Origin of the sequence: Bartonella queenslandensis, assembly GCF_018155095.1 — a bacterium.
Taxonomy (GTDB): domain Bacteria; phylum Pseudomonadota; class Alphaproteobacteria; order Rhizobiales; family Rhizobiaceae; genus Bartonella; species Bartonella queenslandensis_B.
This window is the reverse complement of the sequence record NZ_NAAI01000007.1, coordinates 57,672-115,342: the sequence shown is the minus strand read 5'-3', so window position 1 is coordinate 115,342 and position 57,671 is coordinate 57,672. Positions and strand designations below refer to the sequence as shown.

Genomic DNA, 57,671 nt, shown 5'->3' with positions numbered 1-57,671 from the left:
TCAAATCGATAGGTATGTTTGGTTTTTGGTCGATGATTGTATTTTTAGCGATTTTGACTATTGGATTTATATATGAATGGAAAAAAGGAGCTCTTGAATGGAATTAAGATCTAATAATTCAACGATTACAGCTCCGAAACCAAAAGGAATCATTGATCCTAATACTGGTGAACTGATAGGATCAAATGATAAATTTTTTCGTGATATTAATGCTGAATTATCAGATAAGGGATTTTTAGTTACTTCAGCAGATGCCTTGATTACTTGGGCTCGTACTGGTTCTTTAATGTGGATGAGTTTTGGTTTGGCTTGTTGTGCTATTGAAATGATGCAATGCTCAATGCCTCATTATGATAATGAGCGTTTTGGATATGCACCACGAGCTTCACCCCGTCAGTCAGATGTGATGGTGGTAGCAGGTACTCTAACAAATAAGATGGCACCTGCTTTGAGAAAAGTGTATGATCAGATGCCAGAGCCGCGTTATGTGATTTCTATGGGATCATGTGCAAACGGTGGGGGGTATTATCATTATTCCTATTCAGTGGTACGTGGATGTGATCGTATCGTGCCTGTTGATATATATGTTCCAGGGTGCCCGCCTACAGCAGAGGCATTATTATACGGCATATTGTTGTTACAGAAAAAAATCCGTCGTACCGGGTCCATAGAGCGATAGAGAGTTTTCGTATCATGATGGATGAATCACTGGTTGAACTTGCTGCTTATTTGAAAAACAAGTTAGGAAACAAGCTTGAAGAGACCATTTTTGCTTTTGGTGAATTAACCATTGTGGTGCGTCTTGATGCAATTATCGATGTTTTAATGTTTGTTCGTGATGATTCTCGCTGTCAATTTATTAATCTTACAGATATTAGTGGTGTGGATTATCCTTCTCGCGATAAGCGTTTTGATGTCTCTTACCAATTATTATCTCCTCGTGAGAATTTACGCTTACGTGTCAAAGTTCGTACGGATGAGAATACTCCTGTTGCTTCAGCTTGTGCGGTTTATCCTGGTGCAGAGTGGTATGAACGTGAAACCTATGATATGTATGGAATTTTATTTTCAGGTCATCCGGATTTGAGACGAATTTTAACAGATTATGGGTTTGAAGGGTATCCTTTACGTAAAGACTTTCCTGTGACAGGATTTGTTGAATGCCGTTATGATAATGAAGCAAAAAGGGTGATTTATGAGCCCGTCGTTTTGCGCCAAGAAATGCGCAATTTTGATTTTCTTTCTCCTTGGGAAGGAGGACAATATGTTTTACCTTGTGATGGAAAAGAAGATGAAAAAAAATAAGATTGGTTTTGGTAGGGCGTTATATTAGAGTCGTGTGTTTCTTAAATAATTAAATGTTTTTCGTATGATAGATATTTTTTAATATTTGATATGAAGTTTTTTAAAAAGCAAGGGGTTGGTTGTGGCTGAGGTCAATGTTCGAAACTTTAATATCAATTTTGGTCCGCAGCATCCCGCGGCGCATGGCGTTTTGCGTATGGTTCTGGAGTTGGACGGTGAAGTTGTTGAGCGAGTAGATCCACATATTGGGTTATTACATCGCGGCACAGAAAAATTAATGGAGACAAAGACTTATCTTCAGGCAGGTCCCTATCTTGATCGTTTAGATTATGTTGCTCCTATGAATCAGGAACATGCTTTTGTTCTTGCGATTGAAAAGTTATTGGATATTAAAGTTCCTAAAAGAGGACAGTTGATACGTGTTTTATTTTCTGAAATTGGGCGTATTCTTAATCATTTGCTTAATGTAACGACACAGGCGATGGATGTTGGTGCTTTGACTCCACCGCTTTGGGGGTTTGAGCAACGTGAAAGATTGATGATTTTTTATGAGCGAGCCTGTGGTGCTCGTCTTCATGCCAATTATTTTCGTCCCGGTGGTGTGCATCAAGACTTACCGGAATCTTTAGTTGAGGACATTGGTAATTTTATTGATCCGTTTCTTGTTTCTCTTGAAAAACTTGATGCGCTTGTAACACCAAATCGGATTTTTAAGCAGCGTAATGTAGATATCGGTGTTGTCAGTATTGATGAAGCTTGGGCACGTGGTTTTTCTGGGATTATGATTCGTGGTGCTGGTGTGCCGTGGGATTTGCGTAAAAGTCAACCTTATGAATGTTACGATGAAATGGAATTTGATATTCCTATAGGTAAAAATAGTGATTGTTATGATCGCTATCTTATTCGTATGGAAGAAATGCGTCAATCTGCAAAAATTATGCGTCAATGTGTCGAACGATTACTTGGTAGTGAAAAGAATGGACCAGTTTCGAGTTTGGATCGCAAAATTGTACCACCAAAGCGGTCTGAGATGAAAAGCTCGATGGAAGCGCTGATTCATCACTTTAAACTCTATACAGAAGGTTTTCATACGCCTCCTGGAGAAGTATATGTTGCAGTAGAAGCACCAAAGGGTGAGTTTGGTGTTTATCTTGTTTCTGATGGAAGCAATAAGCCTTATCGTGTTAAGCTACGTGCCCCAGGGTTTGCTCATCTCCAAGCTATGGATTTTTTAACCCGAGGCCATATGTTGGCGGATGCTACCGCTATTTTGGGTTCGATTGATATTGTTTTTGGGGAGGTTGATCGCTAATGACCGTACGCCGTCTTGCAGATGATGTCTATCAGCCCGCAGAGTTTTCTTTTACAAAGGAAAATCAGATATGGGTGAAGAGGACTATAGAAAAGTATCCTGTAGGGCGTGAACAATCGGCTGTTATTCCGTTATTAATGCGTGCACAAGAGCAAGATGGTTGGGTGACGCGTGCAGCAATTGAGCATATCGCTCAAATTCTTTCTATGGCGTATATTCGTGTCTTAGAGGTTGCTACTTTTTATACTCAGTTTCAGCTTAAGCCTGTAGGAACAAAGGCGCATATTCAAGTATGTGGGACGACTCCTTGTATGTTACGTGGTTCTGATGAATTGATTAAAGTGTGTCAGAAAAAAATTCATCATGAACCTTTTACGACAAATCAGGATGGAACATTATCATGGGAAGAGGTGGAGTGTCTTGGCGCTTGTGTTAATGCTCCTATGGTCATGATTTTTAAAGATACTTATGAAGATCTCACAGCTGAACGTCTTGAAGAAATTATTGATGCATTTGAGGAAGGAAAGGGTTCTGAGATAGCGGTTGGCCCACAAAACAGTCGTCAATCGTCGGAGCCGATTAGTGGTTTAACATCTCTTCTTGAGGATGAAGAAAAAAGGAAATCTCCCACATCTTCAAAGAAAAAGGATCATACGGGAATGGAATCTTAGTTAAATATTTTTTTTTGAAAAGATATTTCATTATTTTATCCATATTATAAGGACATTTAATTAAAAGCAGAAAGTTTTAAGAAGTTTTTTAAAATTGCATTTGAGGAAAAGCTAAAAATGCTACGGGTAAGAGAGAAAAAGGTGGGGTATGCTAACTGATAAAGACCGTATCTTCACCAATATTTATGGTTTAAAAGATAAGTCATTAAAGGCTGCGATGTTGCGTGGGCATTGGAATGGTCTGAAGGAGATTATTGATAAGGGGCGTGACTGGATCATTGATGAGGTGAAGGCCTCAGGTTTACGTGGTCGTGGTGGTGCTGGTTTTCCTACTGGAATGAAATGGTCCTTTATGCCAAAGCAGAATGATGGTCGTCCTCATTATTTGGTTGTTAACGCTGATGAATCTGAGCCTGGGACATGTAAAGACCGCGATATTTTACGGCATGACCCTCATACTTTGATTGAAGGATGTGCGATTGCTACTTTTGCAATGGGAGCGAATGTTGCTTTTATTTATATTCGTGGTGAATATATTCGTGAGCGTGAAGCACTTCAGGTGGCTGTGGATGAATGTTATGAAGCAGGTTTGCTTGGCAAAAAAACAAAATATGGTCATGCTTGTGATATTATTATTCATCATGGAGCTGGTGCTTATATTTGTGGTGAAGAGACAGCGCTTCTCGAAAGTCTTGAAGGGAAAAAAGGGCAACCTCGTCTCAAACCACCATTTCCTGCAAATATGGGGATTTATGGCTGTCCAACAACAGTCAACAATGTTGAATCGATAGCTGTTGTTCCAACGATTTTACGTCGAGGCGCTTCATGGTTTTCGTCGATTGGGCGAACAAATAATGTCGGAACAAAATTATTTATGGTTTCTGGACATGTGAATGCCCCTTGTACCTTTGAAGAAGCTCTTGGTGTTTCTTTCCGTGAATTGATTGAAAAACATACAGGGGGGATTCGTGGCGGATGGAATAATCTTTTAGCTGTTATTCCAGGTGGTGCTTCTTGTCCGGTTGTTCGCGGTGAAGATATGGTGGATGCAATCATGGATTTTGATGGGATGCGCGATGTCGGATCTTCTTTTGGTACAGGTGGTGTGATTGTGATGGATAAATCAACCGATATTATCAAGGCGATTTGGCGGATATCGGCTTTTTTTAAACATGAGAGTTGTGGTCAGTGTACACCATGCCGTGAAGGCACGGGTTGGATGATGCGCCTTTTAGGACGTATGGTTGAGGGAAGAGCGCAAAAGCGTGAAATTGATCTTTTGTTTGAGGTTTCTAAACAGGTGGAAGGACACACTATTTGTGCACTTGGCGATGCTGCAGCATGGCCTGTACAAGGGTTAATCCGTAATTTCCGTCCGGAAATCGAGCGTAGAATTGATGAATACACGCGAAATGTCGTGCAAAGGAAAAATATTGCTTTAGAAGCAGTAGGATAGAAGATTTTTTTAAAGAGCAACCGAATGCAAATTTTAAGTGGATTATCCGCAGGTTGGATGGGTGATGATAAATATCAAAGTTGATGGCAAAGAGATTGAAGTCCCTGATTACTACACGTTGCTTCAGGCTGCTGAGGCGGCTGGGGCAGAAATTCCACGTTTTTGTTTTCATGAATCTTTATCAATTGCTGGAAATTGTCGCATGTGTTTGGTTGAGGTTAAGGGTGGTCCTCCAAAACCTCAGGCTTCTTGTGCGATGGGGGTTCGTGATTTACGATTAGGTCCTAACGGTGAAACGCCAGAAATTTTTACCAATACGCCGATGGTAAAAAAAGCACGTGAAGGTGTTATGGAATTTCTTCTCATTAATCATCCTTTGGATTGTCCAGTGTGCGATCAAGGAGGAGAATGTGATCTTCAAGATCAAGCAATGTTTTATGGGCGCGATTGTTCTCGTTATACAGAAAATAAACGTGCTGTAGAAGATAAATATATTGGGCCTCTTGTCAAAACTGTTATGACACGGTGTATTCATTGCACACGGTGTGTCCGTTTTACAACGGAAGTTGCAGGTATTTCTGAGCTTGGTTTGATCGGTCGTGGTGAAGATGCTGAAATTACGACATATCTTGAAAAAGCTATGACATCTGAATTACAGGGAAATGTTATTGATCTTTGTCCAGTGGGAGCTTTAACTTCAAAACCTTACGCATTTCATGCACGTCCGTGGGAATTGGTGAAAACGGAATCGATTGATGTGATGGATGCGCTCGGTAGTGCTATCCGTATTGATAGTCGCGGCCGTGAAGTTATGCGGATTATGCCGCGTGCGAATGAAGATGTAAATGAGGAATGGATCTCTGATAAAACGCGTTTTATTTGGGATGGACTACGGACTCAGCGGCTTGATAGACCCTATGTCCGTAAAGATGGGAGACTTCAACCTGTCAGTTGGGCAGAAGCTTTTACAAAAATTAAAACCGTCGTTTCTAAAATTTTGCCAGAAAGAATTGGAGCTATTGCTGGAGATCTTGCTTCTGTTGAAGAAATGTATGCCCTTAAAGCATTATTGATCTCGTTGGGTTCAAAGCTTTTTGATTGCCGTCAAAAAGGAATTGCTTTATCACCAGAGTTTGGGCGTTCGAGCTATATTTTTAATCCTACAATTGCAGGGATTGAACAAGCTGACGCATTGCTTATTGTGGGCTCTAATCCACGCCATGAAGCTGCTGTTTTAAATGCGCGTATTTTAAAGCGCCAACGAATGGGAAATTTTCCTATCGCGCTCATTGGAGAGGAAGTCGATTTACGTTATCCTTATTCTTATCTTGGAGCTGGGAGTGATGCATTAAATACCCTTATTCGTGGAGAGAATGCTTTTTTTAATGTCTTAAAAGAAGCAAAGAGGCCTCTTATTCTTATCGGAGAGGGAGCTATTTCAGGAAATGAAGGATTATCTGTTTTAAAAAATCTTGCTAAATTAGCGGATAATATCGGTGCTCTTAGTAAAGAATGGAATGGATTTGGGATTCTTCATAATGCAGCATCGACCGTTGGAGGGTTAGACATAGGCTTTACTTCTAAGCTTGGGGTTGCAAATATTCTTAAAACTTGTGAAGTTTTATTTTTGCTTGGTGCTGATGAAGTGGAATTGGCCGATATCAAAGCTTTTAAAGTTTATATTGGTAGCCATGGCGATAATGGTGCACATGCCGCTGATGTTATTTTGCCTGCATCGGCTTATACTGAAAAATCAGGGCTTTATGTGAATACAGAAGGGCGTGTTCAAATGACAAATCGGGCTGGTTTTGCTCCAGGTGAAGCAAAAGAAGATTGGGCTATTTTGCGTGCCTTATCGGATGTTTTAGGACAAAGGCTCCCCTTTGATTCTCTCTCTCAATTAAGACAATGTTTGTTTAATGATTATCCACATCTTGATGCGGTTGATGATATAATGCCTTCTGATATAAGTGATCTTAAGGCGCTTGGTTCAAAAGTGGTTTGTCTAGAGAGTCAAACATTTACTTCTATGGTTAAAGACTTTTATTTGACAAATCCGATAGCACGTGCTTCTGCCGTTATGGCTGAATGTTCATCTCTTGCAAAAAGCCGTACGATGCAAGCTGTAGAGTAAGGGCAAAGGAAAAGGAATAATGATGTATGATTTCTTTATGACTTGGCTGTTGCCATTACTGATTATAGTTGGAAAAACACTTCTTCTTTTGGTCGTTCTGTTGGTTTTAGTTGCTTATCTTCTCTATGCAGATAGGAAGATTTGGGCTGCGGTACAATTGCGGCGTGGTCCCAATGTTGTTGGTCCGTGGGGATTGCTACAGTCTTTTGCAGATTTAATTAAATTTGTTGTGAAAGAACCTATTATCCCAGCAGGTGCCAATAAGGGGGTTTTTCTTTTGGCTCCTTTTGTTTCAGCAACACTTGCTTTATCAACTTGGGCTGTTATCCCTGTCAGTGAGGGTTGGGAAGTTGCGAAGATTAATGTTGGTTTGCTTTATATTTTAGCCATTTCATCTCTTGAAGTTTATGGTGTTATTATGGGAGGATGGGCATCAAATTCAAAATATCCTTTCTTAGGCGCTCTGCGTTCGGCAGCACAGATGGTTTCTTATGAAGTTTCCATTGGTTTTGTACTTGTAACCGTTATTTTAATCAGTGGTTCGTTGGATCTTACAACAATTGTTCTTAAACAAAGTCAAGGTCTTGGTACAGCTCTTGGTCTTCCTTTTAATAGTTTTCTCGATTGGAATTGGTTTGTTCTTTTTCCAATATTTATTATATTTTTTATTTCCGCGCTCGCAGAGACAAACCGTCCTCCCTTTGATTTGGTAGAAGCTGAGTCTGAGCTTGTTGCTGGTCATATGGTAGAATATTCTTCAACGCCTTACATGCTCTTCTTTCTTGGTGAGTATGTTGCTATTGTTTTGATGTGCGCATTAACAACCATTCTGTTTTTAGGGGGGTGGCTTCCTCCCTTGGATGTCTGGTGGCTTAATTGGGTTCCTGGTATCATTTGGTTTGTTTTAAAGGTTTGTTTTGTATTTTTTTGGTTTGCTATGGTTAAGGCATTTGTTCCACGCTATCGCTATGATCAGCTCATGCGGCTTGGTTGGAAGGTTTTTCTTCCTCTCTCGCTAGCGATGGTTGTGATAACTGCGGCTTTTTTAAAATTTACGAATTTTGTTTAAGAGGAGATTTTATGATGTCAGGTTTTATTCAGGCGGCAAAGTCACTCCTTCTATTAGAATTTGTGAGTGCTTTTTTCTTAGCTATGCGTCAATTTTTTTCACCAAAGCCTACGATCAATTATCCTTATGAAAAGGGGGTTGTATCTCAGCGTTTTCGTGGTGAACATGCACTGCGTCGCTATCCGAATGGTGAAGAACGGTGTATTGCCTGTAAATTATGTGAAGCAATTTGCCCTGCACAAGCGATTACAATCGAAGCGGGTCCGCGACGTAATGATGGTACACGCAGAACTGTTCGTTATGATATTGATATGGTTAAGTGTATTTACTGCGGTTTTTGTCAAGAAGCTTGTCCTGTAGAAGCGATTGTTGAAGGTCCAAATTTCGAATTTGCAACGGAAACGCGTGAAGAACTCTATTATGATAAAGAAAAACTTTTAATGAATGGAGATCGTTGGGAGCGAGAAATTGCTCGAAATATATTGATGGATGCGCCTTATCGTTAAGTGTGTCGTTAAATGAGGTGTCGGATAATTTCCGATAAATTGTAATCTGGTACGAAGTTTGTACCAATTGTTTGGATAATTAAGGAGAAGCCTATGCTAACAGATCTAGCGGCGGCATTTTTCTATTTGTTTGCTTTTATTATGCTAACAAGTGCAGTGATTGTTATTACAGCACGCAATCCTGTGCATTCTGTTTTGTTTTTAATCCTTGCATTTTTTAATGCAGCGGCTTTATTTTTGCTTGCAGGAGCAGAGTTTTTGGGGCTTATTCTGCTTGTTGTTTATGTTGGAGCTGTCGCTGTTTTATTTTTATTTGTTGTTATGATGCTGGATGTTGATTTTGCTGAGTTAAAAAGTGGGACTCTTCGATATGCGCCTATTGGCGCTTTTATTGGCGTTATTATTGCTGTAGAGTTGATTATTGTCTTTGTAAGTAGCTATTTTTCTCCAATCTTAAGGACACATGTTACGCAACCAATGCCAGACTTAGGGCAGCGAACAAATACACAGGCATTAGGGGATGTTCTCTATACGGATTATGTTTTTTATTTTCAAATTGCTGGGATAATTTTATTGGTTGCAATGATTGGTGCTATTGTTTTAACACTTCGTCATAAATCAGGCGTAAAGCGACAATCTATTGCGAAGCAAGTTTCTAGAACGGTAGAAAGTGCCATTGAAATCAAGCAAGTTAAATCAGGTCAAGGTATTTAAGGGGGGCTATGGATATGTCTATTGGTATTACGCATTATCTCACTGTTTCTGCTTTGATGTTTACAATTGGTATTGCTGGAATTTTTCTCAACAGAAAAAATGTGATTATTATCTTGATGTCCGTTGAGCTTATATTACTCTCAGTTAATATTAATTTTGTTGCATTTTCAGCATTTCTTCATGATCTCGTTGGTCAGATATTCGCTTTATTTGTTTTAACCGTAGCAGCCGCTGAAGCTGCTATTGGTTTAGCAATTCTTGTCGTTTTTTTCCGTAATCGTGGTTCCATTGCAGTTGAAGATGTTAACGTAATGAAAGGCTAACCAGTGATGTATTATACGATTGTCTTTCTTCCACTTTTGGGTTTTTTCATTGCTGCACTAGGTGGAAAAACGATAGGAGATCGTGCAAGTGAGTTGATAACATGTAGCTTTATGGTGATTGTTGCCATATTGTCGTGGATAGCATTTTTCAATCTTGCACTTGGTCATACTTCAGCGATTGATGTATTAGTATTACAGTGGCTCGACGTTGGTGATTTAAGCGTTAACTGGGCTTTACATGTTGATACATTAACTGCTGTCATGCTTATTGTTGTAAACAGTGTTTCGGCATTAGTACATATTTATTCAATTGGTTATATGCACCATGATCCTTCAAGATCACGTTTTTTTTCTTATCTTTCTTTGTTTACATTTATGATGCTTATGTTGGTGACATCCAATAATTTGATTCAGATGTTTTTTGGCTGGGAAGGTGTAGGACTTGCTTCTTATTTGCTTATTGGATTTTGGTTTCAGCGTGATTCTGCGAATAAAGCTGCAATGAAAGCTTTTGTCGTCAATCGTGTTGGAGATTTTGGTTTTCTCTTAGGAATATTTAGTATTTTTGTTTTATTCCAATCGGTTGATTTTGCCTCCATTTTTGCAAAAGCTGCAGACAATAGCTTTATACAAAATATGACATTTTTAGGTTGGCAGTTTGATTCTCAGACAGCAATTACTGTTACATGTCTTTTGTTATTTATTGGCGCGATGGGAAAATCAGCACAGTTTCTTTTACATACTTGGCTTCCTGATGCGATGGAGGGGCCTACGCCTGTATCCGCACTTATTCATGCTGCAACAATGGTAACGGCTGGTGTTTTTATGGTTGCGCGTATGTCGCCGATTTTTGAACTTTCTTCGACTGCTTTGACCGTAATTACTATTGTTGGGGCAACAACAGCATTTTTTGCAGCAACTGTAGGATTAGTGCAAAATGATATTAAGCGTGTTATTGCTTATTCTACATGTTCTCAACTTGGTTATATGTTTGTGGCATTAGGTGTTGGGGCATATGGAGCTGCTGTTTTTCATCTTTTTACGCATGCTTTTTTTAAAGCCTTATTGTTTCTTGGTGCAGGCTCCGTCATTCATGCTGTATCTGATGAACAAGATATGCGAAAAATGGGCGGGTTACGCAAACATATAAAATTCACCTATTGGATGATGATGATAGGAACTATCGCCTTGACTGGTGTTGGAATTCCAGGAACATTTTTCGGGACTGCAGGTTTTTTCTCAAAAGATGCGATTATAGAGTCTTCTTTTGCATCCCATAATATTGCTTCAGGGTATGCATTTTATCTTCTTGTTTTTGCCGCATTTTTAACAAGCTTTTATTCATGGCGGCTTATTTTTATGACATTCCATGGAAAACCACGAGCAACAGTTGATGTTATGCATCATGTTCATGAATCGCCTCCAGTGATGTTGATCCCTCTTTTTATTTTATCTCTTGGAGCAATATTTGCTGGTGTTGTTTTCCAACCTTATTTTTTTGGTGACCTCTATGATGCTTTTTGGAAGGGAGCATTATTTACAAGCAGCCATAATCATATTCTTCATGATGCTCACCATGTCTTTAATTGGGTAAAATGGTCACCTTTTATAGCGATGGTGCTCGGGTTTATATTAGCCTATTTATTTTATATTTCTATTCCATCTTTTCCCAAGAGAATGGCTCGTATTATGCCGGGAGTGTATCACTTTCTTTACCAAAAATGGTATTTTGATCAACTATATAACTTTTTATTTGTTCGTCCTACCTTTAGAATTGGTTCTTTTCTTTGGAAAGTAGGAGACGGTAAAATTATTGATGGTCTAGGTCCAAATGGTATTGCGGCACGTGTTATTGATATTACAAATAGAGTTGTTCGGATACAGACAGGCTATCTTTATCACTATGCATTTGCGATGCTTATAGGCATTGTATTGCTTATTACATGGATGATGATCGGGGGCGTAAACCAATGATTGATTGGCCTATTCTTTCTACGGTTACATTTTTACCGCTTGTTGGTGTGCTTCTGATTTTGTTTATCAAAGATGATAGTGAAGCTGCGCGCCATAATATACGTAATGTCGCATTTTTTACGACGATATTTGTTTTTATCATTTCTTTAATTATTTGGATAGGTTTTGATTCTACTAATCCAAATTTTCAGATGGTTGAAAAATTCAATTGGCTAGGGAATGGTATTAGCTATCATATGGGGATTGATGGTATTTCTGTCCTTTTTGTTGTTCTCTCGGCTTTTCTTTTACCTTTCTGTATTTTAGCCAGTTGGAAGAATGTTCAAGAGAGATTAAAAGCTTATATGATTGCTTTTCTTCTTCTTGAAGTTGCGATTATTGGAGTTTTTTGTTCTCTTGATGCAATATTATTTTATGTTTTTTTTGAAGGCAGCCTCATTCCAATGTTTATCATTATAGGGGTGTGGGGCGGAGCGCGTCGTGTTTATGCAAGTATCAAGTTTTTCCTATATACTTTACTGGGTTCAGTTCTTATGCTGGTTGCCCTTATGTCTATGTATTGGCAGGCAGGAACACTTGATATACCAACTTTACTCAGTTATCAATTTCCTGCTCATATGCAAATATGGTTATGGCTTGCCTTTTTTGCTTCTTTTGCTGTTAAAATGCCGATGTGGCCAGTTCATACTTGGCTTCCTGACGCGCACGTGGAAGCACCTACAGCAGGTTCTGTTATTTTAGCCGGTGTCTTACTCAAATTAGGTGGGTATGGTTTTCTTCGTTTTTCTTTACCTATGTTTCCTATCGCTTCAGCAGATTTTGCGCCTTTTGTTTTCACCTTATCGCTAATCGCTATCATTTATACATCACTGGTTGCACTTGTTCAAAGCGATATCAAAAAACTTATTGCATATTCCTCAATAGCGCATATGGGATATGTAACGATGGGTATTTTTGCTGCAAATGAACAGGGGATACAAGGGGCTATTTATCAGATGCTGTCGCACGGAATTGTTTCCGCCGCTTTATTTCTTTGTGTTGGGGTGATCTATGATCGCTTGCATACGCGTGAAATTTCAGCGTTTGGTGGTTTAGTGAATAATATGCCTAAATATGCTGTTGTTTTCTTGATTTTTACTATGGCAAATGTTGGACTCCCTGGAACTTCAGGATTTTTGGGCGAATTTTTAACCTTAATAGGTGTTTTTCAAGTGAATAAATTGATTGTTGTTTTAGCAACAACAGGTGTTATCTTGTCAGCAGCTTATGCCCTTTATCTTTATCGGCGTGTGGTTTTTGGTTCCTTGGATAAAGAAAATTTAAAAGTACTTATAGATCTCTCTTCAAGGGAAAAGTTTATTCTTTATCCGATGGTTATTCTTACAATATTCTTTGGTATCTATCCAACGCCTATACTTAAAGTGACGGCGTTTTCCGTAGAAGCCCTCATCAATAAACTACACTAGATAAGGGAAGAATTCTCATGCAAGGTGAAATAATAACACAATTAGTCTTAATTCTTCCGGAGATTTTAATTGCACTAGGAGCGATCATGTTACTTATGATTGGTGTTTATTCCAGTGCACGTGCTTCTTTAACAGTGACAGGTTTAGCCATGGCTCTTCTTGTGGCAACCATTGTTATTCTCATAATTTTTCCGAAAAATGGTTTATTTCAAACCAATGCACTCATTATTGATTCCTTCGGTCATTATATGAAAATATTAATGCTCATTGGGGCACTCTTTTCTCTTATCATATCTGTTGGTTTTGCCAATGCGCAAAAGTTCAATATATTTGAATTTCCAGTGCTTGTTCTTTTAGCAACTCTTGGGATGATGCTCATGATTTCAGCGGGGAATATGCTGTCGCTTTATATGGGGTTGGAACTACAATCTTTAGCCTTATACGTTTTAGCAGCGATTAATCGTAATAATGTAAAATCTTCTGAAGCTGGTATAAAATATTTTGTTTTAGGAGCATTATCTTCAGGATTGCTGCTTTATGGTATTTCTTTGCTTTATGGTTTTACTGGTCAAATTGGTTTTCACGAAATTGCTCTTGCTTTGAAAGGTGAAAACTTACAATTAGGGGTTATTTTTGCAATTGTTTTTATTTTAGCCGGTTTGGCTTTCAAAATTTCTGCTGTTCCATTTCATATGTGGACACCGGATGTTTATGAAGGAGCCCCCACACCTATTACAGCCTTTTTTGCTGGGGCGCCTAAAGTTGCTGCGATGGCTTTAATCATCCGTATTATTGTGATGACCTTTATTCCCCTAGGGCGTGTTGATAGCGTGATGCCTGCATGGCAACAAATTGTGGTCTTCATGGCACTTGCATCAATGATACTTGGTGCGTTTGCTGCAATTGGCCAAAATAATATTAAGCGCTTAATGGCTTATTCGTCGATCAGCCATATGGGCTATGCACTTGTTGGTTTATCGGCCGGAGATATGTTAGGAATAAAAAGTGTTATTCTTTATATGACTATTTATCTTGGCGCTACTCTTGGTGCATTTGCTTTTATTCTTGGAATGCGGACGAGGAGTGGCAATGTTGAAAATATTTATGATCTTTCAGGATTAGCAAAAACAAATCCGTTTATGGCTATTGTTATGACAATACAGCTTTTCTCTTTAGCCAGTATACCACCTATGGCGGGTTTTTTTGGAAAGTGGTATACATTTTCTGCTGCTGTTCATGCCGGTCTTACACCACTTGCAGTCGTTGGGATGATAGCATCTGTCATTGGGGCTTTTTATTATTTACGAGTCATTAAAATTATGTGGTTTGATGATGCAAAAGCGCATTTTATTGCTTTATCGAATGAGCTTCAATTTTGTCTCGGTCTTTCTGCATTGTTTATTTTATTTTATATGCTTTTTGGAGTTTGGTTCGCTGAATTAGCAGAAAAAGCAGCAGCCGCATTGTTTCAATGAATATGGTTTACATTTTATCAGCTTTTGCGCAGAAACAAGGATACACTGTTGAATCGTACGAAAGTGTTGATTCCACAAATCTTATTGCGCAGAGAAAAGCACAAACTGGTCATCAAGGGTATCTTTGGATTGTTGCACAAGAACAATCACAGGGAAAAGGGAGAAGGGGGAGGGCTTGGTCTAGTCCAAAAGGGAACCTTTATTCTAGCCTTTTGTTAAGTGATGATATTGTTCCTCAAACTGCAGCTCAGCTTGGTTTTGTTGCTGGAGTAAGTGTAGTAGAAGCAATAAAACAATTTATAAGAGATGAAAAACAAATAAACGATATTGTGAGCTTAAAATGGCCAAACGATATTTTGCTCAGAGGGGAAAAAAGCTCTGGAGTTTTGCTTGAGATGTTTAAATTGCCATCGCAACAATATGCATTAGTTATTGGTATTGGAATAAATGTGAAATATAATTATGAAGATGCATCCTATCCCACTTCAAGCTTACAGAATATTGGTTTGCATATTGAAGCAGAACAATTATTTACGGTTTTGACGGAGTCTTTTTCTAGAAATTACCTTCTTTGGAAACAATCGAAAGGATGTGAGATAATCCGAAATAAATGGCTTTTATATTCTGCTCATCTTGGAAAACATGTCAAAGTAATGAATGATGAAAAAATCATTGAGGGTATTTTTGATGATCTTGATCGTGATTTTAATTGTATCATAAAACAAAAAAATAATCAGAAAACTATTATAACAGCTGGAGATGTTCATTTTGGTTCAGCTGCTTCTGTTAATGCAGGTCGTTATTAAAAGAATTATTTTGCCATCAGATTATCTTAACGATTTGGGAGATGTTTATGGTTGCAACCAATAAAAATGAATTCGTTTTTTTACCTCTTGGGGGCGTAGGTGAAATAGGGATGAATTTGGCTGCTTATGGATTTGGCTCTCAAAATCTTCGTGAATGGCTGATTGTTGATATGGGCGTTAGTTTTGCTGGTTCTGAATTACCAGGAGTTGATCTTGTTCTCCCTGATATTCGTTTTTTAGAAAGTGAAAAACATAATATACGTGGTCTTGTTTTGACACACGCTCATGAAGATCATTATGGGGCTGTTTTTGATTTATGGCCAAAGTTACAAGTTCCAATTTATTGTACAGCTTTCACGGCTGGGTTATTGGAAAGTAAAAGACAATCAGATTTTGAATCCCATAAAATGTCATTCAATATTTTTCAAGCAGGGGATTGTTTTCAGGTTGGTTCTTTTTCCATAGAGGCTATCGCTGTTAATCATTCTATACCAGAGTCTGTATCTTTAGCCATTACAACATCTTTGGGAACTGTGATCCATACTGGTGATTGGAAAATTGATCATACGCCTTCATTTGGAGATGTAACGGATGAAAAAAGATTTCGTGCTTTGGGCAATAAAGGTATTTTAGCATTACTTTGTGATTCCACAAACGCGTGTCGGGATGGTATATCTCCATCAGAGCAGCAGGTTCAAACGAGTCTTTCAGAAATTATTTCGAAAGCTGAAGGGCGCGTTGCGATAGCAACTTTTGCTTCTAATATTGGTCGGATACGTTCTATTGCTCTTGCCGCTGAAGCTGTTGGGCGTAAGGTGCTTGTCATTGGGCGTTCCCTTAAGCGGAGTATTATGGTTGCACAAGAACTCGGTTATATGAATGGGTTAGCGCCATTTGTAACGGAAGATGATTATGGTTATATCCCACGAAAAGAGCTTGTTTTAATTGTCACAGGGAGCCAAGGTGAGCCATGTGCTGCTTTGGCTAAACTATCACGTGAGGGAATGAGGAATATTGCGCTTTCCACTGGTGATACTGTTATTTATTCATCACGAAGTATTCCAGGAAATGAAAAAGCGATTCTTGAGATACAAAATCGTTTCATCGATTTGGGTATTAAAGTCATTACGAATGAAGATGCACTTGTTCATGTTTCAGGTCATCCCCGTCGTTCAGAGCTTTTACAGATGTATGATTGGATAAAACCACACATCCTTGTTCCTGTTCATGGTGAGGCAATACATCTTACTGCTCAAGCCGCTTTAGCACGTCAAGCAGGTATTAAAATTGTTAGAGATATCAGAAATGGTAATATGCTGCGTCTTGCACCCGCGCCTGTAGAAGTTATTGATCAAGTGCCTGTTGGCCGTATTTATAAGGATGGCTGTCTTCTTGGAGATGAGTATGAGCTAGGAATTCGTGAACGTAAAAAACTAGGTTATGCTGGTCATGTTGCTGTTTCTCTCCATATGAATAGCAAGCATGAATTATTAGATGATATTGATCTAAGCATATTGGGACTTCCTGAGAGTAATGGAGATGGAGAAAAATTGAAAGATATTCTTTTAGAAGTTGTGGAAAATACAGTTTATAATATCCCACGCATGAAACAGAAAAATAATGAAGTTATTCGAGAGGCAGTGCGACGTGCAGTGAGAGCAGCTATTTATGAAATTTGGCACAAAAAACCTCTCTGTACAGTTTTTTTACATCGGTCAAAATAAAGGATTTTCATATTCATTATTAAAAAGTAGGAGAGCATTTTTATTTTACTGCTCAATAGGAAATAATAGAGAGTAGAGCACAATAAATTTTAAAACAATAAGATCGTTATATTTGCAAGTATTCATAATGCGGCTATAGATGAATAGAGGGTGTGTTAAATTTTTCCAAAATGGTAGATCTGATTAGGAGTTCATTATTTCAATGCGTCTTTCTCAATATTTCCTTCCACTTTTAAAAGAGAATCCTAAAGAAGCAGAAATTATTTCTCATCGCTTCATGTTGCGAGCTGGAATGATTCGACAACAAACATCAGGAATTTATTCTTGGCTTCCTTTAGGAAAAAAAGTTCTTGATAAAGTTTGTAGAATCATTCGTGAAGAGCAAGAGCGTGCTGGTGCAATAGAAATATTGATGCCTACAATTCAATCTGCTGATCTTTGGCGTGAAAGCGGTCGTTATGATGATTACGGTTTAGAGATGCTCCGCATTAAAGATCGTCAAAAGCGCGATTTACTTTATGGTCCGACTAATGAAGAGATGGTGACAGATATTTTTCGCTCCTATGTTCGTTCTTATAAAGACCTTCCACTTAATTTATATCATATTCAATGGAAATTTCGTGATGAAATTCGACCACGTTTTGGTGTGATGCGTGCACGAGAATTTTTAATGAAAGATGCTTATTCTTTTGATCTTGATTATGAAGGCTCTAAAACATCTTATAACCGTATGTTTGTAGCTTATTTACGCACTTTTTCTCGCCTTGGCCTAAAAGCCATTCCCATGCGTGCTGATACAGGTCCCATTGGAGGGGAACTAAGTCATGAATTTATCATTTTAGCTGAAACAGGAGAGAGTGCTATCTTTTGTGATAGACAATTTCTTGAACTTACTGTTCCCCATAGTTCAATCGATTTTAGTGATAAAACTGTTTTAGATGATATTGTTAAACAATGGACATCTTTTTATGCGGCGACAGAAGAAATGCATAATGAAGAAGAATGGGCTAAAATCTCTGAGAATAATCGTCTTTCAGCGCGTGGTATTGAAGTTGGACATATTTTTCATTTTGGTACTAAATATTCTGCTCCAATGGGAGCAAAAGTTATGGGACAAGATGGAAAAGAGCATGTGGTCTCTATGGGATCTTATGGTATTGGACCCTCGCGTCTTGTTGCAGCTGCTATTGAGGCTTCTCATGATGAAAATGGTATTATTTGGCCAAAGTCGATGGCACCTTTCGATTTTGGAATTATCAATATGAAGCCTGATGATGAAAAATGTACACAGGTATGTGAGCTTCTTTATCAGGGATCAAAGGAGGCTGGTTTTGATCCATTATTAGATGATAGAAATGAACGTCCTGGATCAAAATTTGCAACGATGGATTTGATTGGCTTGCCAACGCAAATTATTGTCGGTCCTAACAGTATAGCACAAAATGAAGTTGAAATTAAAGATCGAAAAACAGGTGTAAAAAAATCTCTAAAGGTTGAAGATGTCCTCAGCCAACTTTCTATAATTTAATAGGAAATATTATGAAGAGGCTGAAAAATAAAAGGTTTTCGTCTTATGAATGGATGATCGCTTTTCGTTATATGATTCCCAATAAAAAACATGTCGTTGCATCTGTTATTGCAATTATTTCTCTTATTGGGATTATGTTAGGCGTGTTCGCTCTGGTTGTTGTTATGGCGGTGATGAATGGCTTTCGTACAGAACTTCTCAATCGTATTCTTGGTATGAATGGGCATCTTATTGTTCAAACAATTGATTCTGGTTTTTCTGATTATAAAACTCTTATTTCTTCCTTAGAATCTACGAATGGTGTGAAGTTTGCTTTGCCTGTTATTGAAGGTCAAGCGCTTGTCCAAGGTGAAGTTCAAGGTGGTTCTGGCGCTTTAGTTCGTGGTATGCGCAAACAAGATTTAGAAAAACTTAAAACAGTCTCTCAGAACATTAAATTAGGATCGATTTCTCGGTTTGATCAAGAAGAAGGTGTTGCAATTGGAAGTGGCTTAGCAGAAAAATTGGGACTTACAGTTGGGAGAGATCTTCGCATTATTACCCCTGATGGTGATGAAACTCCTTTTGGCGTTACTCCACGTGTAAAAGCTTATAAAGTCGTTGCTATTTTTGAAGTTGGTATGTCTGAATATGATTCAATCTTTGTTTTTATGCCTCTCCATGAAGCACAAATGTTTTTTAATTTGGGAGATAAAGTCCAGTCTTTAGAATTATTCCTAAACGATCCTGATGCTGTTGATCAAATAAAACCCGTTGTAGAAAAAGCAGTTGATCAACAGGTCTATTTAATTGATTGGCGTACACGCAATCAGGCTTTTTTTTCAGCCTTACAGATTGAACGGAATGTCATGTTTTTCATTCTTTCTTTGATTGTTCTTGTTGCTGCTTTAAATATTATTTCAGGCCTTATTATGCTTGTAAAAGATAAAAGCCATGATATTGCAATTTTACGTACGATGGGTGCCCAACAGAGTGCAATTTTGCGTATATTTATCATCACAGGAATGATGATTGGCTTTATTGGAACAATATTGGGCTTAATTTTAGGTATTATTGCGACTCTAAATATTAATCATATTCAAGATTTTATATCTTGGTTATTTAATGTTGATGTTTTTAATCCTCAACTTTATTTTTTAACAAAATTGCCTGCACAAATTGAGTGGAAACAGACCATTTTGGTTGCTGTAATGGCTTTATTCTTGTCATTTCTTGCTGCTCTCATTCCAGCATGGCGTGCTGCTAAGTTAGATCCTGTACAAGCCTTGAGGTATGAATAATGACAGCCATTTTAGAGCTTGTAGAGATTGAAAGACGCTTTTTCGAGAGTCATAAGCCGCTTGTTGTTTTAGACAAAGCAAATTTTATCCTTAATCGTGGAGAACTTGTCGCCCTTGTTGCACCATCTGGTGCTGGAAAATCAACACTTCTTCATATTGCTGGATTATTGGAAAAACCAACAGCTGGTGATGTGTTGTTACGAGGTGTTTCTTGTGCAAAGCGCTCTGATAGTGAGCGAACAGCTATCAGACGAAATGATATTGGTTTTGTTTATCAATTTCATCATTTACTTCCAGAGTTTACGGCTTTAGAAAATGTCATGATACCGCAAATGATAGCAGGATTAAAAAAATCCATAGCAGAAGATCGTGCACGTAAATTATTGACGTATTTGCGTGTTTCGCATCGTGCTAACCATCGTCCCTCAGAGTTATCGGGAGGAGAACAACAACGTGTTGCTATTGCACGTGCAGTAGCAAACGGCCCTTCTGTTCTTTTGGCCGATGAACCTACTGGAAATCTTGATCCCGTAACGTCAGCTTATGTCTTTCAAGCTTTATCTGTTCTGGTTCGTCAGTCTGGTCTTTCTGCTCTTATTGCAACACATAATTACGCTTTGGCGAAGCAAATGCATCGTCGAATTACACTTAAAGAACAAAAGATTATAGAACTTCCTTAAAGGCAAGGTACAAATTTTATACAATAAATTGAATAGTTTATATTACTTTATTTAAGGAGACTTTTTATGACAGTTCTTGTCAACGACAAAAATCAATTGGATGTGCGTCGTCGCCGATTGATTTTTCGTGCATGGCATCGCGGTATTCGTGAAATGGATCTCATTTTTGGACGTTATATCGATGCTCATATTGCTGGAATGAATGATAAAAAGCTTTCTGAACTTGAGTATATTATGTCTTTTGATGATCGCGATTTACTCACATGGATTACTGGAGAAACTTTACCACCCTCTGAAATTGATAGTCCACTTTTTCGTGATATTGCCAATTATCATACTTACTTAACTTATTGATTTCTATGCCTATATTTAAAAAAATTGTCATTCCACAAAATAGTTCTGTTCATATGATTTTTGATGGCGTTACTGATGGATTTGAAGCCTTTGCCCTTGCTAAATTAAGTTCAGAAATTGCGCAAGGTAAACCACTTATCTATGTTGTCCGAGACGGAACAAAAATTTCGCATTTACAACAAGTTTTAAATTTTATTGAACCCAATTTGCCAGTATTTCAATTTCCTGCATGGGATTGTTTGCCTTATGATCGCGTGTCCCCAGGAATTGCTGTTATGGCCCGTCGACTATCAGCATTAGCACGTATGGCAAATTTACGTCAAAATCCACATCCTGCAATTATATTAACAACCGCAAATGCAATTATGCAAAAGTTGCCTCCCCGTGAAATGATAGAATCCCAGCTTATTCACGCACATGTCGGCCAGCGTCATAACATGGGGCATTTAATACAATTCCTAGAAACGAATGGTTTTGAACGTGTTACGGTTGTCCGTGATGTTGGTGAGTTTGCTGTAAGAGGGGGAATAATTGATATTTTTTCTCCTATGGATGTTGAACCTTTACGTCTTGACTTTTTTGGAGATACGTTAGAAAGTATCCGCGTATTTGATCCAGAAAGTCAAAGAACAACACGCCAAAAAACTGAACTTTTATTACAGGCAATGAGTGAGGTCGTTCTCACACCAGAACGCATTAGCCGTTTTAAAAGCAATTATACGCGTACATTTGGTATATCACAAAAAAATACCATGCTTTATGAAGCAATTGCTCAAGGTCGGCGTTTTTCTGGTATGGAACATTGGCTTCCATTTTTTTATGAAAAACTTGATACTTTTTTTGATCATTGTGGCAATTTACCACTTGTTTTTGAGCATCTCGTAGAAGAAGTCTTCATTGAGCGTTATCGCCTTATTGAAGACTATTATAATGCGCGTAAAGAACGTGAAAATGATAAAGAAATTTCTACTTCTTATCATCCAATAGATCCTAGTCTTCTCTATTTAACGCCAGAGCGTGTTTTAGAATGTGTGCAACAATCTTCACAGCGTATTGATTTTTCGCCTTTTAATATTCCACAAAGTTTGGAACAAACAGTTATTCACACCAATGTTAAACAGGGATATGATTTTGTAAAAGAGCGTAATGCGCAGGAAAAAAATGTTTTTTCAAGTGTTATTGATCATATCGCCTCTTTACGCGCTGCTGGAAAAAAAGTACTTTTAGCGTGTTGGAGTGAAGGGTCTCTCAATCGTTTGCTACAAGTTCTTGATGAGCATGGATTGAAAAAAATAGATATTGTAAAATCCTTGCAAACTGTCAAAGCAATACCACGAGATCATATATTAGCAGCTGTTATCATGATAGAACATGGTTTTGAAGCTGAAGATTTAGCGATTATAGCAGAGCAGGATATCCTAGGTGATCGCTTCATCAGATCGCCAAAGCGACGTAAGAATAATACAAATTTTATTTCTGAGATTTCTGCTTTAAATTCGGGTGATATTGTTGTGCATATCGACCACGGTATCGGCCAATTTGTTGGTCTAAAAACGATCACAACCACAGGAATTTTGCGAGATTGCCTTGAAATTAGATATGCTGGAGGTGATTTACTCTTTTTACCTGTTGAAAATATTGAGCTTCTCTCACGTTATGGCGCAGAAGGAACAGAGGTAACTTTAGATAAATTAGGGGGTGTTGCTTGGCAAGCACGTAAAGCGCGGCTTAAAAAACATTTGTTGGAAATGGCAGGTCAATTAATCCGTATAGCTGCGGAACGTGTGACACGTGCTGCCCCTGCTTTACTTCCACCAGTTGGACCATTTGATGAGTTTGTTGCTGGTTTTCCCTATGAAGAAACGGAAGATCAAATGAACGCCATTGAGGCCGTTTTAGACGATTTATCATCCGGCAGGCCGATGGATCGCTTGATATGCGGTGATGTTGGTTTTGGAAAAACCGAAGTGGCCATTCGAAGTGCTTTTGTTGCTGCATTAAATGGATATCAAGTTGCTGTTGTTGTACCAACAACTTTGCTTTCACGCCAACATTACAAGACATTTATTTCTCGTTTTCAAGGATTACCGGTTAAAATTGGTCATGCTTCAAGACTTGTAAAAACGAAAGAGCTTGCACAAGTTAAAAAAGGTATTTCAGATGGTACAATTGATATTGTCATTGGAACCCATGCATTATTAAGTGGTGCAGTCAATTTTTTACGGTTAGGTCTTCTTATCATTGATGAGGAGCAACATTTTGGGGTAAAACACAAAGAGCGTTTAAAAGAGCTTAAAAGTGATATTCATGTTCTTACACTTTCAGCAACCCCCATACCACGAACTTTAGGATTAGCATTATCAGGAGTTCGTGAACTTTCATTAATTACCACTCCACCCATTGATAGAATGGCGGTTCGTACTTTTATTTCACCATTTGATGCACTGGTTATACGCGAAACTTTGCTTCGAGAATATTATCGTGGTGGACAGAGTTTCTATGTTTGTCCTCGTATTTCTGATTTGGCTTTTGTAGAAGAATATCTCAAAACACATGTTCCAGAACTTAAATTTGTTGTGGCTCATGGACAAATGCCGGCTGGACAACTTGATGATATTATGAACGCATTTTACGATGGACAATATGATGTTTTACTATCAACAACCATTATTGAATCCGGTCTTGATATTCCAACAGCTAATACATTAATTGTGCATCGCGCTGAGATGTTTGGTCTTTCTGCACTCTACCAGTTACGAGGAAGGGTAGGGCGCTCAAAACAACGTGCTTATGCACTCTTTACATTTCCTTCTGGTAAAGTTTTAACACCTGCAGCTGATCGTCGTCTTAAAGTGTTACAATCTCTTGATACATTAGGTGCAGGCTTTCAATTAGCAAGCCATGATATGGATATTCGTGGTTCAGGCAATTTTTTAGGTGAAGAACAATCAGGACATATCAAAGAAGTTGGATTTGAACTCTATCAAAAAATGCTTGAAGAAGCTGTTACTGAATTAAAAGATGGAGAGCTAAGTGAGGATAAGCAATGGTCACCTCAAATTTCACTTGGTACAACCGTGATGATTCCAGAAAGTTTTGTACCTGACTTATCATTACGTATGGGGCTTTACCGACGCTTGACAGAACTTGAGAATTTAGACCAAATTAATGAATTCGCGGCAGAGTTAATTGATCGCTTTGGTCCTTTACCCCTTGAAGTTCAACATATCCTTAAAGTTTTTCATATCAAAACATTGTGTCGAAAAGCCCATGTAGAAAAATTAGATGCTGGACCAAAAGGTATTGTTATACAGTTTCGCAATAACTATTTTGCCAATAGTATTGCTCTTGTTCAGTGGGTGGGGAAACAAGGTTCAATGGCAAAAATTCGTCCAGATCAAAGCATCGCTCTTATTCGGGATTGGGCTAATATCGATGACAGGCTTATTGAAGCAGCAACGATTATGACACAGCTTGTAGAAATGGCATAACGACATCTTGTTTAAAGCAGTTTTTCTACTTTTCAACACTATTCCTTGTTTTTATAAAAATAATATTTAAATTTATAATACCCCTTATATAGTTATTTTTGTTCTTTATTTATAATACGTATTGATACAATAAGCAAAATAGCTTAGATGGTGCAAGCATAATAAATAGAACTTGCCTATAAGAGTTTTTTTGTAAATCTCTCAAGAGAAAAAATTTAGATCAAGATAATATGCTTTCTTCATTACAAAAATTGCTAACGATAGTTTTTTTATTACTCCCTTTAATATGTGGCGTAAAAAACGTTTATGCTGAGTTATCTTCTGAAGAACAATATCAACATTTTAAAAACAAAAGAAAAAATATTAAAGATAGGATACAATTTATTGAAGAAAGTATTGCTCATTTGGATGTTTGGGAAAAAAATATTTCTAAATCAGAATACTATAAGCGTTTGCAGGAACGGAATAAATTTTTAAAAGAGCTGAAAAGTCTGAAAGATGAATATTATAATCTTGGTTCAAATTTACAGGATCTATTTGAAAAAAAACGAAAACTTATTTTTAGAGCACATATAGCGAGAGAGTATGAAGTAGGGGAATATGAAGAAAAGCTGATTAAAGCAAAAAACTATTTGAAAAAAACTCAGATGTTTAATGAATGGATAACAAATGAGAAGAGTGGAGGTAATGATGAGATAATGAAAAATTATCTCATGTTTATTATTATGTGCGATACGTTAGCGGATATATTGCAAAGCGATATAGGTGCTATTTTGCGCAAAGATTTTGATTGGAAAGATAAAGATTTTATCTGGGCAAAAGACGCAAGTAACTCGATAGGTCCCAATTTAGTTAGGGATATGAAAGAATTGCTAACGGATGGTTCTCATAGCTATGAGAAACAAATGTTTGACGATATAAAAGATGGACTTACAGGAGATGATTGGTTTATAAAAAATGCACCTATGCTTTGTAAAACCATTAAAGAAGTACATACTATAATGCTTCCAGACAAGAGAAAGAATATTATGAATCGCATGCGTTCTCGTGTTAAAGATTGGTTCAATTAAAGGAGTATTTTTTGTAATATGTGAAAAATATTTAATCATTTTATAACAGTATATTTGATGAAAAATAATACTATAACAATGTACAATTTAAAATTTCTTCAGGTAAATACAGTAAAAAATTAATTTAATAAACTAAACAATAGAAAATATTTATGATAAATAGTTTATTTATAAATATTTTCTAAATTTTTATTTTTTTATTAAATAAATAATATTCTATATCTAATCTATTATTCTTATCACATAAAATGCAATTTGATTATTTAAATGGTTATTCATTTCGTATCATAAATCTTGTTTCATTAATACGATAAGAGGGATACATTCATAATGCTATTTTATATAAGGAAACAGAGTGATATATTAAATTTATTTTGCGTTACAGTTTAAATCATTAACCATTTATATCTTTGATATTGTGAAAGATGAAGGGCGTTTTATCAGCATTTATTATTTTAAATGATTTTTTTATCTGACAAATGACTAAAATAAATTTGTAAAAGCTGTTTTATGCACATTATAAAGTTAAAAAATGATATCTATATGGTGGAATATGGATATTTAAGATAAGCACAGAGCTACCTATTGCTCAGGAAATTAAAGCAGTAACTTACTAGAAATTAAGAGCTTTGTTTAAGTAACAAATTGATGCAATTAAATTGATAGTCTAAATGGGTATTGAACACACTGCTGCTATCATTGCTTCTATAGCAGGATTATTTTTTCCTCACAAATTAAAACTTCCTTTAAATTTTGAAGAAATTAAACCTTGATAGTTTATTTTTTGCATTTTACACAGAAGAAAAAATTTTTAATTTTTCTATAATTATATCGTATTCAAACATAAAACGTTTTTGATTTGCTTATCATCAATGGTTCTTATTTCAATACGAATGCTCATATTTCTCAGTGCATTTAAACTTATTTCCTGATGATGCTTGTGAATAGTGCAATGTAAAATTTTCCATAAAGTGTATAAGATCTATTATCATCACTTTTGTTTAATAAAAATATAAGGTGGCACTATCATACAATTGTTATTTTTCAATGTTGTATAAACAGTATTGGATAAGTGAAATGATTCCATAAGGGGTGTTCTTATTCTTTCTGTTCAATAGTTTTTATTTTATATAAGCACTCCCCTTTATGACGAGCAAGTAAGTAAATTTTATTGATTTAAGACAAAAGAGGTTTGCACTATTAGAGTTTCTATAATAGATTGATTTATAATAATTAATTTTATCATGTTGAATGAGAAATCTGAATAGTTTAAGATTCTCTCGTTCCAAATCTGTTTACGTTGAATTAATCAAATTTATTCGCTTGCACATTATAAGGGGAGAGAGCATCGAGACAAAACTATACAAGAAAGGAATAAAGATGCCTCTTACGAAGTATTTCGAGTGCCAAGAGCTATCATCGCACAACATTGAGAGCAGGGGCAAAGTGTGATGATGCTCCCGTGCTCTTTCATACGCGTAAAAATAGAGAGCTCAATGGCTTTATCATTATACCATTTACGGATGAGTTTAGGTACCTTAAGAGATGTCTCTTAAAAAAAGCGCATAAAATCAATATGTAATACAATGGTATGGTGTGATCCCATTAAAGCAATGCGATAAACAAAAGCATGAGGCAATGCATAATCTTCATTATAGAAAACGCTAAATTATTCTTATAGATTAATATGTTATTCTCTTTTAAAGAAAGTTTATTATAAAAATATTTTCAATAATCATAGATTTTTTGTCTGAAAAAATGTGTCGTCAAATTAAGAAAAATTAATTTCTTAGTCGCGTATTTTTAAACTCAGCTTTTTTAGCTAAAAGCTATAAATACAAAAGTTTTATAACAAAAGCACACCACTATTGTTTCATAAACAAGGATAGAAAATTGTTTACAGAAAAAATTCTTTTACAATTTTTTTTAAGCCGCAGATTAGGAATGGATTTATTTCATCAAATGTCCTTATAGGTTAACTTTATCCTTTTCATTTATACGAGGGACAGATAAAAATATGACAAATTTTATCTGATACTTTGGAATTTCATGCATTGCAATACTTGTTACTAAAGCCTTACCCCCCTAACATCCCCTAACATGAAGAGCAGTAAGTGTTTAAATTCGTAAGATTTTTAGAATAACATAGGGGTTTATTTTAATTGATATTGCAATATTGATTCGTTTATGTAATCTTAGCGCAGATACACAGGGGTGCTTTATGGATAAGTTGCATCAAATACCCGTGTGATAAAGAGGGGAATGCTATATGAGTGTATAAAAGTTTAAATGGCTTGTCGTAGTTTTTTCTCTAAATTTGACTTTTTTTTTTATATTGAAGTAAAAATAATTAAATTAAGTATTATTTCATTATAATTTAATAAATTTAATTTGAGATTATATTTAATATTTTTTAAGTTACTTAAGAGTGCGTTGAAAGGATTAACTTAATTATGTCGCATAAAAATGTCTATTCTGCTGTTTCTGTATTAGTTGGAGCGGCTGCCCTTTTTCTTATAGCTGGTATTTCTGCAAATGCGCAAACTTTATCACAAGGTTGGTACAAAGTTTGCAGTAAGCAGCATGATGTTGATATTTGCAATACAATGAATACTGTATTATCAAATACGGGACAACCTTTAACGGCTTTTAATCTTGTTGAAATAAAAGGGAAGCAAAATGAAAAGCGTATAGGTATTCAAGTGCCTACAGGCCGTTTTTTGCCAGAAGGTGTTCACATTCAAATAGGTGATGGCTTCTCTAAAAAAATTCCTTATATCATTTGTAATGGACCAAGTTGTATTGCGAATGATGTCTTAGATGATAAGCTTATCGCAGCTATGAAAAGTGGTACAAAAATGGTTGTAACCACAGTTAATTTCCGTGGTTCAGCTAATCCTATTGAATTTTCTCTTAATGGATTTACTGCTGCGTATACCGGTCCTGGTATGGAAGAAAAAGATTTCCAACAAGAGCAAATAAAGTTGCAGCAAGCCATTCAATCAAATCAAAAAGAAATTGAAGAGCGTATGCGGGCTGAGCAAGAGAAAGCAAAACAAAAATAATATAAAATTTGTTGAAATTTTTTCTATAGTTGTTTATTCAAACCGCCACAATTTTTGTGGCGGTTTTTTTATTGTTAATTTTTTGAAAGAGTTCTACGTTTCCACCAACCAATACGTGCAGTTTTAGGAGCATCATTAGACTCTGATGAGATAACAATGGGTTGGTTAATTGTTTTTTCAATTTGAGAAGGAGAGGATTCAATAACTTCCCCCATCTCCGTTATACTTTCTTCCTTTAATGTTTTTTGTATTTCTGTTGTTTCTTTAGAGGATGATTTTTTACGTGTTCTACGTGTTGATTTCTTATCATTTTCAGGAGATTTATCTTCCTGCTCATGAACAGATTTATCTGCTTTTTTTGTTTTAACTTTACGGACTGAACTGTTTTTAGGCTTTTCTTCAAGAGATTTTTGTTCTGCAACATTTTGATTATTCTCTAGAGAAAGATTATTTTCTACTGCCTTTGAAGGACGTGTTTTACGTTTTTTAGATTTAATATTTGTATCAACTTTTGTCGCTTCATCTTGCTGTTGTACATCGAGAATTTGTGTATCATCTTTTATTTCTTCAAGTTTAGAAGATTTAGCGGATGGAACACGACGTTTGCGGTGCGCTGCTTTAATTTCTGCTAAAGCCTGTTTAGCAAAATCTCCTACTGGTTCTGCGTAAGGAACGCGAATCTGAAAAAAGCTATTATCTTGATTGCGTCGACCACCACGACGTCCTCGACGGCGTCCTCGACGATAAGAATCATCATTCAGGGCATCTTCTTTTTTATGAACAGTGGAGAGAGAATGATCCGTCACTTCATCGTGACGATTTTTGCGTTGACGTTTTTGATTTGTTTCAGTGAGAGGGGGATTTTCAATAGATTCACTTTTTATGAAAACAGAATCGTCAATTTCTTGCTTATTATCATCTTCCAATGAAGATTGAGAAATGCTTTCTGCTATTGTGCCTTTAGAAATAACAAGATGTTGCGTTCCAATGCTATCATCTGCTTCAATACTAATATTAAGTTTAAAGCGTGCTTCTAAATTAACAAGAATATTGCGTTTATGATTTAACACATAAAGTGCTGTTGCTACGGGTGTGCGCACAATAATATTATATTGCGAATTATGAAGAAGATATTCTTCAATTGAGCGCATGACATGTAAAGCTATTGATGATTCAGAACGTATACTTCCTGTTCCTGCGCAATGAGGGCAGGGCTGTGTTGTACTTTCTAAAACGGATATACGAATACGTTGACGGCTCATTTCTAAAAGGCCGAAGTGTGAAATATGACCAACTTGAATACGAGCACGATCATTTTTTAAACAGTCTTTTAATTTTTTTTCGACCAATCGCACATTGCGTTCTTCAAGCATGTCAATAAAATCAATCACGATTAAACCAGCAAGGTCACGCAAGCGTAATTGACGCGCTACTTCTTCTGCTGCTTCAAGATTAGTTTGTAAGGCTGTCTTTTCAACAGAGAATTCTTTTGTAGAGCGTCCAGAATTTACATCAATAGCAACAAGTGCTTCTGTTTGATTAATAACAAGATAACCACCAGATTTTAAAGAAACCTGTGGTTGCAACATTTTATCAAGCTGAATCTCAATATTATTTCTTGCAAAAATAGGTGTAGGATCGCGATAAGGTTGCACGACTTTTGCATGACTTGGCATAAGCATACGCATAAAGTCTTTTGCTTCACGATATCCTTGATCTCCAGAGACTAGAATTTCACTAATGTTCTTATTGTAAAGATCTCGTATAGAACGTTTTATGAGATTGCTTTCTTCATGAACAAGGCATGGAGCCGTTGATTTAAGTGTCAAAGTGCGAATAGTATCCCATAACCGCATAAGATATTCATAATCGCGTTTAATTTCAGCTTTTGTTCTATTGGCACCAGCGGTTCGTAGGATAACGCCCATACCCTTTGGAACGGCTAATTCTTTTACGATTTCTTTAAGACGCTTACGGTCTTGTACATTCGTAATCTTTCGTGAAATACCACCACCGCGTGCTGTGTTGGGCATGAGAACAGAATAACGACCCGCTAGAGAGAGATATGTTGTAAGTGCAGCACCTTTATTTCCGCGTTCTTCCTTGATGACTTGCACCAACAAAATTTGACGTCGTTTAATCACTTCTTGAATTTTATACTGGCGCCCTTGTTTTCTTTGATACGCTGGGATCTCTTCACGGATATCCTCAGCACCGACCATTTCGATCTCATCATAAGAGGCATCGGCATTTAATATTTCTTCTGTATGATCAATTGTTACAGCTTCGGATGTGATATCGTTTTCAATATCGGCTGCTATGATGCCGTTTTTCGTATTCTTTTTTGTTTTTCTAGAGCGTTTTTTATTTTTAGTTATTTCTTCCGTGAAAACATCTGCTAGATTTTCTCCTACAGCTGCCTTTTCCTCTTCTTCAAGAAGAGCAAGGCGATCAGCCACAGGAATTTGATAATAGTCAGGATGAATTTCAGAAAATGTTAAAAATCCATGTCGGTTTCCACCATATTCAACAAAAGCAGCTTGGAGAGATGGTTCTACACGCGTAATACGTGCAAGATAAATATTCCCCTTGAGCTGTTTTTTATGTTCTGATTCAAAATCAAGTTCCTCAATTTTGTTGCCGTGAACAACAACAACACGTGTTTCCTCCGGATGGGAGGCATCTATAAGCATTTTGTTTGACATAAGTTAATATCCTGAAGGCGACATGCACAATTTCATTCAAACGAACGGTACAATTATTCGTAGACGTAAAGGGCTGTCTGCCATAAAAGGGAGGTACCAGAAAAACAGGACGGAACACCACATGTAGACGCATGACTGCATTTACATCATTTCTCATCATTATCCCCATCCGTTTTTTATGACTCATATTTCTTAAAAGTCTCTGGTAAAATAATCTTTAAAACAGTTCGGATATCCGAACCAACGAATCTTAAGTAATGCAATCCTAGTTTTATAACATAGAAATTTTTCATCCATAACAAAGTCTCAACGCATAATACGCAGCATCCCCTTTAAGACAACTTACTATGAGTTACAGATAATTAGATCTATTATCAGTTAGGAAGCACCAATATTCTTTTATGTTGATATCATGCGTTTGGCAAGTAACAATGTAAATCATGTATCATGATAATATTTTTATTACCTTAATTTTTTTTTGGTGTTTATAATGGAGGGGCTTAGCATTTATTGAAAAATAGAAAATAAATTGGTGTATCGTTTTTATATAACCAAGATAAATTATTACAAATGTCGTGTAGAGTACTTTACTTATGATAAGAGGGCTTATGATAAGAGTTTTTTTTACCCAAAAACTAAAAACAGCCTATTGGGATGTTATTGTACAATTCATATGTTTTTTATTATTTTTTGGGGTATGCCAAACCAGTGTTCAAGCAACTGATCCTTTGAAGCTTATTAAATTTCGAACCATTGGTGATAGTGCTCATACGCGTATAATTGCGGTTTTCAATTCAAAACCCAATGTTCATTTGCAGATTTTAGATAGACCAGCACGTTTGGTTATCAATTTACCCATGATTGACTTTTCAATGCAAGATACGCCGTTAAAGAAACAGAATGCATTGTCGGTTATGCTCTTAAATGTGCGTTATGCTTTCTCTGACATACAAACTTCACGCATTATTTTAACAAGCAAAACAGCTTTTGTTGTTGAAAAAAGTATCGTAAAAAAATTAAATAATGGCTTATGGCAGTTGCTGGTTGATATTCGTAAAAGTACACAAGAAAAATTTGATAAGGTATTAAAAAGCCAGCAAAGAAGCAATTTTGATACAAAACCACCGTTGATTCCGGCACAAAATTTTCGTGTTGTTCTTGATCCTGGTCATGGTGGTATTGATGGTGGTGCACGGGGGGGCACTGGAATTTTAGAAAAAGATGTGACATTAGGTTTTGCGCGAGCGTTGCGAGATGAATTACAAAAAGACTCTCATATTAGCGTTGCTTTAACGCGTGATTCTGATATTTTTTTAAGATTAAGTGAAAGAGTTAAAAAAGCGCAAGAGTTTGAAGCTGATCTTTTTATATCCATTCACGCGGATACAATTGGTGTACATTCTCTTCGTGGTGCCACAGTGTATACCATATCAGATAAAGCTTCCGATGCCATTGCTAAATCTTTAGCTGAAAGTGAAAATAAAGTTGATTTGCTTGATGGTTTGCCTGCAGATGAAACGCTTGAAGTTACAGATATTTTGATGGATCTTACACGACGTGAAACGCATACATTTTCGGTTAATTTTGCAAATAGTGTTATTTCAAGTTTATCGAAGAGTCATATCAACTTGATCAATAACCCTCATCGCTATGCTAATTTTCAAGTTTTAAGAGCTTCAAATATACCCTCTGTCTTGATAGAGGTCGGTTATTTATCCAATAAAGAGGATGAAAAGTTATTAAATGACCCTCATTGGAGAAAACAAATGGCTGTCTCTATTGCTCATTCTATTCGTCAATTTGCTGATTATAGGCAGAAAATGGTACAGCCTCTTTAAATTTGTGAGAAAATAGAGTAATCAATATGGGATTTTTGTATGTCCTAGTATAAATAAAAGATAAAAAACAAATTTTCTTTATCTCAATCTTGTGGTGATATCCACGTGGTGTGATTGAAGTAACATATTTTTTCTTTAATCAATTCTTAAGAAAGCGATAGCCGTTTTTATGATGATTTTTTTAAGATACCTTCTTCGTTTTTTTGTTGCTACTGGACTTTGTGGCGCAATAACATGGGGTGTTATGACGAGTGGTCGAGCAAATGCACTTCCTGATTATGAAGTTCTTTCACTTTATGAGCCACCAGTAATGACCCGTGTCCATGCTTCTGATGGCCGTCTGATGGCGGAGTTTGCAACAAAACATCGCCTCTATTTGCCGATTCAATCAATTCCAAAACTTGTTATCAATGCTTTTATTTCGGCTGAAGACAAAAACTTTTATCGTCATTTTGGTTTAGATCCTGAAGGACTTTCTCGAGCTTTGATCAATAATATTCGTAATATTAGTTCTGGAAGACGTCCAGAGGGCGCATCCACCATAACGCAACAAGTCGCTAAAAACTTTCTTTTAAGTTCAGAAACAACGTTAGAGCGTAAATTTAAGGAAGCTATTTTAGCAATGCGTATTGAGAAAACCTACTCAAAAGATCATATTTTAGAGCTTTATCTCAATGAAATTTATTTGGGTCGTGGTACTTATGGTATAGCTGCTGCTTCTTTGACTTATTTCAATAAATCCGTCAATGATCTGACGCTAGAACAATGTGCATATTTAGCTTCTCTTCCGAAAGGTCCAGCAAATTATGATCCATTTAAAAATACACAGCGTGCTATTGATCGGCGCAATTGGGTTATAGACCGGATGGTTGCAAATGGGTATGTCACGCGTGAACAAGGTGAAAAAGCGAAAGCTAAGCCTTTAGGAGCGACAATACGCGGGAGTGATAGTTATGTTTTTGCGGCTGATTACTTTACTGAAGAAGTACGTCGTCATTTAATGCATCGCTATGGGGCTAAAACACTTTATGAAGGTGGTCTTTCAATTCGTACAACGCTTGATCCAAATTTGCAAATTCTTGCTCGACAGGCCTTACACAATGGATTAATTAAATTTGATCATGCACAAGGATGGCGTGGAGCTTATGCGCATATTGATAATAAAGATGATTGGGGGGCTGAGCTTGCCAATATCACAGGGTTAAGTGATGTTCCTGAATGGCGTTTAGCTGTTGTTCTTTCTGCAAACCCAAATAAAATAGAGATTGGTTTACAGCCACAGCGTGAAGCTTCAGGTATACTCTCAAAAAAACGCGAAATTGCTGTCTTGTCTGAAGCCGATTCAAGATGGGCATTTCATGTTGTGAAAGAAAATGGTTACCGAAAAACTGTTCAGAGCTTAGCTCATGTTTTGCAAGTTGGAGATGTCATTTTTGTTGAAAAGCTACCCAATACAAACAACACTTATCGTTTACAACAAATTCCAAAAGTTGAAGGAGCAATTGTTGCGATGGAACCTCATACGGGGCGAGTTCTTGCAATGGTGGGAGGTTTTTCTTTTGCAGCATCAGAATTTAATCGCGCAACCCAAGCCTATCGTCAACCGGGATCTGCTTTTAAACCCATTGTTTATGCAGCAGCACTTGATAACGGGTACACACCAGCATCTGTTATTTTAGATGGCCCTATTGAAGTTCGCCAATATAATGGTGAAGTCTGGCAACCCAAAAATTATGGTGGTACCTTTGCCGGACCTTCAACGTTGCGTTATGGTATTGAGCATTCTCGTAATCTTATGACAGTGCGGCTTGCCAATGATATGGGCATGTCTCTTGTTGCTGAATATGCAGAACGTTTTGGTGTAGTCGATAAATTGCAGCCTTATCTTCCCATGGCTTTAGGAGCTGCTGAAACAACTGTGCTACGGATGGTTACGGCTTATTCCGTTATTGCCAATGGAGGACGCTCTATTAAACCTTCTCTGATAGATCGAATTCAAGACCGTTATGGGAAGACCATTTATCGTCATGATGATCGTATTTGTGAAAATTGTAATACACATTCATGGAATAATCAAAAAGAACCCACATTGATTGATGAGAGAGATCAAGTTCTTGACCCTATGACGGCTTATCAAATTACATCGATGATGGAAGGTGTTGTTCAGCGTGGTACTGCAGCGCGTTTACGTTATCTTAATCGGCATATTGCCGCTAAAACAGGAACCACCAATGACTCTAAAGATGTCTGGTTTATGGGATTTACTCCTGACATTGTCGTTGGTATTTTTGTCGGCTACGATCAACCCGCTCCATTAGGGTATAATGGAACAGGAAGTTCATTAGCCGCACCTATTTTTGGTGAGTTTATAGCGGATGCTCTTAAAGGCAAGCCAGATGTTCCTTTTAAGATGCCAAAAGGTATGGTTTTAATGCCAATTAATCGGAAAACAGGGATGCTTGCGGAAAGAGGAGATCACGATGTCATTATAGAGGCATTTAAACCAGGGACTGGTCCTGCTGATATATATCAAGTCATTGGAGGGACAAATTCTTTTCAAGAAGGAGTTCCTGCAGTGACCACTTCTCCACAAGTCAATAAAGCCCTTGAAAGTGGGACAGGTGGGCTGTATTAACTGGCAAAATCTTTTTTGCTATGAGTCTTGGTTTTTATCTATTTTTTATAGTGTTGATCCTGTAAATAGAATGATGAACTCCTTCCATTTTCTGATAGAAGTTATTAAATTTGTATAAAAAGCGAAGAGACGTAACCAGAAAAAGTGTAAAAAATACGGTGTTAAATTATGCGAGCAGAAATAGAAACATTAGTTGATGAGATCCAGAAGGCAATTCAATTGCTAAGGGGGCATCTTTGACTGGGATCAATCACTAAAGCGTCTCGAATATCTTAATCAAAAAGCCGAAGATCCATCATTATGGGATGATGCGCAACAAGCGCAGGATATGATGCGTGAGCGTCAACGTCTTGATGATTCAATCAATGCTCTTTTATCATTTACAAAAACTCTTGAAGAATGCATTGAGCTCATCGCTATGGGTGAAGAAGAAAATGATGTTGAAATTATTGCTGATGCAGAAAATTCAATACGTAATCTTAAAAGTGAGATCGATAAAAGGCAAATTGATGTGCTTCTTTCAGGAGAGGCGGATCCCAATGATACTTATTTGGAAGTTCATGCTGGGGCAGGGGGAACAGAAAGTCAAGATTGGGCCTCTATGCTCTTACGCATGTATATGCGCTGGGCTGAACAGCATGAAATGAAGGTTGAAGTTTTAGAAATTCATGATGGAGAAGAAGCGGGAATAAAGTCAGCGACGATTCTTGTAAAAGGGCATAATGCTTATGGATTATTAAAAACAGAATCAGGTGTTCATCGCTTGGTACGAATTTCTCCATTTGATTCGAATGCAAAGCGCCATACCTCTTTTGCAAGCATTTGGGTTTATCCGGTTATTGATGACAATATTGAAGTTGATGTTTCAGAAGCAGATGTGCGTATTGATACTTATCGTGCATCGGGAGCAGGAGGACAACATGTTAATACGACAGATTCTGCCGTTCGCATCACACATATAAAAACGGGGATTGTTGTTCAGTGTCAAACTGAGCGTTCTCAGCATAAAAATCGCGCCACGGCTTGGTCTATGTTACGTGCCCGTCTTTATGAAGAAGAGCTCAAAAAAAGAGAAGAAGAGACCAATGCTGTTGAATCCTCTAAAACAGAAATTGGATGGGGGCATCAAATTAGATCTTATGTTCTTCAACCTTATCAACTTGTAAAAGACTTACGTACAGGGATTGAAAATACTGATCCACAATCCGTCCTTAATGGAAACTTAGATGCATTTATAGAGTCGGCACTTTCTCAACGTATTTATGGAAAAGACAAAGAAGTTGAGGATATTCGTTAATGATATATCTCTCCCTCAAACTGTGTAGATTTATTTCTTAAACTATTCGTTTTATTGATATTGTAATATATCGATGGCCCTTGATACGTGAAAAGTTTAAAGAGGTGTTTTCTTTGTTCTTTTTTAACAGTCTCTTCTCACAATTTAATCCTGCTTATTGACTCATGTTTTTGTTTCTCACCCTCTTTAGGGGCACGACCTTCATATAAAACAGAACGCCATTGATTTGCACATTCACGTGCTTTTTTTAAAGAAACGTTTCTTAAGGCACCCAATCCCATTTCGCGACGACGTCCATGAATGATAACGATAAAGCCATTGAGCACTTCCATCTTTACGCTTATGGAGCAACAAACCAGCGCCATCATTATACATCATTATATTTGCCAGCCCGTGGGTGTTGCAACAGATCTTGCATTAAGACGCTTCATAAGAGCCATTTTTTAATCCTTTCTTATACAATTTTACCCATACGCCAGCCCCGCTTGTGGTGTGGAAGCAAGTGATTTTAATTGATTGACGATAAACAGATTTGAAATGAGAGAATCTTACGTTATTCGGGATTCTAACTCAATATGAATAATTACTAAATTAACTATATAAATCAATACCTTGTCTGCTTATGACAGGAGCGGGTAAACTTTTTTAATCAATTCAAGAGAAGAAGGAACTGAAATGAGAAAAATTTACGATATCCGAAGATCTTAATGGTAAATGATTATTTATCCTTATAAAACAAACATATTGCGAAAATTAAATCCCTTGGAAAAATAAAAACAACTGGGGAGATGTTTTTCAAAGTACAATATACCCCTCGTTTATATGCTATCATTACGATGTAAAAGCGTTGCAGCAGCTAAAACGTTTTCAGCGTGTCCAGATACGCTTACTTTGCGCCATTCTTCTGCTATTTTTCCATTTGCATCAATTAAAAAAGTGCTCCGTTCAACACCCATATATTTGCGTCCATACATGCTTTTTTCCACCCAAACACCATATGCTTCAAGGGTTGTTTTTTCTTCATCAGACACCAAGATAACGTCAAGTCCATGCTTTTGTTTAAATTTATCGTGTTTTTTTACATTATCTGGAGAGATTCCAATAACAGCAACACCGATTTCATCAAATTTCGTCTTTAACTGTGTGAAATCAAGAGCCTCACTTGTGCATCCACTCGTATCATCTTTGGGATAAAAATATAAAACAACAGGTTTGCCCTTAAAGCCAGAAAGACAGACTGTTTCTCCTCCATCACGTGGCAAATTAAAATCAGGAGCAAAAGTACCTTTCATCGATTTTGTCATTTTTTTATCTTTCTTTTTGAGTGAAAAGATCAATGACGAGTATACAGAGAAGGAATAAAGTTTCAACTTTCTAGAATACACTTATTTCAAAGATCTTTTGCTATCATGTAAAAATTATTCTGTCATAAAAATTAAATGAAAAAATGAGCAAAAAGCGTAAGCAACATGACTATCTTGGATATAAAATCTATAGAATGAATGAGATCAATAGATTATAGAGGTTTAATCAATACATGTTTTTTCTTACCAAAAGAAAGTTTAATGATTCCTTCTGCTGTGACATCTTTTTCAAGAATAAGCTGTGTTTCGTCCTTTATTATCTGATCATTAACACGTATTCCTCCTCCTTGAATATGACGGCGCGCTTCACTGTTAGATTTCGCAAGCCCTGTTTTTACTAAAAGAGAGAGCAATCCAGCACCTGTTTTTAATTCTATTGCACTCATTTCAACCGTTGGAAGATTTTCTCCAAGTGTTTTTTCTTCAAATGTTTTACGGGCAGTTTCTGCGGCTGCATCGGCAAGAGCACGCCCATGCAACATTGCTGTAATTTCTGTTGCAAGAATTTTCTTTGCTTCGTTAATTTCAATCCCTTGTAATAGAGAAAGCTTGAGAATCTCATCCATCGGTAATGTGGTATAGAGCTTTAAAAATCGTGTTACATCAGCGTCTTCTGTATTACGCCAATATTGCCAAAATTGATAAGGTGAAAGCATATCGGCATTAAGCCAAACAGCACCATTCAATGATTTCCCCATTTTGGCACCGGAAGAGGTTGTCAGCAAGGGTGATGTTAATGCATATAATTGCGGTGTTCCTAAACGATGCCCCAATTCGATACCGTTAATAATGTTTCCCCATTGATCAGAGCCTCCCATTTGCATACGCAAGCCATAACGTTTATAAAGTTCAACAAAATCATAAGCTTGCAGAATCATATAATTAAACTCTAAGAAGGACAAAGAGTGCTCACGCTCAAGTCTGAGTCTAACAGAATCAAACGACAACATACGGTTGACAGAAAAATGTTTTCCTACATCACGCAAAAATTCTAAGTAGTTTAAATTGCACAACCATTCAGCATTATTCACAATACAAGCATCGGTTTCTCGATCACCGAATGTCAAATAGTTAGAAAATACCTTTTTAATACCCTTAATATTTGCAGCAATATCATCTTGTGTGAGAAGTCGTCGTGCTTCATCTTTAAAAGAAGGATCACCGATTAATCCTGTCCCTCCGCCCATCAAAGCAATGGGGCGATGGCCTGTTTTTTGTAACCAATAAAGCATCATAATTTGAAGAAGACTTCCAGCATGTAAGCTTGATGCTGTCGGATCAAATCCAATATAAGCGCTTACTGTTTTTTTTGAAAAAAGATCATCTAAGCCTTTTTCATCCGAAATTTGGTGGATAAAACCACGTTCGTTCATAATGTGTAAAAAATCAGATTTAAAGGCAAACACAGAGTCAATTTCCTAATTTAAGAGGGCATTATATTTATATAATAGACGATTATATAATGGATCATGAATGTCTTATCTACCATAAATGACACACATATCACAAGAGAACCAGATATATTGATCATGAAGATAATAATACGGATGTTATTTCCTTATTTACGCTAAAAAGATACACTAAGAGAAATAAGGATAAAAATTATCTTTCTTATCCGTATTTCTCTCTTAAAATAAAATTTAGAAAAGTCGCAAATACAGTCTGAAAAGAAATAACCTCATTATGATCAGAAATAATTTTTGCTGATTTTTTTATAAATTTTTCATGTTTTCTTAAGTGAGTGAAAGTATTTCAGAAGGAGGAGCGAGAAGTTCATTGGTGATATGGTTATCCAAATAATGGGCACATCGTTCGATAAGTTCTTCATGATATCCACTAAAAAAGTGATTAGCTCCTTCCAGTATTTCTTGTGTGATAATGATGCCTTTTTGTGTTTTTAATTTATCAACAAGCAGTTGAACATCTTTTGGAGGGGCAACTTTATCGATACTACCATGAATGATAAGCCCAGAGGAGGGACAAGGTGCAAGAAATGAAAAGTCATAAACGTTAGGCTGAGGAGCAACAGAAATAAATCCCTCAATTTCCGGTCGACGCATTAAGAGCTGCATCCCAATCCATGCTCCAAATGAATATCCCGCTACCCAACAATTTTTAGAGTCTGGATGTTGTGTTTGCACCCAATCGAGAGCCGCGGCTGCATCTGAAAGTTCTCCTATTCCATAATCAAATTCTCCCTGACTGCGACCAATCCCACGAAAGTTAAAACGTAAAGTTGTAAAGCCACGCTGTTGGAACATATAAAAGAGATCATAGACAATTTTATGATTCATCGTTCCACCAAATTGGGGATGAGGATGCAAAACGATCGCAATAGGCGCATTTTTTTGTTGTGAAGGTTGATAACGCCCTTCGAGCCGACCTGCGGGACCATTAAAAATAATTTCTGGCATAAAATGCTCCTTAAATGCTATAAAAGGCTCTCATTGTCTTTGGTCGACTTTTACCATAGAATCTCTTAAATAATCATTAGATATTCTTTTTTTAGTGCACTTTTCAAGAAAATTGCGCTATTTTTTCAATCAATTTATAAGATTAATGATTGCGATGTAAAATGGTTGTAAAGCGCCGATATTTTGATCATAATGCAACAACACCGCTCAAAAAAATGGCGCGGATGACGTTACTGGAATCTTTAGAGATATTTGGTAATCCATCATCCGTTCATAAGGAAGGGCGTGCGGCTAAAATTTTGTTGCAAAAAGCGCGTCGACAAATCGCTGAAAAGCTTAAAACAAATCCAGATAACGTTGTCTTTACCTCTGGAGCGAGTGAAGCAGCAATGACTTTGTTAACGCCCTTTTACACGATGGGGAATGCAAAGGTTCAATTTTCTCATCTTTACCTTGGAGCGACTGAACATCCCTCTGTTGCAGAGGGAGGGCGTTTTGCTAGAGAATTGATAAGTGTTATTGCTGTTGATCAAGATGGGCTTATTCAACAAGATAAATTAACATCACTCTTAAAGGCTCACGATAAGACAAAAGGTTTACCTCTTGTTGCTATTCAAGCTGCAAATAGTGAAACTGGTGTTATTCAACCGTTAAAAGAAATAGCTGCTGTTGTTCGGAATTTAGGAGGTACTCTGATTGTTGATTTGACGCAATATGTAGATAAAAATTTTGTTGATATTAATCAGTTGGGAGGAGACTTTTTTATACTTTCTGCCCATAAAGTTGGCGGTCCTAAAGGAGTTGGTGCATTTGTTTCATGTGGGAACCTTCTCATGCCACATCCTCTTATTATCGGAGGAGGACAAGAAAGAGGTCTTCGTGGAGGAACAGAATCATTACTCCTTATTGCTGCTTTTGGGGCAGCAATGGCTGATTGTTTCACGCAAGAAGAAATTAAACGGTTAATATATTTACGTGGTAAATTAGAAGATGGACTGCAAAAAATAAGTCAAGATATTGAAATATTTGGCAAAAGAGTTCAACGTTTGCCAAATACAACTTACTTCACCGTGAAAAATATAAAAGCTGAAACAATGCAAATTGCTTTTGATTTAGAAGGTTTTGCTGTATCAGCTGGTTCTGCTTGTTCTTCGGGAAAAGTAAAACAAAGCAAAGTTTTGGAAGCCATGGGGTATCATGTTCCAAATGGTGCCATTCGCATCTCGATAGGACGTGATACAACCTCTGAAGATATTGATGATTTTCTATCGTTTTTTTCTCAAATGATAAGCAAGAAAAAGGGATAAAATTCATCATGAGAAAATTATAAAATTAGAATTATTTTAAAAATAAAATAAGTTTTATTGAAATTTTCGTACTTTGCCTATAGCTTAGGAAATAACTTGCTTAACTTTAATCTTGTAAAAACAAGACTGTTAGTTACCGGTTTTTGATGCCAAAAAATGGAGAAAATTTATGCCGGCAGTACAAGAAACGATACGCCAAGTCCGTAAGATAGATGTTGACCAATATAAATATGGTTTTGAAACGAAAATTAAAACGGATAAAGCTCCGAAAGGTTTGAATGAAGATATTATCAGATTTATTTCTGCTAAAAAAAATGAGCCTGAATGGATGTTAACATGGCGCTTACAAGCTTATCGCCGTTGGCTGACAATGCAAGAACCTCATTGGGCGCGTCTTGAATATCCTCCAATTGATTTTCAGGAGCTTTATTATTATGCTGCCCCTAAAAATCATACAGGACCAAAATCTTTGGATGAAGTGGACCCTGAGTTATTAGCAACATACGAAAAACTTGGTATTCCTCTTAAAGAACAAGAGATTTTAGCAGGAGTAAGAAAACAATCTGATCCCTCTACCTTTGATGATAGTATGTCCGCATCAGGGCAGGTAGCTGTTGATGCGGTATTTGATTCTGTTTCTGTTGTAACAACATTCAAAAAAGAATTGGCGCGTGCGGGTGTAATTTTTTGCTCTATTTCAGAGGCGATTATTGAACATTCTAAGCTTATTAAAGAATATTTAGGAACAGTTGTACCTGTAAGTGATAATTATTATGCGGCCTTAAATGCAGCTGTCTTTACAGATGGTTCATTTGTTTACATTCCCAAAGGGGTTCGTTGTCCTATGGAACTTTCGACCTATTTTAGGATTAATGAACGCAATACCGGTCAATTTGAACGAACATTGATTATTGCAGCTGAAGATTCCTATGTTTCTTATCTTGAAGGGTGTACAGCACCCCAACGAGATGAAAACCAACTTCATGCTGCTGTTGTTGAGCTTATTGCCCTTGAAAATGCAGAAATTAAATATTCTACAGTACAAAATTGGTACCCTGGCGATAAAGATGGAAAGGGTGGTATTTATAATTTTGTGACGAAGCGTGGAGATTGTCGAGGTGATAACTCTAAAATTTCATGGACACAAGTTGAGACTGGTTCTGCGATTACTTGGAAATATCCGTCTTGCTTACTGCGTGGTGATAACGCGCGGGGAGAATTTTATTCTATCGCCGTTGCAAACGGTCATCAACAAATTGATTCCGGTACAAAAATGATTCATTTAGGGCAAAATACATCTAGTCGTATTATTTCCAAAGGCATTTCTGCTGGTTTTTCAAATAACACTTATCGAGGACAAGTCACTGCTTATCGAAAAGCAAAAAATGCGCGTAACTTTACGCAATGTGATAGTTTATTAATCGGGAATGATTGTGGTGCTCACACAGTTCCTTATATTGAAGCAAAAAATGCCACAGCTCAATTTGAACATGAGGCCACGACATCAAAAATTTCTGATGACCAACTTTTTTATGTTATGCAGAGAGGCATTCCAGAAGAAGAAGCTATTGCATTAATTGTCAATGGTTTTGTAAAAGAGGTTATTCAAAAACTTCCCATGGAATTTGCTGTCGAAGCGCAAAAACTTATTGGCATTAGCCTTGAAGGTAGTGTTGGATAATTTTATTTGATTAGATATATAGAAAACTTGATGCAAAAAGGCTGCAATAGTAGCAAATAATTGCTAAAAATGACCTCCATGGTGTTTACAAAAGTAGATAACTTTTAAGGCAAATTAACACGCATTGGTATCTAAAAAACAGCCAGAACAGGATTAATTATGTTAGAGATAAAAAATTTGCGCGCCCGTATTGCTGGAACTGATACAGAAGTTATTCGTGGTTTAAACTTAACGGTTCAAGATGGAGAAATTGCCGCTATCATGGGACAAAATGGTGCCGGAAAATCCACTTTGTCTTATTTACTTGCTGGTCGCGATGATTATGAAATAACAGAAGGTGATATTCTCTATAATGGACAATCACTTTTAGAAATGGATCCAGCAGAACGTGCGGCATATGGTATTTTTCTTGCATTTCAATATCCAATGGAAATACCAGGGGTAGCAACGATGGAATTTTTAAAAGTTGCGATGAATTCTCAACGTAAAGCGCGTGGTGATGAAGAGCTTAAAATTCCTGAATTTATAAAACATGTTAAAGATGTTTCAGCCAAGCTCGAAATAGATATGGACATGCTAAAACGTCCATTAAATGTGGGTTTTTCAGGGGGAGAAAAAAAGCGTGCCGAAATTTTACAAATGGCACTTCTTGAACCTAAACTTTGCATTTTAGATGAAACGGATTCTGGTTTAGATATTGATGCATTAAAAATTGTTGCAGACGGTGTTAATAAACTTCGGGATTCAAAGCGTTCATTTTTGGTGATTACCCATTATCAACGGCTGCTTAATTATATTATTCCTGATACGGTACATGTTCTTTATAAAGGACGAATTATCAAAAGCGGAGACAAATCCTTAGCGCTTTATTTAGAGCAAAATGGATATGCTGATCTTATCAGGGAAGCTGTTTGAGGTTATTGAATATGAAGGCACAGCAAAACTCGTTAGCGGTTGAAGAAGATATACTCAGTAATTTCAATCAATATACAGACGATTTACCTGGTGATAAAGCCGTACGGGAAATCCGCAAGAAGGCGATTGAGCAGTTTCAGACAACACGTCTTCCTTCCCGTAAAATCGAAAATTGGCATTATACCAATCTGCGCACATTACTAAGATCTGTGAGCCCTTTTTCAAAAGCCTATGATAATCAATCGGTTGACCCATTACTTTCAAAAAGCGCTGTTTTTTCTATGAACAATGGAAAAACATCTACACAGTCAAAGGTAGACAAGATTACAGTAAAACGCCTTTCAGATGCATTAGAAGACATTTCTGTAAAGATAGATCAAAACATTTCTGATGAGGATTTTATTGGGCAATTAAATACAGCTTTCTTTACGGATGGTTGGCTTTTCCATATTCCTGAAAATACAAACTTAAATATACCTATCGAATTACAAAATATACAAATGGGAGGACAATCCCATACTTTTTCAGACATAAAAGTTGATAAAAATAGTCAAGTTATGTTTATTGAACATCAGGTTGGCAATGATCAAGATACCTTTGTCAGTTCAATATTTTCATTAAATATTGCCGACAATAGTGATGTTACGTGGATTCTTATTCGCAATCGTGGTTTTAATTCTACGCAGTTTGGCCGATTGCGTGCTATTCTTGCGCGGGGAGCGAAGTTATCACTTTATGTTATTAATATAGGGAGTCAACTCAATCGCCAAGAAGTCGATATTGAATTACAGGGTGAAGAATCTGATTTTCAATTACGCGTTATAAATTTATTATCAGGACAAACCCATAGTGATCTTACAATGACCGTTCGTCACGTAGAAGAAAAATCAACCTCAACCGAAATTATACGCAATGTGGTTACAGATAAGGCTGTTGGTGTTTTTCAAGGAATAATACGTGTTGCTCAAAAAGCGCAAAAAACGGATGCACGCATGGCTTGTAATAGCCTTATTCTTTCAGATGATGCAGAATTTAACGCAAAACCTGAATTGGAGATTTTTGCTGATGATGTTGCCTGTGGTCATGGCGCAACAGTTGCTAATATTAATCATGATTATCTTTTTTATCTCATGGCACGTGGTATCCCATTTAAAACAGCTCGTGCACTTTTGATTAAAGGGTTTATCTCTGAGCTCATTGATGACATCAAGCAAGATGATATTCAAGCTGTTTTGGAGAATATCATTGGTCAATGGCTTGAAAAAAATGTTTAAGGGAGAAAAAATGGAAAATAACGTACAAACATTCAGTTATAATGTTGAAGAAATTCGACGTGATTTTCCTCTTTTACATCATCAAGTTTATGGAAAGCGTTTAGCATATCTTGATAGTGGTGCTTCTGCCCAAAAACCACAATCAGTACTCAATGCAATGAATCATTATTACCACGATAGTTATGCTAATGTGCATAGAGGGATGTATTTCTTAGCCAATACAGCAACACAAGCGTATGAAAATTCTCGTGAAACCGTTCGTGTTTTTCTAAATGCTCAAAAATCTGAGGAAATTGTTTTTACGAAAAATGCAACGGAAGCTATTAATACTGTTGCTTATGGTTGGGCTATGTCCAAACTCAAGGAAGGGGATGAGATTGTTCTAACGATCATGGAACATCATTCAAATATTATTCCGTGGCATTTTCTTCGTGAACAAAAAGGTGTTAAACTTATTTTTATTCCTATTGATGAAAATGGGGTTCTGCATATTGAAGATTTTCAACAGGCTTTAAGCAAAAAAACGCGGCTTGTTGCTATAACGCATATGTCTAATATATTAGGAACTGTGCCTCCTGTTAAAGAGATTGTTAAGTTAGCACATCAAAATTCTATTCCTGTCCTTGTTGATGGTTCTCAAGGAGCAATACATTTGACTGTTGATGTACAAGATCTCGATTGTGATTGGTATGTCTTTACTGGTCATAAGCTTTACGGTCCTACCGGTATTGGTGTTCTTTATGGTAAGGAACATAGGTTAGAGGAAATGCGTCCTTTTCAAGGAGGGGGAGAAATGATCGAGGAAGTAACAACCGACAAGGTTTCTTATAATGCTCCTCCTTATCGTTTTGAAGCAGGCACACCTCCTATCGTTGAAGCTATTGGACTAGCGGCGGCTATTGATTATATACAAGAGAAAGGTCGGAGTATGATTCATGCGCATGAAATGTCCCTTTTATCTTATGCACATGAAAAACTTAAAACGGTTGAGTCATTGCGTATTTATGGTCATTCTCCCAATAAAGGAGCTATTATATCATTTGCAATTGAAGGAATTCACGCCCATGATATAGCTATGTTTATTGATAGAAAAGGGGTTGCAATACGCGCGGGAACCCATTGTGCACAGCCTTTATTACAGCATTTTGGTCTAACATCTATTTGTCGCGCATCGTTTGCTATGTATAATACTCAAGAAGATGTAGATCAATTAGTAGAAGCATTGAGAGAAACAAGGACATTTTTTAATGGCTGAATCAGTTGAAGGGCGTCATTCTACAGAATCTGTTGAAACTGTAAGCAAAAATAAAAAATCTTACATATCAGCAATTCCAGCAGACGAAATTGATCGTATGACGAATGATATTATTGCTGCTCTTAAGACAGTTTATGATCCAGAGATTCCTGCTGATATTTATGAGCTAGGACTGATTTATCGTATTGATATTGAAGATGATCGTTCAGTAAAAATTGAAATGACTCTTACAGCACCGGGATGTCCTGTTGCTGGTGAAATGCCGGGGTGGGTAGAAAACGCAGTTAGTGCAGTTGAAGGAGTGTCACATGTTGAAGTCACTATGACTTTTGATCCACCATGGACACCGGAGTGTATGTCAGAAGAAGCACAAATTGCTGTCGGATGGTACTAACACAATACTGTTCGTGGATACATCGTTTTTCGTAAACATTTAGATTTAAAAACGATCACATGCTTTATAATAAACAAAAATTAGAACTTAACTGGATTGGAAAAGAGCGACGCTCCAAGCTTGAACCTCGTATTTTGTTAGAAGATTTTGAAAAATCTTATCATGCTTCGCACCAAATATCATCTCAGGATATTTTTGATAATAAACTTATTTTTGGTGATAATTTTCTTGCGCTCAAAGCACTTGAGAAAGAATATACGGGGAAGGTGAAATGTATCTATATCGATCCACCTTATAATACAGGCAATGCCTTTGAGCATTATGAAGATGGTTTGGAACATTCCATATGGCTTAGTCTTATGAGAGATAGGCTAGAATTATTACATCATTTGCTTGCAGATGATGGAAGTATCTGGATTTCCATTGATGATGATGAACAAGCCTATCTTAAAATAATGATGGATGAAATTTTTGGTCGCCAAAATTTCATCAACAATATAATTTGGCAGAAGAAATATGCTCCACAGAACGATACAAAATGGTTCTCTGATAATCATGATTTTATCATGGTTTACGCCAAAGACAAAACTGTTTGGCGCCCTCACTTACTTCCTCGTTCAACTGATATGGATGCGCGCTATAAAAATCCTGATAATGATCCGCGTGGTCCTTGGAAATCTGGAGATTTATCTGTAAAAAGAGTAACACTTAAGGATATTTACGAAATCATCACACCTTCTGGACGAAAAGTGATGCCTCCTCATGGTAGAAGTTGGGCTATGAGTGAAAAGAAATTCTCTGAATTATTGAAAGATAATCGTATTTGGTTTGGTCCAACAGGAAGCAATGTTCCTTCTTTAAAGCGTTTTTTATCAGAAGTAAAAAACGGTATGGTTTCAATGACGATTTGGCCTTATACGGAAGTAGGACATAATCAAGATGCTAAAAAAGAAGTTAAAGTTTTTAATTCTGTTAATGTCTTTACCACTCCCAAACCAGAAAAACTTATAGAACGCATTATCCAACTCGCCACCAACCCTGGTGATCTTATTCTAGATTCTTTTGCGGGATCCGGTACGACTGGTGCAGTTGCTCATAAAATGGGTCGCAAATGGATTATGATTGAACTTGGTGAACATTGTCACACCCATATTATTCCTCGTTTAAAACAAGTGATTGATGGAACTGATCAAGGGGGAATTTCTAAAAGTGTTAATTGGCAAGGTGGCGGTGGATTTCGTTATTATCGCCTTGCTCCTTCTCTGTTGCAAAAATATCCATGGGGACAATGGATTATTAGCCGCGAATATAATGCAGCAATGCTTTCAGAAGCGATGTGTAAACATATGGGATTTACCTATGCGCCGGATGAAAATCATTATTGGATGCAAGGATATTCAACGGAGACAGATTATATTTATGTTACAACGAGCGCCATGACTCATGAACAACTCCGTATTATAAGCGAAGAGGTGGGTTCCCATCGCACCCTACTGATTTGTTGTACAGCTTTTGATACAAAATCATCATCCTTTGAGAATCTCACACTGACTAAAATTCCGCGTGTAGTATTAGAAAAATGTGAATGGGGAAGGGATGATTATAGTTTAAATATAGCCAATCTTGAACCGATGATTGTGGTAAAAGAAAGAAACAAAGATAAAAATAATATGCAAGAAGAATTAAATCTATTTGGATAAATATAAACGAGGCAGGTTACGAATGAGCCGTAATAAACAAAAATTAGAACTTAACTGGATTGGAAAAGAGAGACGCTCCAAGCTTGAACCTCGTATTTTGTTAGAAGATCTTGAAAAATCTTATCATGCTTCGCACCAAATATCATCTCAGGATATTTTTGATAATAAACTTATTTTTGGTGATAATTTGCTTGCGCTCAAAGCACTTGAGAAAGAATATATGGGGAAAGTGAAATGTATCTATATCGATCCGCCTTATAATACAGGCAATGCCTTTGAACATTATGAAGATGGTTTGGAACATTCCATATGGCTTAGTCTTATGAGAGATAGGCTAGAATTATTACATCATTTGCTTGCAGATGATGGTGTGCTTTTTATGCAATTGGATGACAATGAAATACATTATGCGAAAATATTGTGTGATGAGTTATTTGGACGTAATAATTTTGTTGCTAATCTCATATGGCATAAAAAAAGAGGAAAGGATAATTCTTCTCGTTATTTTAGCACAACCCACGATCATATCTTAGTTTATGCAAAAGACTCTTCACAATTTTATATCAATCGAATTGAATTAGATAGTGTGACAAAAAAGGCATATGTAAATCCAGATAATGATCCAAGAGGTGCATATCGTGTTCTTGGGTTGTGGGCTAGACAACAAGGCGGATCTGAATATGAATACACTACTAAAACAGGGAAGTTTTTTTCTAAGCGCCTTTGGCTTGTTAATCTAGAAAGTATGCAGCAGTTAGATAAAGAGGACCGCCTTATTATTAAAGGGAATAATTTATACCGTAAATTTTTTCTTTCAGAAAATAAAGGAAGTATTCCAGAAACTATTTGGATAGGTCTCTCTAATAATGCAAATGCTAAGGATGAATTAAAAAAATATTTACTAATCATGTAGTAGAATTATTTAATACTCCAAAACCTGAACATCTTCTTCAAAGAATTATTAATATATCTACCAACCCTGGTGATCTTGTTTTAGATTCTTTTGCGGGTTCTGGTACGACCGGTGCGGTTGCTCATAAAATGGGTCGCAAGTGGATTATGATTGAACTTGGTGAACATTGTCACACCCATATTATTCCTCGTTTAAAACAAATCATTGATGGAACTGATCAAGGGGGAATTTCTAAAAGTGTCAATTGGCAAGGTGGCGGTGGGTTTCGTTATTATCGCCTTGCTCCTTCTCTGTTGCAAAAAGATCCATGGGGACAATGGATTATTAGCCGCGAATATAATGCAGCAATGCTTTCAGAAGCGATGTGTAAACATATGGGATTTACCTATGCGCCGGATGAAAATCATTATTGGATGCAAGGATATTCAACGGAGACAGATTATATTTATGTTACAACGAGCGCCATGACTCATGAACAACTCCGTATTATAAGCGAAGAGGTAGGTTCCCATCGCACCCTGCTGATTTGTTGTACAGCTTTTGATACAAAATCATCATCCTTTGAGAATCTCACACTCACTAAAATTCCTCGTGCAGTATTAGAAAAATGCGAATGGGGAAGGGATGATTATAGTTTAAATGTAGCCAACCTTGAACCAATGATTGTGGTAAAAGAAAGAAACAAAGATAAAAATAATGCGCAAGCAGAATTAGATCTATTTGGGTAATATATAAAAAAGCGGAGTTTTTCATGAACACTGTTGAAAAAAGGATTTCTGCTCGCCTATCGTTGCGTGATCCTCAACGTGAATCTTTAAATATTTTGGTGAATATCTTAGAAAATATAGAACTTTCTAAAAGTGCTGATTTGGTTGCGGAATTAGAATTGGTAAAAAATCTCTATCCTTCTGTACAAGACTTTGAACGAAGTTTTCCTTCTTTTTGTTTTGCCTTAGCAACGGGTGTTGGGAAAACACGACTTATGGGCGCTTTTATTAGCTATCTTTATTTAACAGGTCGTAGTCGCCATTTTTTTGTTTTAGCGCCAAATTTGACTATTTATGAAAAATTAAAACAGGATTTTAGTCCCCAAAGTCCGAAGTATGTTTTCAGTGGAATGAGTGAGTTTATTGCCAATAGACCAGTCATTATTACAGGTGAAGATTATGAAAGTGGTAAAGGTATTCGCACTGATGAACATCACTTTTACGGACAAAAGCGTTTGTTTGAAAATAGGAATACAGCCTTTATTAATATTTTTAATATTTCTAAAATTAATACAAAGGATAATAAAAAAGGTGCATTAAAATCGAGTATTCCGCGCATTAAACGCTTACAAGAGACGATTGGTGAAAGTTATTTTGATTATCTTGCAAATCTTCCTGATTTAGTTTTATTAATGGATGAAGCACATCGTTATCGTGCTTCTGCTGGTGCGGCGGCAATTAATGAGTTAAAACCTCTATTAGGAATAGAGCTTACAGCAACACCAAAAACAATAGGTGCAAAATCTATAGATTTTAAAAATGTTGTTTACAGTTATTCACTTGCAGAGGCTATGAGAGATGGTTTTGTAAAAGAGCCTGCTGTTGCTACACGTAAAGACTTTCAACCTAAAAATTATACATCTGAGCAATTAGAATATATTAAATTACAAGATGCAATTCATGCACATGAAAACGTGAAAGCAGATTTAGTAACTTATGCCAAAGATTATAACAAAAAGTTCGTTAAACCTTTTATTTTAGTTGTCGCTCAAGATACAAATCATGCACAGAAATTGCGTAACTTATTGGAAGCAGATGATTTTTTTGCAGGAGCTTATAAGGGAAAAGTTTTAGAGGTTCATACAAATCAGTCAAATATAGAAGAAGATCAAAATATTCAAAAGCTTATTGCGATTGAAGATCCTCATGAACCAACAGAAATTGTTATTCATGTTAATAAACTAAAGGAGGGGTGGGATGTTACCAATCTCTATACTATTGTACCGTTGCGTGCATCGACTTCGGAAATTTTAACAGAGCAAACCATTGGGCGTGGATTGCGTTTGCCTTATGGATGTAGAACGGGTATAGAATCTATTGATCGTTTAACAATCATTGCACATGATCGTTTTCAGGATATTATTGATCGTGCAAGCGATCCAAACTCAATTATAAAAAAGCATATTGAGATTGGAATAGGAGGTGATATATCCTCTGAAAAGTCGGATATAGTGACGGTTCCAAGTCAAGCAGAATCTTTATTTATAAAAACGATAGTAACACGTAATTCCGATATAAATGGAACATTTGATTTACAAGGTATCACGTTACCTAATACGGATTCACTCACATTAACGTCTGAAGAACAAGAAATTGCTACCATTGCATGGGATATTATTAAAGAGAATGATAATTTACCAAGTTCTCAAATGCTTTGTTCTGCCCACATACAAGAAAAAATTAGTAATAAAATCATGGATATTGCGTATTCATCACAAAAGTCTCTTGTATTAAAAGTGGTTACAATTCTAACAAAAAAATTACCAGAATTAATTATAGATATTCCCAATATTGTACGCGTACCTTCACGTGAAGTTACTTATGGTTTTTCTGATTTTGATTTGAAAAATCTAGAAAGCTTAAATTTGCAACCTGTTAGTAAAGAGCTTTTAATTCGAGAATTGCGTACTCACAAAAGCATTTTTCTCACTTCTAAGGATGAATATATTAAAGAGCCTCATCTCGAAAATTATATCATTCGTGGTTTAATTGATAATGATTTTATCGATTATGATAGTCATACGCTGTTATTACGAAAATTAGCTGGTCAGATGGTAGAGCATTTCCGATCTTACTTACCCAATGATGCTGCTGTTGAGAACGTGTTAATTCATTATCAGCATAAGCTGAATGATTTTATTATTGCGCAATTAAGAGAGCATCAATGGGAAACGCAAAAAAATTATGAGGTCAAAGTGATACGAGGTTTTACAACTTTAACGCCTATCCATTATGTGTCGCCGCAAGGAACATTTCCTCTTGATTTTCGTAATATTCCTGCCATTAAAAATGATATTAAAAAACTTGTATTCAGCGGTTTTAGCAAATGCTGTTATCCTTTGCAAAAGTTTGATTCAGTAGAAGGAGAATTACGATTTGCTCAAATATTAGAGGATGATGCGCAAGTATTGAAATGGATGAAACCCGCTCGAGGTTTTTTCAAAATAGAGTATGATAAAGGATCAACTTATGAACCGGACTTTGTTGTGGAAACGAAGGATGCCAAATATCTTTGTGAGCCTAAAAAAGCCTCTGAAATGCAAAACTCTCTTGTTTTACAAAAGAAAAAAGCTGCAGTCCAATGGTGTTGTCATGCAACGCACTATGCGGCTACTTATGGCGGTAAAAAATGGTATTATGTTCTTATTCCCCATGATTCTATTAAAGCAAGTAGTAGTTTTGAAGGTTTGTGCGCAGAGTTTACCGTTTCAGAATCTATACTTGAGAGCTCATAACTTTTTGCTTCAAAAAAAATACATAAGTTTTTTAATTAACGGATGTGAAGGGCAATCAGATATTTAAATATTATTTTTAATTTCCTGCATTATCGCATCATTAATTTTAAAATATTAGGGATTTCTTAAAGTAGAAAATTATTATTTTTTCTAAAAACATTAAAATAAAAAGGAAAAAATATATAGAATAATTATACAAGATTATGCTTTTTTATAGGAATTTACAGCTCATTTACAATTTTTGATGAAAATATAATCTTACTTTCTTTATATGAAAAACTTGAGTTTATAGTTATAAATTCAGAAAAATATTTTAATTTTATAGACAGCTTTTTTCAAAAAAAATAAACAGTTTGTTGTTTTTTCTTTTGAAACATCTGAATATAATGAGATATCCAGAAGATAAAAGTGGGCTGTTTTACATATGACTTTGAATTTAACAAACACTGTTTTTAATTTTTTAAAAAAAAATCCGACAAAAAAATTTACAGCTCGAGAAATTGCGCAATGGATATTTGAAAATTATACAGAAAAATGTCGCCAAAAACAAAAGAATTCAACGGCAACGATCACTCCCCTTAATAGTGATTCGGATCTTATTCAGCAAATTGTCGCTGAAATAGGAGCAAAACGTCCTCAATTACAAAAGCGTTATCCAGAAATTAAAACCACTGAAGGTCGACCACGGCAGTATTATTTTACTAAACAAACAGATAGCGCTGAAATTGATGCAGCAGAGGACTATGAAGAAGGTAAGACAGAAGATGTTTCTGTTAAAGAATATGATCTTTATCCGTTTTTATCTAAATTTTTATGGTCAGAGCTTTCAGTTTACAGCAAGCGCATTAATGAGAAATGTTCTCGTAATAAACATGGTTCTGGTGGGAATAAATGGCTTTATCCAGATCTCGTAGGGATACAAGATTTAAGCAGGGAATGGAATCGTGAAATCAAAGACTGCGTTTTGCAATATTTTGATAAAAAGACGAAGCTTTGGTCTTTTGAAGTAAAAATTCTCATCAATCGTTCAAATTTACGAAAAGCATTTTTTCAAACAGTGAGCAATTCTTCATGGGCTAATTTTAGTTATTTAGTGGCTAGTGAAGTTGAAGGTGTTGATACATTAAAAGAGCTTCGGATGCTTTCAAGTTTGCATGGAATTGGATTTATAAGACTCAACAAGGAAAACGCTTCTGAGAGTGAAATCATCATTCCAGCGAAAGAACGTCGTGATATTGATTGGGATACTGCTAATAGACTAGTGGAGGAAAACAAAGACTTTCTTCATTATATCAAGCTCATTCGTCAATTTTATCAAACCGGCGAGATGCGAGCATCCGATTGGGATCATATGTATCCATGAGGGGTATTAAAAAGTCTCTATAGTTTAAAAGCTATTTCGTTCAGAGTATAAAAATTACTCTAACTACTTTATTTGACTGATTATATTAATTACAATGATAATTAGTCTTTTTTACTTAAATTATAGATTATAACTATTACAGTATTAAATAATTTCAAGCGATTATACTAATATTGAATCAATAAATTTTTTGTGTCTGCACCAAGCTGTGATGGATGAAAATTCTATTTTAAATCTATTTAACTTTATGCGGAGGGTGTGATTTATTAGATACTAGATTTAATGACTATAATTTACTATATATTTGTCACTGTAGAGAATGGAATTAAACTTTGCTGATTCTATATGAAGCCTCTGATTGATAAAAAAAGCAGCAACAGCAAAGAAACACCATAAGAAAAAAATTGGAAAATTAATTCTCCACAAATGAAGGATGCTTACAGGTTAAAGCAAGCATTGAAAATACCATTTATCGTGTTGAAGTCTTCTTATAAAGAATTTATCTTGTTATTTTCTCAGTTCCGTTCACTGTTCATTCTGATATTATTAAGTTGTTTATTATCTGTATTAAATATTCAAAAAAGTATCATTTTTTCAAATAGTTACATAATTTACTTAATTTATTAAAATATAAAGAATAAACTCCTATTACATCTTATATTATAATTGAAGAGAGTGCGCACTATCACAGGTTAGCACAAGACTCTCTTTATTTTTCAATAATGCCGCACGCCAGACGTGCTCCACCTCCACCAAGCGGTAATGGTTTATCTGATTGATTATCAGCGCCTAAATGAATCATTAACGAGCGCCCTGTAATTTCAGAGATTTTTTTCAATCGCGGAGCAAGAACGCTCATCGTAGCATTCCCTTGCTTATCAACATAAAGTGTTGGTAAATCACCGAGATGACCATTGACATTATAAGGTCCTAAATGTTTTCCGGTATGCTCAGGGTCATAATGTCCACCTGCACTTCCACCAATTATACCATCTTTTGTATCACATGAAGGATTTACATGTACGTGAAAACCATGCATCCCTTCTGGTAAAGCAGATAAATTAGGGATAAAAATTAAACCGTGTGCATTTTCTTCAATTTTAATGCTACCAATAGCCTTTTTGGAATTATTATCTTCTAGTTTATAAATATTTACTTTTGTTGATAGCGCTAATGCACAGCTTTTATACATTAAAAATGCCATAGAAACTAATAATGATAACAATATTTTTTTCATAAATACCTTTATACTTAACTTTAAATAATTTTTATTCAACAAAATAACTATTAATTAAATTTTTAATAATAGATACACTGATCTTAAATTAAACTTTAAGAAAAATAATTATATATAGATATTAATGCTTAGAAAAAATAACTAAATTAAAGTATATTTTTATTATTTCTGTACATAACTCTCATTTTTGATCTATAAAAAATTTATCTTTTATAGATGGGTAATTATATCTCACTTATATTTTTTCAAGAGATGCTTTTAAAAAATCTATTTTTTGAGGTATAATAAGAAATTAATCAAGCAATTTTAATAAGTTAGTTATTATTTCATTTATAAATAATATGATGATCGCTTCATTAAAAAACAGAGCATATAATTTGTTGATGATTTTAATATTTTGTTCATAGAAAAAATGACGAGAACTTTTTATTCATCGTGAAATTTATAAGATAAAGGAGTATTATGATTCATATAAATTTCCCATACAATACAGCATATACCAACACTCCCCCCCATTCCTGATCCTATGAGCGCTCCTATTATCATTCCGGCAGAAAGTGCTACTCCTAACCCCATTGCAATAATTGGACCTAATCCTGGAAGAGCAATATAACCATAAGTAGCAAGAGTTGCTGCGATTGCACCTGATATGCTACCATTTAAACCACCAATGAAAGCAAATTCTTTAATAGAATGACAGAACTTTTTGAATTTTTTTTTCTTACAATGATGAACAAAAACATTGCTGTAAGTTTTAAAATCAATCATATTTTTTTCTTTCTTTTTGAATGCTAATTGTTCCCGAATAGTCAACGGATACGAAAAAATGTGACTTGTTAAATTTTACTAAAGCACGCCAGATGCCTTTGTCATCTAAACGCAATCGTTTAAGGTTTTCAAAACCGTTTTGCATAAGACAATTTTTAACTTGTGTAGCAGTAAATGAATTCTGTCCTATTTTAGCGACATTTTGAGTAGAATTATAGGTAAAGGTTTGACAATAAGGAAGATGAAAAACTTCACTAATTGAAGTCGTGACGATCAACGAAACACATACAATCATCATAAAAAAAACACTTAATTTCAAAATGCTATTTAGTTTCATCTTGTCACTCTCTGTTGAAACAATCTTTAATTAACCGTTGTATTGCTAACAAGTTCCCAAGATGATTTTATTTTAAAAATTATACTTAACAAAAAAGTGAAAATTTATTGATTAAATGAAAATGTTTTTCATTATTTATTTTTTAATTAATATTGAATAATATTATTATTTTTTAGCTATAAATTTTATATTTAATACAAGATTATAAAAATATATATTATATTTTTTACTTTATTTTACATCATTATTTTAAGTATTTATATTAATGTTCAGAATTTATGAGTTATAGATATATTATAACTTTAACTTTATTGTAAAATGCATTCTTAGAAAGAAATATTTCTTTTGTTATTTATATATTATTTACTT

General features: G+C 36.0%; 44 protein-coding genes and 2 pseudogenes (1 of these 46 only partly in view). 38 read left to right on the top strand and 8 right to left on the bottom strand.

Going from position 1 to position 57,671, the window contains the following annotated elements; genetic code table 11:
- The 23 genes from B5V81_RS06295 to B5V81_RS06185 form a co-directional block, all read left to right on the top strand.
- Positions 1–107: the 3' end of an NADH-quinone oxidoreductase subunit A gene (locus B5V81_RS06295; protein ID WP_212112709.1), read on the top strand. It extends 259 nt beyond the left edge of the window; 107 of the gene's 366 nt are visible here — the last part of the coding sequence; the start codon falls outside the window, past its left edge; the stop codon is at positions 105–107.
- Positions 98–679, top strand: coding sequence for a NuoB/complex I 20 kDa subunit family protein (locus tag B5V81_RS06290; RefSeq protein ID WP_212112708.1), 582 nt, complete (start codon positions 98–100; stop codon positions 677–679). Before B5V81_RS06295 ends, B5V81_RS06290 begins: the two co-directional genes overlap by 10 nt.
- Before the next feature lie 17 nt (positions 680–696).
- Positions 697–1,305: an NADH-quinone oxidoreductase subunit C gene (locus B5V81_RS06285; protein ID WP_212112713.1), complete on the top strand. Its 609-nt coding sequence runs from the start codon at positions 697–699 to the stop codon at positions 1,303–1,305.
- Positions 1,306–1,426: 121 nt separating this feature from the next.
- Positions 1,427–2,617 (top strand): NADH-quinone oxidoreductase subunit D, encoded by a 1,191-nt coding sequence (locus tag B5V81_RS06280; protein ID WP_212112707.1) that lies wholly within the window; start codon positions 1,427–1,429, stop codon positions 2,615–2,617.
- On the top strand, positions 2,617–3,288 hold the full coding sequence (nuoE, locus tag B5V81_RS06275; protein ID WP_212112706.1) for an NADH-quinone oxidoreductase subunit NuoE: 672 nt from the start codon (positions 2,617–2,619) through the stop codon (positions 3,286–3,288). The genes B5V81_RS06280 and nuoE overlap by 1 nt, the downstream gene beginning before the upstream one ends.
- A gap of 148 nt (positions 3,289–3,436) precedes the next feature.
- Entirely contained in the window at positions 3,437–4,744 is a 1,308-nt protein-coding gene (gene nuoF / locus B5V81_RS06270) for an NADH-quinone oxidoreductase subunit NuoF (protein WP_212112705.1), read from the top strand.
- Between the two features lie 64 nt (positions 4,745–4,808).
- Positions 4,809–6,878 carry an NADH-quinone oxidoreductase subunit NuoG gene (nuoG, locus tag B5V81_RS06265; protein WP_212112712.1) on the top strand — a complete coding sequence of 690 codons (2,070 nt, stop codon included), beginning with the start codon at positions 4,809–4,811 and terminating at the stop codon, positions 6,876–6,878.
- Between the two features lie 22 nt (positions 6,879–6,900).
- On the top strand, positions 6,901–7,947 hold the full coding sequence (gene nuoH / locus B5V81_RS06260) for an NADH-quinone oxidoreductase subunit NuoH (protein ID WP_212112711.1): 1,047 nt from the start codon (positions 6,901–6,903) through the stop codon (positions 7,945–7,947).
- 14 nt (positions 7,948–7,961) lie between these two features.
- Positions 7,962–8,453, top strand: coding sequence for an NADH-quinone oxidoreductase subunit NuoI (nuoI, locus tag B5V81_RS06255; RefSeq protein WP_212112704.1), 492 nt, complete (start codon positions 7,962–7,964; stop codon positions 8,451–8,453).
- Positions 8,454–8,546: 93 nt separating this feature from the next.
- Positions 8,547–9,167 carry an NADH-quinone oxidoreductase subunit J gene (locus tag B5V81_RS06250; protein WP_212112703.1) on the top strand — a complete coding sequence of 207 codons (621 nt, stop codon included), beginning with the start codon at positions 8,547–8,549 and terminating at the stop codon, positions 9,165–9,167.
- A gap of 14 nt (positions 9,168–9,181) precedes the next feature.
- Entirely contained in the window at positions 9,182–9,490 is a 309-nt protein-coding gene (gene nuoK, locus B5V81_RS06245; RefSeq protein WP_212112702.1) for an NADH-quinone oxidoreductase subunit NuoK, read from the top strand.
- Between the two features lie 6 nt (positions 9,491–9,496).
- Positions 9,497–11,464, top strand: coding sequence for an NADH-quinone oxidoreductase subunit L (nuoL, locus tag B5V81_RS06240; protein ID WP_212112701.1), 1,968 nt, complete (start codon positions 9,497–9,499; stop codon positions 11,462–11,464).
- Positions 11,461–12,930: an NADH-quinone oxidoreductase subunit M gene (locus B5V81_RS06235; RefSeq protein ID WP_212112710.1), complete on the top strand. Its 1,470-nt coding sequence runs from the start codon at positions 11,461–11,463 to the stop codon at positions 12,928–12,930. Before nuoL ends, B5V81_RS06235 begins: the two co-directional genes overlap by 4 nt.
- A 17-nt stretch (positions 12,931–12,947) precedes the next feature.
- Positions 12,948–14,405, top strand: a complete 1,458-nt coding sequence (gene nuoN / locus B5V81_RS06230; RefSeq protein ID WP_212112700.1) for an NADH-quinone oxidoreductase subunit NuoN — start codon at positions 12,948–12,950, stop codon at positions 14,403–14,405.
- Complete coding sequence (locus tag B5V81_RS06225) at positions 14,402–15,211, top strand: biotin--[acetyl-CoA-carboxylase] ligase (protein ID WP_212112699.1); 810 nt, start codon at positions 14,402–14,404, stop codon at positions 15,209–15,211. Before nuoN ends, B5V81_RS06225 begins: the two co-directional genes overlap by 4 nt.
- A 47-nt stretch (positions 15,212–15,258) precedes the next feature.
- Positions 15,259–16,935: a ribonuclease J gene (locus B5V81_RS06220; RefSeq protein WP_212112698.1), complete on the top strand. Its 1,677-nt coding sequence runs from the start codon at positions 15,259–15,261 to the stop codon at positions 16,933–16,935.
- Positions 16,936–17,137: 202 nt separating this feature from the next.
- Positions 17,138–18,463, top strand: coding sequence for a proline--tRNA ligase (proS, locus tag B5V81_RS06215; RefSeq protein ID WP_212112697.1), 1,326 nt, complete (start codon positions 17,138–17,140; stop codon positions 18,461–18,463).
- Positions 18,464–18,474: 11 nt separating this feature from the next.
- Positions 18,475–19,743, top strand: a complete 1,269-nt coding sequence (locus tag B5V81_RS06210) for a lipoprotein-releasing ABC transporter permease subunit (protein WP_212112696.1) — start codon at positions 18,475–18,477, stop codon at positions 19,741–19,743.
- Positions 19,743–20,423 (top strand): ABC transporter ATP-binding protein, encoded by a 681-nt coding sequence (locus B5V81_RS06205; protein WP_212112695.1) that lies wholly within the window; start codon positions 19,743–19,745, stop codon positions 20,421–20,423. The genes B5V81_RS06210 and B5V81_RS06205 overlap by 1 nt, the downstream gene beginning before the upstream one ends.
- A gap of 66 nt (positions 20,424–20,489) precedes the next feature.
- Positions 20,490–20,777: an FAD assembly factor SdhE gene (locus tag B5V81_RS06200; protein ID WP_212112694.1), complete on the top strand. Its 288-nt coding sequence runs from the start codon at positions 20,490–20,492 to the stop codon at positions 20,775–20,777.
- 5 nt (positions 20,778–20,782) lie between these two features.
- A complete protein-coding gene (gene mfd / locus B5V81_RS06195; protein WP_212112693.1) occupies positions 20,783–24,268 on the top strand; it encodes a transcription-repair coupling factor in 3,486 nt (1,161 codons plus the stop codon).
- A gap of 230 nt (positions 24,269–24,498) precedes the next feature.
- Positions 24,499–25,338 (top strand): hypothetical protein, encoded by an 840-nt coding sequence (locus B5V81_RS06190; protein WP_212112692.1) that lies wholly within the window; start codon positions 24,499–24,501, stop codon positions 25,336–25,338.
- 2,453 nt (positions 25,339–27,791) lie between these two features.
- The gene (locus B5V81_RS06185; protein ID WP_100129479.1) at positions 27,792–28,403 is read left to right on the top strand and encodes an invasion associated locus B family protein; all 612 of its coding nucleotides are present in this window, start codon (positions 27,792–27,794) and stop codon (positions 28,401–28,403) included.
- Positions 28,404–28,477: 74 nt separating this feature from the next.
- On the opposite strand, the gene B5V81_RS06180 is transcribed toward B5V81_RS06185, so the two are convergent.
- Complete coding sequence (locus B5V81_RS06180; protein WP_212112691.1) at positions 28,478–31,108, bottom strand: Rne/Rng family ribonuclease; 2,631 nt, start codon at positions 31,106–31,108, stop codon at positions 28,478–28,480.
- A 608-nt stretch (positions 31,109–31,716) separates the two neighbouring features.
- Here B5V81_RS06180 and B5V81_RS06175 point away from each other — a divergent pair.
- The 3 genes from B5V81_RS06175 to prfB all read left to right on the top strand — a co-directional run bounded on the left by B5V81_RS06175 (position 31,717) and on the right by prfB (position 36,878).
- Positions 31,717–32,946, top strand: coding sequence for an N-acetylmuramoyl-L-alanine amidase family protein (locus tag B5V81_RS06175; RefSeq protein WP_212112690.1), 1,230 nt, complete (start codon positions 31,717–31,719; stop codon positions 32,944–32,946).
- 169 nt (positions 32,947–33,115) lie between these two features.
- Positions 33,116–35,581, top strand: coding sequence for a penicillin-binding protein 1A (locus B5V81_RS06170; protein ID WP_212112689.1), 2,466 nt, complete (start codon positions 33,116–33,118; stop codon positions 35,579–35,581).
- Between the two features lie 168 nt (positions 35,582–35,749).
- Positions 35,750–36,878, top strand: a protein-coding gene (gene prfB / locus B5V81_RS06165; protein ID WP_212112688.1) for a peptide chain release factor 2 whose coding sequence is annotated in 2 segments (ribosomal slippage) — positions 35,750–35,818 and positions 35,820–36,878 — 1,128 coding nt in all. Because the reading frame shifts where the segments join, the coding sequence is not laid out codon by codon here.
- Between the two features lie 146 nt (positions 36,879–37,024).
- Here the strand turns inward: prfB and B5V81_RS06160 are convergent.
- The 4 genes and pseudogenes from B5V81_RS06160 to B5V81_RS06145 form a co-directional block, all read right to left on the bottom strand.
- A pseudogene (locus B5V81_RS06160) lies at positions 37,025–37,318 on the bottom strand (Arm DNA-binding domain-containing protein); the annotation flags it as partial.
- Between the two features lie 378 nt (positions 37,319–37,696).
- Entirely contained in the window at positions 37,697–38,182 is a 486-nt protein-coding gene (locus tag B5V81_RS06155) for a peroxiredoxin (RefSeq protein WP_212112687.1), read from the bottom strand.
- Between the two features lie 212 nt (positions 38,183–38,394).
- Positions 38,395–39,648, bottom strand: a complete 1,254-nt coding sequence (gene tyrS, locus B5V81_RS06150; RefSeq protein WP_212112686.1) for a tyrosine--tRNA ligase — start codon at positions 39,646–39,648, stop codon at positions 38,395–38,397.
- Positions 39,649–39,975: 327 nt separating this feature from the next.
- Positions 39,976–40,656 carry an alpha/beta hydrolase gene (locus B5V81_RS06145; RefSeq protein WP_212112685.1) on the bottom strand — a complete coding sequence of 227 codons (681 nt, stop codon included), beginning with the start codon at positions 40,654–40,656 and terminating at the stop codon, positions 39,976–39,978.
- A 161-nt stretch (positions 40,657–40,817) separates the two neighbouring features.
- On the opposite strand from B5V81_RS06145, the gene B5V81_RS06140 reads away from it, so the two are divergent.
- The 12 genes and pseudogenes from B5V81_RS06140 to B5V81_RS06095 all read left to right on the top strand — a co-directional run bounded on the left by B5V81_RS06140 (position 40,818) and on the right by B5V81_RS06095 (position 54,960).
- Positions 40,818–41,963, top strand: a complete 1,146-nt coding sequence (locus B5V81_RS06140) for a cysteine desulfurase family protein (RefSeq protein ID WP_212112684.1) — start codon at positions 40,818–40,820, stop codon at positions 41,961–41,963.
- A gap of 169 nt (positions 41,964–42,132) precedes the next feature.
- A complete protein-coding gene (gene sufB / locus B5V81_RS06135) occupies positions 42,133–43,644 on the top strand; it encodes a Fe-S cluster assembly protein SufB (protein ID WP_212112683.1) in 1,512 nt (503 codons plus the stop codon).
- 159 nt (positions 43,645–43,803) lie between these two features.
- Complete coding sequence (gene sufC, locus B5V81_RS06130) at positions 43,804–44,559, top strand: Fe-S cluster assembly ATPase SufC (RefSeq protein WP_212112682.1); 756 nt, start codon at positions 43,804–43,806, stop codon at positions 44,557–44,559.
- A gap of 11 nt (positions 44,560–44,570) precedes the next feature.
- Entirely contained in the window at positions 44,571–45,833 is a 1,263-nt protein-coding gene (gene sufD / locus B5V81_RS06125) for a Fe-S cluster assembly protein SufD (protein ID WP_212112681.1), read from the top strand.
- Between the two features lie 10 nt (positions 45,834–45,843).
- A complete protein-coding gene (locus tag B5V81_RS06120; protein ID WP_212112680.1) occupies positions 45,844–47,088 on the top strand; it encodes a cysteine desulfurase in 1,245 nt (414 codons plus the stop codon).
- Positions 47,081–47,482 carry an SUF system Fe-S cluster assembly protein gene (locus B5V81_RS06115; protein ID WP_212112679.1) on the top strand — a complete coding sequence of 134 codons (402 nt, stop codon included), beginning with the start codon at positions 47,081–47,083 and terminating at the stop codon, positions 47,480–47,482. The genes B5V81_RS06120 and B5V81_RS06115 overlap by 8 nt, the downstream gene beginning before the upstream one ends.
- Positions 47,483–47,541: 59 nt before the next feature.
- Positions 47,542–49,182: a site-specific DNA-methyltransferase gene (locus tag B5V81_RS06110; RefSeq protein WP_212112678.1), complete on the top strand. Its 1,641-nt coding sequence runs from the start codon at positions 47,542–47,544 to the stop codon at positions 49,180–49,182.
- Positions 49,175–50,095, top strand: a complete 921-nt coding sequence (locus B5V81_RS09175; protein WP_439330055.1) for a site-specific DNA-methyltransferase — start codon at positions 49,175–49,177, stop codon at positions 50,093–50,095. Before B5V81_RS06110 ends, B5V81_RS09175 begins: the two co-directional genes overlap by 8 nt.
- Positions 50,068–50,211: pseudogene (locus tag B5V81_RS09170) on the top strand (DNA methyltransferase); the annotation flags it as partial. The gene B5V81_RS09175 and the pseudogene B5V81_RS09170, both read left to right, overlap by 28 nt.
- A 12-nt stretch (positions 50,212–50,223) precedes the next feature.
- Positions 50,224–50,823 (top strand): site-specific DNA-methyltransferase, encoded by a 600-nt coding sequence (locus B5V81_RS09165; protein WP_439330054.1) that lies wholly within the window; start codon positions 50,224–50,226, stop codon positions 50,821–50,823.
- Positions 50,824–50,846: 23 nt separating this feature from the next.
- Positions 50,847–53,597 (top strand): DEAD/DEAH box helicase, encoded by a 2,751-nt coding sequence (locus B5V81_RS06100; protein ID WP_212112677.1) that lies wholly within the window; start codon positions 50,847–50,849, stop codon positions 53,595–53,597.
- Positions 53,598–54,021: 424 nt separating this feature from the next.
- A complete protein-coding gene (locus B5V81_RS06095) occupies positions 54,022–54,960 on the top strand; it encodes a COG2958 family protein (RefSeq protein WP_212112676.1) in 939 nt (312 codons plus the stop codon).
- 709 nt (positions 54,961–55,669) lie between these two features.
- Here the strand turns inward: B5V81_RS06095 and sodC are convergent.
- The 3 genes from sodC to B5V81_RS06080 all read right to left on the bottom strand — a co-directional run bounded on the left by sodC (position 55,670) and on the right by B5V81_RS06080 (position 57,302).
- Positions 55,670–56,197, bottom strand: a complete 528-nt coding sequence (gene sodC / locus B5V81_RS06090) for a superoxide dismutase family protein (RefSeq protein WP_212112675.1) — start codon at positions 56,195–56,197, stop codon at positions 55,670–55,672.
- Positions 56,198–56,623: 426 nt separating this feature from the next.
- A complete protein-coding gene (locus tag B5V81_RS06085; protein WP_212112674.1) occupies positions 56,624–56,965 on the bottom strand; it encodes a hypothetical protein in 342 nt (113 codons plus the stop codon).
- Positions 56,958–57,302, bottom strand: a complete 345-nt coding sequence (locus B5V81_RS06080) for a hypothetical protein (RefSeq protein ID WP_212112673.1) — start codon at positions 57,300–57,302, stop codon at positions 56,958–56,960. The genes B5V81_RS06085 and B5V81_RS06080 overlap by 8 nt, the downstream gene beginning before the upstream one ends.
- Between the last annotated feature and the right edge of the window lie 369 nt (positions 57,303–57,671).

Excerpts from the sequence above, each read along its gene's own strand:
- proS (WP_212112697.1), top strand. The coding sequence starts at position 17,138 with ATGCGTCTTTCTCAATATTTCCTTCCACTTTTAAAAGAGAATCCTAAA.
- nuoH (WP_212112711.1), top strand. The coding sequence starts at position 6,901 with ATGTATGATTTCTTTATGACTTGGCTGTTGCCATTACTGATTATAGTT.
- B5V81_RS06080 (WP_212112673.1), bottom strand. The coding sequence starts at position 57,302 with ATGAAACTAAATAGCATTTTGAAATTAAGTGTTTTTTTTATGATGATT.
- B5V81_RS06210 (WP_212112696.1), top strand. The coding sequence starts at position 18,475 with ATGAAGAGGCTGAAAAATAAAAGGTTTTCGTCTTATGAATGGATGATC.
- nuoN (WP_212112700.1), top strand. The coding sequence starts at position 12,948 with ATGCAAGGTGAAATAATAACACAATTAGTCTTAATTCTTCCGGAGATT.
- B5V81_RS06145 (WP_212112685.1), bottom strand. The coding sequence starts at position 40,656 with ATGCCAGAAATTATTTTTAATGGTCCCGCAGGTCGGCTCGAAGGGCGT.
- nuoK (WP_212112702.1), top strand. The coding sequence starts at position 9,182 with ATGTCTATTGGTATTACGCATTATCTCACTGTTTCTGCTTTGATGTTT.
- B5V81_RS06155 (WP_212112687.1), bottom strand. The coding sequence starts at position 38,182 with ATGACAAAATCGATGAAAGGTACTTTTGCTCCTGATTTTAATTTGCCA.
- nuoL (WP_212112701.1), top strand. The coding sequence starts at position 9,497 with ATGTATTATACGATTGTCTTTCTTCCACTTTTGGGTTTTTTCATTGCT.
- nuoE (WP_212112706.1), top strand. The coding sequence starts at position 2,617 with ATGACCGTACGCCGTCTTGCAGATGATGTCTATCAGCCCGCAGAGTTT.
- nuoI (WP_212112704.1), top strand. The coding sequence starts at position 7,962 with ATGTCAGGTTTTATTCAGGCGGCAAAGTCACTCCTTCTATTAGAATTT.
- B5V81_RS06085 (WP_212112674.1), bottom strand. The coding sequence starts at position 56,965 with ATGATTGATTTTAAAACTTACAGCAATGTTTTTGTTCATCATTGTAAG.
- sodC (WP_212112675.1), bottom strand. The coding sequence starts at position 56,197 with ATGAAAAAAATATTGTTATCATTATTAGTTTCTATGGCATTTTTAATG.
- B5V81_RS09165 (WP_439330054.1), top strand. The coding sequence starts at position 50,224 with ATGGGTCGCAAGTGGATTATGATTGAACTTGGTGAACATTGTCACACC.
- B5V81_RS06140 (WP_212112684.1), top strand. The coding sequence starts at position 40,818 with ATGGTTGTAAAGCGCCGATATTTTGATCATAATGCAACAACACCGCTC.
- B5V81_RS06200 (WP_212112694.1), top strand. The coding sequence starts at position 20,490 with ATGACAGTTCTTGTCAACGACAAAAATCAATTGGATGTGCGTCGTCGC.
- B5V81_RS06235 (WP_212112710.1), top strand. The coding sequence starts at position 11,461 with ATGATTGATTGGCCTATTCTTTCTACGGTTACATTTTTACCGCTTGTT.
- B5V81_RS06100 (WP_212112677.1), top strand. The coding sequence starts at position 50,847 with ATGAACACTGTTGAAAAAAGGATTTCTGCTCGCCTATCGTTGCGTGAT.
- B5V81_RS06180 (WP_212112691.1), bottom strand. The coding sequence starts at position 31,108 with ATGTCAAACAAAATGCTTATAGATGCCTCCCATCCGGAGGAAACACGT.
- sufD (WP_212112681.1), top strand. The coding sequence starts at position 44,571 with ATGAAGGCACAGCAAAACTCGTTAGCGGTTGAAGAAGATATACTCAGT.
- B5V81_RS06110 (WP_212112678.1), top strand. The coding sequence starts at position 47,542 with ATGCTTTATAATAAACAAAAATTAGAACTTAACTGGATTGGAAAAGAG.
- B5V81_RS06185 (WP_100129479.1), top strand. The coding sequence starts at position 27,792 with ATGTCGCATAAAAATGTCTATTCTGCTGTTTCTGTATTAGTTGGAGCG.
- B5V81_RS06290 (WP_212112708.1), top strand. The coding sequence starts at position 98 with ATGGAATTAAGATCTAATAATTCAACGATTACAGCTCCGAAACCAAAA.
- B5V81_RS06190 (WP_212112692.1), top strand. The coding sequence starts at position 24,499 with ATGCTTTCTTCATTACAAAAATTGCTAACGATAGTTTTTTTATTACTC.
- mfd (WP_212112693.1), top strand. The coding sequence starts at position 20,783 with ATGCCTATATTTAAAAAAATTGTCATTCCACAAAATAGTTCTGTTCAT.
- B5V81_RS06095 (WP_212112676.1), top strand. The coding sequence starts at position 54,022 with ATGACTTTGAATTTAACAAACACTGTTTTTAATTTTTTAAAAAAAAAT.
- nuoF (WP_212112705.1), top strand. The coding sequence starts at position 3,437 with ATGCTAACTGATAAAGACCGTATCTTCACCAATATTTATGGTTTAAAA.
- B5V81_RS06170 (WP_212112689.1), top strand. The coding sequence starts at position 33,116 with ATGATGATTTTTTTAAGATACCTTCTTCGTTTTTTTGTTGCTACTGGA.
- B5V81_RS06220 (WP_212112698.1), top strand. The coding sequence starts at position 15,259 with ATGGTTGCAACCAATAAAAATGAATTCGTTTTTTTACCTCTTGGGGGC.
- B5V81_RS06225 (WP_212112699.1), top strand. The coding sequence starts at position 14,402 with ATGAATATGGTTTACATTTTATCAGCTTTTGCGCAGAAACAAGGATAC.
- B5V81_RS06205 (WP_212112695.1), top strand. The coding sequence starts at position 19,743 with ATGACAGCCATTTTAGAGCTTGTAGAGATTGAAAGACGCTTTTTCGAG.
- B5V81_RS06285 (WP_212112713.1), top strand. The coding sequence starts at position 697 with ATGGATGAATCACTGGTTGAACTTGCTGCTTATTTGAAAAACAAGTTA.
- sufC (WP_212112682.1), top strand. The coding sequence starts at position 43,804 with ATGTTAGAGATAAAAAATTTGCGCGCCCGTATTGCTGGAACTGATACA.
- sufB (WP_212112683.1), top strand. The coding sequence starts at position 42,133 with ATGCCGGCAGTACAAGAAACGATACGCCAAGTCCGTAAGATAGATGTT.
- B5V81_RS06115 (WP_212112679.1), top strand. The coding sequence starts at position 47,081 with ATGGCTGAATCAGTTGAAGGGCGTCATTCTACAGAATCTGTTGAAACT.
- B5V81_RS06250 (WP_212112703.1), top strand. The coding sequence starts at position 8,547 with ATGCTAACAGATCTAGCGGCGGCATTTTTCTATTTGTTTGCTTTTATT.
- B5V81_RS06175 (WP_212112690.1), top strand. The coding sequence starts at position 31,717 with ATGATAAGAGTTTTTTTTACCCAAAAACTAAAAACAGCCTATTGGGAT.
- B5V81_RS06120 (WP_212112680.1), top strand. The coding sequence starts at position 45,844 with ATGGAAAATAACGTACAAACATTCAGTTATAATGTTGAAGAAATTCGA.
- nuoG (WP_212112712.1), top strand. The coding sequence starts at position 4,809 with ATGATAAATATCAAAGTTGATGGCAAAGAGATTGAAGTCCCTGATTAC.